The organism is Comamonas kerstersii (assembly GCF_008801935.1).
Lineage (GTDB): Bacteria > Pseudomonadota > Gammaproteobacteria > Burkholderiales > Burkholderiaceae_C > Comamonas > Comamonas kerstersii.
Window position 1 is genome coordinate 1 of sequence record NZ_VZOT01000012.1, and the last position, 57,221, is coordinate 57,221.

Annotated in this window: 54 protein-coding genes and 2 tRNA genes (1 of these 56 running past the window's edge); 23 read left to right on the plus strand and 33 right to left on the minus strand. The window is 58.8% G+C overall.

Annotated features, from left to right (window positions below; genetic code table 11):
- Window positions 1-217 precede the first annotated feature (217 nt).
- The 7 genes from F7P80_RS13520 to cysS form a co-directional block, all read right to left on the minus strand.
- Window positions 218-310, minus strand: a tRNA-Ser gene (locus F7P80_RS13520).
- Window positions 311-460: 150 nt separating this feature from the next.
- A tRNA-Ser gene (locus tag F7P80_RS13525) sits at window positions 461-553 on the minus strand.
- Between the two features lie 64 nt (window positions 554-617).
- A complete protein-coding gene (locus tag F7P80_RS13530) occupies window positions 618-1,883 on the minus strand; it encodes an aspartate kinase (RefSeq protein ID WP_054066381.1) in 1,266 nt (421 codons plus the stop codon).
- A gap of 100 nt (window positions 1,884-1,983) precedes the next feature.
- Complete coding sequence (gene tilS, locus F7P80_RS13535) at window positions 1,984-2,931, minus strand: tRNA lysidine(34) synthetase TilS (protein ID WP_151045502.1); 948 nt, start codon at window positions 2,929-2,931, stop codon at window positions 1,984-1,986.
- A gap of 198 nt (window positions 2,932-3,129) precedes the next feature.
- Window positions 3,130-4,101: an acetyl-CoA carboxylase carboxyltransferase subunit alpha gene (locus tag F7P80_RS13540; RefSeq protein WP_054066383.1), complete on the minus strand. Its 972-nt coding sequence runs from the start codon at window positions 4,099-4,101 to the stop codon at window positions 3,130-3,132.
- A 45-nt stretch (window positions 4,102-4,146) separates the two neighbouring features.
- The gene (locus F7P80_RS13545; RefSeq protein WP_151045504.1) at window positions 4,147-4,803 is read right to left on the minus strand and encodes a DNA-3-methyladenine glycosylase family protein; all 657 of its coding nucleotides are present in this window, start codon (window positions 4,801-4,803) and stop codon (window positions 4,147-4,149) included.
- An 18-nt stretch (window positions 4,804-4,821) separates the two neighbouring features.
- Entirely contained in the window at window positions 4,822-6,201 is a 1,380-nt protein-coding gene (gene cysS / locus F7P80_RS13550; protein WP_054066385.1) for a cysteine--tRNA ligase, read from the minus strand.
- A 183-nt stretch (window positions 6,202-6,384) separates the two neighbouring features.
- Between cysS and F7P80_RS13555 the strand changes: the two genes are divergently transcribed.
- The 10 genes from F7P80_RS13555 to F7P80_RS13600 all read left to right on the plus strand — a co-directional run bounded on the left by F7P80_RS13555 (window position 6,385) and on the right by F7P80_RS13600 (window position 15,664).
- On the plus strand, window positions 6,385-6,915 hold the full coding sequence (locus F7P80_RS13555) for a tetratricopeptide repeat protein (protein WP_054066439.1): 531 nt from the start codon (window positions 6,385-6,387) through the stop codon (window positions 6,913-6,915).
- A 63-nt stretch (window positions 6,916-6,978) separates the two neighbouring features.
- Window positions 6,979-7,563 (plus strand): peptidylprolyl isomerase, encoded by a 585-nt coding sequence (locus tag F7P80_RS13560; RefSeq protein WP_054066386.1) that lies wholly within the window; start codon window positions 6,979-6,981, stop codon window positions 7,561-7,563.
- Window positions 7,564-7,605: 42 nt separating this feature from the next.
- A complete protein-coding gene (locus tag F7P80_RS13565) occupies window positions 7,606-8,133 on the plus strand; it encodes a peptidylprolyl isomerase (RefSeq protein ID WP_151045505.1) in 528 nt (175 codons plus the stop codon).
- A 45-nt stretch (window positions 8,134-8,178) separates the two neighbouring features.
- On the plus strand, window positions 8,179-8,958 hold the full coding sequence (locus F7P80_RS13570; RefSeq protein ID WP_151045507.1) for a UDP-2,3-diacylglucosamine diphosphatase: 780 nt from the start codon (window positions 8,179-8,181) through the stop codon (window positions 8,956-8,958).
- A 302-nt stretch (window positions 8,959-9,260) separates the two neighbouring features.
- Complete coding sequence (gene glnA / locus F7P80_RS13575) at window positions 9,261-10,676, plus strand: type I glutamate--ammonia ligase (protein WP_054066389.1); 1,416 nt, start codon at window positions 9,261-9,263, stop codon at window positions 10,674-10,676.
- Between the two features lie 212 nt (window positions 10,677-10,888).
- Window positions 10,889-11,377, plus strand: a complete 489-nt coding sequence (locus tag F7P80_RS13580; RefSeq protein WP_077344479.1) for a hypothetical protein — start codon at window positions 10,889-10,891, stop codon at window positions 11,375-11,377.
- A gap of 17 nt (window positions 11,378-11,394) precedes the next feature.
- Window positions 11,395-12,471: a nitrogen regulation protein NR(II) gene (gene glnL, locus F7P80_RS13585; protein ID WP_058879620.1), complete on the plus strand. Its 1,077-nt coding sequence runs from the start codon at window positions 11,395-11,397 to the stop codon at window positions 12,469-12,471.
- Window positions 12,472-12,519: 48 nt separating this feature from the next.
- Window positions 12,520-14,064 carry a nitrogen regulation protein NR(I) gene (ntrC, locus tag F7P80_RS13590; RefSeq protein WP_151045509.1) on the plus strand — a complete coding sequence of 515 codons (1,545 nt, stop codon included), beginning with the start codon at window positions 12,520-12,522 and terminating at the stop codon, window positions 14,062-14,064.
- A 275-nt stretch (window positions 14,065-14,339) separates the two neighbouring features.
- Window positions 14,340-15,182 (plus strand): hypothetical protein, encoded by an 843-nt coding sequence (locus F7P80_RS13595; protein WP_151045510.1) that lies wholly within the window; start codon window positions 14,340-14,342, stop codon window positions 15,180-15,182.
- Between the two features lie 143 nt (window positions 15,183-15,325).
- Window positions 15,326-15,664 (plus strand): MoaF-related domain-containing protein, encoded by a 339-nt coding sequence (locus F7P80_RS13600; RefSeq protein WP_151045512.1) that lies wholly within the window; start codon window positions 15,326-15,328, stop codon window positions 15,662-15,664.
- Between the two features lie 90 nt (window positions 15,665-15,754).
- On the opposite strand, the gene F7P80_RS13605 is transcribed toward F7P80_RS13600, so the two are convergent.
- Complete coding sequence (locus tag F7P80_RS13605) at window positions 15,755-16,561, minus strand: META and DUF4377 domain-containing protein (RefSeq protein ID WP_151045513.1); 807 nt, start codon at window positions 16,559-16,561, stop codon at window positions 15,755-15,757.
- Window positions 16,562-17,039: 478 nt separating this feature from the next.
- Here F7P80_RS13605 and F7P80_RS13610 point away from each other — a divergent pair, with 478 nt between their 5' ends.
- The gene (locus F7P80_RS13610) at window positions 17,040-17,516 is read left to right on the plus strand and encodes a DUF2242 domain-containing protein (RefSeq protein WP_240183973.1); all 477 of its coding nucleotides are present in this window, start codon (window positions 17,040-17,042) and stop codon (window positions 17,514-17,516) included.
- Between the two features lie 188 nt (window positions 17,517-17,704).
- Window positions 17,705-18,082 carry an MDR/zinc-dependent alcohol dehydrogenase-like family protein gene (locus tag F7P80_RS13615; protein WP_151045515.1) on the plus strand — a complete coding sequence of 126 codons (378 nt, stop codon included), beginning with the start codon at window positions 17,705-17,707 and terminating at the stop codon, window positions 18,080-18,082.
- Window positions 18,083-18,189: 107 nt separating this feature from the next.
- On the opposite strand, the gene F7P80_RS13620 is transcribed toward F7P80_RS13615, so the two are convergent.
- Window positions 18,190-19,551, minus strand: coding sequence for a DUF945 family protein (locus tag F7P80_RS13620; RefSeq protein WP_151045517.1), 1,362 nt, complete (start codon window positions 19,549-19,551; stop codon window positions 18,190-18,192).
- A 259-nt stretch (window positions 19,552-19,810) separates the two neighbouring features.
- On the minus strand, window positions 19,811-21,622 hold the full coding sequence (locus tag F7P80_RS13625) for a glutamine--tRNA ligase/YqeY domain fusion protein (RefSeq protein ID WP_151045519.1): 1,812 nt from the start codon (window positions 21,620-21,622) through the stop codon (window positions 19,811-19,813).
- Window positions 21,623-22,231: 609 nt separating this feature from the next.
- On the opposite strand from F7P80_RS13625, the gene aroQ reads away from it, so the two are divergent.
- The 6 genes from aroQ (at window position 22,232) to F7P80_RS13660 (ending at window position 26,071) form a co-directional block, all read left to right on the plus strand.
- On the plus strand, window positions 22,232-22,678 hold the full coding sequence (gene aroQ / locus F7P80_RS13635) for a type II 3-dehydroquinate dehydratase (protein ID WP_151045522.1): 447 nt from the start codon (window positions 22,232-22,234) through the stop codon (window positions 22,676-22,678).
- Complete coding sequence (locus F7P80_RS13640) at window positions 22,675-23,628, plus strand: alpha/beta fold hydrolase (RefSeq protein ID WP_249041478.1); 954 nt, start codon at window positions 22,675-22,677, stop codon at window positions 23,626-23,628. The genes aroQ and F7P80_RS13640 overlap by 4 nt, the downstream gene beginning before the upstream one ends.
- A gap of 92 nt (window positions 23,629-23,720) precedes the next feature.
- A complete protein-coding gene (locus F7P80_RS13645) occupies window positions 23,721-24,548 on the plus strand; it encodes a dioxygenase family protein (RefSeq protein ID WP_114070918.1) in 828 nt (275 codons plus the stop codon).
- Window positions 24,549-24,601: 53 nt separating this feature from the next.
- Window positions 24,602-25,264 carry an alpha/beta hydrolase gene (locus F7P80_RS13650; RefSeq protein ID WP_058879623.1) on the plus strand — a complete coding sequence of 221 codons (663 nt, stop codon included), beginning with the start codon at window positions 24,602-24,604 and terminating at the stop codon, window positions 25,262-25,264.
- A gap of 173 nt (window positions 25,265-25,437) precedes the next feature.
- Entirely contained in the window at window positions 25,438-25,656 is a 219-nt protein-coding gene (locus F7P80_RS13655; RefSeq protein WP_054066402.1) for an HP1242/YdcH family protein, read from the plus strand.
- 121 nt (window positions 25,657-25,777) lie between these two features.
- Window positions 25,778-26,071 (plus strand): HP1242/YdcH family protein, encoded by a 294-nt coding sequence (locus tag F7P80_RS13660; RefSeq protein ID WP_170265390.1) that lies wholly within the window; start codon window positions 25,778-25,780, stop codon window positions 26,069-26,071.
- A gap of 107 nt (window positions 26,072-26,178) precedes the next feature.
- Here the strand turns inward: F7P80_RS13660 and F7P80_RS13665 are convergent, their stop codons facing one another.
- The 22 genes from F7P80_RS13665 to surE form a co-directional block, all read right to left on the minus strand.
- Window positions 26,179-26,703 carry a phosphoribosyltransferase gene (locus tag F7P80_RS13665; protein WP_151045527.1) on the minus strand — a complete coding sequence of 175 codons (525 nt, stop codon included), beginning with the start codon at window positions 26,701-26,703 and terminating at the stop codon, window positions 26,179-26,181.
- Between the two features lie 54 nt (window positions 26,704-26,757).
- Window positions 26,758-28,134, minus strand: coding sequence for an adenylosuccinate synthase (locus F7P80_RS13670; RefSeq protein WP_151045529.1), 1,377 nt, complete (start codon window positions 28,132-28,134; stop codon window positions 26,758-26,760).
- A 30-nt stretch (window positions 28,135-28,164) separates the two neighbouring features.
- Complete coding sequence (locus tag F7P80_RS13675; protein ID WP_054066405.1) at window positions 28,165-29,313, minus strand: ATP phosphoribosyltransferase regulatory subunit; 1,149 nt, start codon at window positions 29,311-29,313, stop codon at window positions 28,165-28,167.
- Between the two features lie 250 nt (window positions 29,314-29,563).
- Entirely contained in the window at window positions 29,564-30,454 is an 891-nt protein-coding gene (gene hflC, locus F7P80_RS13680; RefSeq protein WP_054066406.1) for a protease modulator HflC, read from the minus strand.
- 11 nt (window positions 30,455-30,465) lie between these two features.
- Window positions 30,466-31,833 (minus strand): FtsH protease activity modulator HflK, encoded by a 1,368-nt coding sequence (gene hflK, locus F7P80_RS13685; RefSeq protein WP_151045531.1) that lies wholly within the window; start codon window positions 31,831-31,833, stop codon window positions 30,466-30,468.
- A 70-nt stretch (window positions 31,834-31,903) separates the two neighbouring features.
- Window positions 31,904-33,103 (minus strand): GTPase HflX, encoded by a 1,200-nt coding sequence (gene hflX, locus F7P80_RS13690; RefSeq protein ID WP_151045533.1) that lies wholly within the window; start codon window positions 33,101-33,103, stop codon window positions 31,904-31,906.
- Window positions 33,104-33,158: 55 nt separating this feature from the next.
- Window positions 33,159-33,413, minus strand: coding sequence for an RNA chaperone Hfq (gene hfq, locus F7P80_RS13695; RefSeq protein WP_054066409.1), 255 nt, complete (start codon window positions 33,411-33,413; stop codon window positions 33,159-33,161).
- Window positions 33,414-33,529: 116 nt separating this feature from the next.
- Window positions 33,530-34,870 (minus strand): ribosome biogenesis GTPase Der, encoded by a 1,341-nt coding sequence (gene der / locus F7P80_RS13700; RefSeq protein WP_151045535.1) that lies wholly within the window; start codon window positions 34,868-34,870, stop codon window positions 33,530-33,532.
- 13 nt (window positions 34,871-34,883) lie between these two features.
- Window positions 34,884-35,981, minus strand: coding sequence for an outer membrane protein assembly factor BamB (bamB, locus tag F7P80_RS13705; protein ID WP_249041479.1), 1,098 nt, complete (start codon window positions 35,979-35,981; stop codon window positions 34,884-34,886).
- Window positions 35,982-36,053: 72 nt separating this feature from the next.
- The gene (locus tag F7P80_RS13710) at window positions 36,054-36,725 is read right to left on the minus strand and encodes a YfgM family protein (protein ID WP_058879626.1); all 672 of its coding nucleotides are present in this window, start codon (window positions 36,723-36,725) and stop codon (window positions 36,054-36,056) included.
- Window positions 36,726-36,743: 18 nt separating this feature from the next.
- Window positions 36,744-38,039, minus strand: a complete 1,296-nt coding sequence (gene hisS / locus F7P80_RS13715; RefSeq protein ID WP_054066413.1) for a histidine--tRNA ligase — start codon at window positions 38,037-38,039, stop codon at window positions 36,744-36,746.
- A 124-nt stretch (window positions 38,040-38,163) separates the two neighbouring features.
- Entirely contained in the window at window positions 38,164-39,438 is a 1,275-nt protein-coding gene (gene ispG / locus F7P80_RS13720; RefSeq protein ID WP_054066414.1) for a flavodoxin-dependent (E)-4-hydroxy-3-methylbut-2-enyl-diphosphate synthase, read from the minus strand.
- Between the two features lies 1 nt (window position 39,439).
- Window positions 39,440-40,372, minus strand: a complete 933-nt coding sequence (locus tag F7P80_RS13725) for a helix-turn-helix domain-containing protein (RefSeq protein WP_151045537.1) — start codon at window positions 40,370-40,372, stop codon at window positions 39,440-39,442.
- Window positions 40,365-41,159 carry a type IV pilus biogenesis/stability protein PilW gene (pilW, locus tag F7P80_RS13730; protein WP_211372043.1) on the minus strand — a complete coding sequence of 265 codons (795 nt, stop codon included), beginning with the start codon at window positions 41,157-41,159 and terminating at the stop codon, window positions 40,365-40,367. Before pilW ends, F7P80_RS13725 begins: the two co-directional genes overlap by 8 nt.
- Window positions 41,160-41,217: 58 nt before the next feature.
- Entirely contained in the window at window positions 41,218-42,339 is a 1,122-nt protein-coding gene (gene rlmN / locus F7P80_RS13735; protein ID WP_151045539.1) for a dual-specificity RNA methyltransferase RlmN, read from the minus strand.
- A 91-nt stretch (window positions 42,340-42,430) separates the two neighbouring features.
- Entirely contained in the window at window positions 42,431-42,856 is a 426-nt protein-coding gene (gene ndk / locus F7P80_RS13740; RefSeq protein ID WP_054066418.1) for a nucleoside-diphosphate kinase, read from the minus strand.
- A 112-nt stretch (window positions 42,857-42,968) separates the two neighbouring features.
- Entirely contained in the window at window positions 42,969-44,228 is a 1,260-nt protein-coding gene (locus F7P80_RS13745; RefSeq protein ID WP_080025131.1) for a pseudouridine synthase, read from the minus strand.
- Between the two features lie 30 nt (window positions 44,229-44,258).
- Entirely contained in the window at window positions 44,259-45,011 is a 753-nt protein-coding gene (gene scpB, locus F7P80_RS13750; protein WP_151045541.1) for an SMC-Scp complex subunit ScpB, read from the minus strand.
- Window positions 45,012-45,119: 108 nt separating this feature from the next.
- Entirely contained in the window at window positions 45,120-46,136 is a 1,017-nt protein-coding gene (locus F7P80_RS13755; RefSeq protein WP_417034586.1) for an RluA family pseudouridine synthase, read from the minus strand.
- An 85-nt stretch (window positions 46,137-46,221) separates the two neighbouring features.
- The gene (locus F7P80_RS13760) at window positions 46,222-47,091 is read right to left on the minus strand and encodes a peptidoglycan DD-metalloendopeptidase family protein (RefSeq protein WP_151045543.1); all 870 of its coding nucleotides are present in this window, start codon (window positions 47,089-47,091) and stop codon (window positions 46,222-46,224) included.
- Between the two features lie 12 nt (window positions 47,092-47,103).
- Window positions 47,104-47,892, minus strand: a complete 789-nt coding sequence (locus F7P80_RS13765; protein WP_151045544.1) for a protein-L-isoaspartate(D-aspartate) O-methyltransferase — start codon at window positions 47,890-47,892, stop codon at window positions 47,104-47,106.
- Complete coding sequence (gene surE, locus F7P80_RS13770; RefSeq protein WP_054066424.1) at window positions 47,889-48,686, minus strand: 5'/3'-nucleotidase SurE; 798 nt, start codon at window positions 48,684-48,686, stop codon at window positions 47,889-47,891. Before surE ends, F7P80_RS13765 begins: the two co-directional genes overlap by 4 nt.
- Before the next feature lie 129 nt (window positions 48,687-48,815).
- Between surE and F7P80_RS13775 the strand changes: the two genes are divergently transcribed.
- The 4 genes from F7P80_RS13775 (at window position 48,816) to F7P80_RS17210 (ending at window position 54,845) form a co-directional block, all read left to right on the plus strand.
- Window positions 48,816-50,351 (plus strand): GGDEF domain-containing protein, encoded by a 1,536-nt coding sequence (locus F7P80_RS13775; RefSeq protein WP_151045546.1) that lies wholly within the window; start codon window positions 48,816-48,818, stop codon window positions 50,349-50,351.
- Window positions 50,352-50,810: 459 nt separating this feature from the next.
- Window positions 50,811-52,049, plus strand: a complete 1,239-nt coding sequence (gene gltS / locus F7P80_RS13780) for a sodium/glutamate symporter (protein ID WP_054066443.1) — start codon at window positions 50,811-50,813, stop codon at window positions 52,047-52,049.
- A gap of 113 nt (window positions 52,050-52,162) precedes the next feature.
- Window positions 52,163-53,992, plus strand: coding sequence for a gamma-glutamyltransferase family protein (locus tag F7P80_RS13785; RefSeq protein WP_151045575.1), 1,830 nt, complete (start codon window positions 52,163-52,165; stop codon window positions 53,990-53,992).
- Between the two features lie 451 nt (window positions 53,993-54,443).
- Window positions 54,444-54,845, plus strand: coding sequence for a helix-turn-helix domain-containing protein (locus F7P80_RS17210; RefSeq protein WP_249041481.1), 402 nt, complete (start codon window positions 54,444-54,446; stop codon window positions 54,843-54,845).
- A 58-nt stretch (window positions 54,846-54,903) separates the two neighbouring features.
- Here the strand turns inward: F7P80_RS17210 and F7P80_RS13795 are convergent, their stop codons facing one another.
- The gene (locus F7P80_RS13795) at window positions 54,904-55,899 is read right to left on the minus strand and encodes a GlxA family transcriptional regulator (RefSeq protein WP_151045548.1); all 996 of its coding nucleotides are present in this window, start codon (window positions 55,897-55,899) and stop codon (window positions 54,904-54,906) included.
- A gap of 257 nt (window positions 55,900-56,156) precedes the next feature.
- Between F7P80_RS13795 and F7P80_RS13800 the strand changes: the two genes are divergently transcribed.
- Window positions 56,157-57,221: the 5' portion of an S-(hydroxymethyl)glutathione dehydrogenase/class III alcohol dehydrogenase gene (locus F7P80_RS13800; protein WP_054066430.1), read on the plus strand. 45 nt of this gene lie beyond the right edge of the window; 1,065 of the gene's 1,110 nt are visible here — the first part of the coding sequence; its start codon is at window positions 56,157-56,159; the stop codon falls past the right edge of the window.

Genomic DNA, 57,221 nt, shown 5'->3' on the forward strand with positions numbered 1-57,221 from the left:
ACGGAATTGAAGTGAACTTCACTTCTATTCTCATGAGCGTTTGATTTGGCAATTCGCCTTCAAACGCCCACGCTTATCGGCTGTATCTTGTTAAAGATGCCTTGAAGATCAATTTCTTCAAGTTTCGCTCGCTGCGATCAGCGAAGCCTTGTATTGTAGCACAACTTTTCATCAACTCGCTCAAAGTTTCTTTTTGAGCAAACCAGATCAGAAGATCTGGCGGAAACGGAGGGATTCGAACCCTCGATGAGGCTCTACACCCCATACTCCCTTAGCAGGGGAGCACCTTCGGCCACTCGGTCACGTTTCCGTTGAAGCCACTATTGTAAGCATGTTTTTGAGTGTTTTTTCAAAAACTGCCGCCAAATCGTCGAAATCCTCAGAGAACTCGACAAGCGCCTCTCACAAAAAAAAAGCAAAAGCCCGCTTTTGCGGACTTTTGCTTGCCTTGCGGCATGTTTGGCGGAAACGGAGGGATTCGAACCCTCGATGAGGCTCTACACCCCATACTCCCTTAGCAGGGGAGCACCTTCGGCCACTCGGTCACGTTTCCTAGGCGGTCGCCATTGTAACCAGCTTTTTGCTGCGTTCCGGACAACCGCTGTGCTTTTTAGCAATTATTCGCTCTTATCCAGACCGAATGCGGTGTGCAGAGCACGCACAGCCAGCTCCAGATACTTCTCGTCGATCACGACCGACGTCTTAATTTCCGAAGTAGAGATCATCTGGATGTTCACGTTTTCCTGGCTCAGCGCACGGAACATGGTGGATGCCACGCCCACATGGCTGCGCATACCGATGCCAACGATGCTGACCTTGGCGATATTGGGGTTACCCACCACTTCAGCCGCACCCAGAGCAGGCGCCACCTTCTCGCGCAGCAGGTCCAGCGCACGCTGGTAGTCGCCCTGATTCACGGTGAAGGAGAAGTCGGTCTTACCGTCCTTGGAGATGTTCTGAATGATCACGTCCACTTCGATGTTGGCATCGGCCACAGGGCCCAGGATGCCAGCAGCGATGCCGGGAGTGTCGGGCACGCCGAGCACAGAGATCTTGGCTTCACCACGGTTGAATGCGATGCCAGAAACGACGGCCTTTTCCATTTTTTCGTCTTCCTCAAAAGTAATCAGCGTGCCAGACTTGGCTTCCTCTTCCAAGTCGATGTCCCAGGGCGTGAAGCTGGAGAGCACACGCATGGGCACTTTGTATTTACCTGCGAATTCCACAGAGCGGATCTGCAGCACCTTGGAGCCCAGGCTGGCCATTTCCAGCATTTCTTCGAAGCTCACGGTACCCAGGCGCTTGGCAGCAGGCACCACGCGGGGGTCGGTGGTGTAGACACCATCCACATCGGTGTAGATCAGGCATTCGTCCGCCTTCAGCGCAGCAGCCACAGCCACAGCGGAAGTGTCAGAACCACCGCGACCCAGCGTGGTGATATTGCCTTCAGGGTCGATACCCTGGAAGCCAGTGATGATGACCACGCGACCCGCATCCAGATCCTTGCGCACACGGGCGTCATCAATGGATTCAATACGCGCCTTGGTGTAGCTGCTGTCGGTGCGCACAGGCACTTGCCAGCCCGCGTAGCTCACGGACTCCATACCCTCAGCCTGCAAAGCAATTGCCAGCAGTGCCGAAGAAGCTTGCTCGCCAGTAGCGGCCAGCATGTCCAGTTCGCGGTAGTACGAAGTTTTTGCAGCGCTAGGCGCCAGCTCACTGGCCAAGCCCAACAGGCGATTGGTTTCACCACTCATGGCGCTTGGGACCACCACCATCTGGTGACCAGCCCGAGCCCACTTGGCCACACGCTTGGCAACGTTGCGAATGCGCTCTGTCGAGCCCATCGAAGTGCCGCCGTATTTATGAACGATCAGTGCCATTGGATATTAGGTGACGAAACTGCTTGGCACGGCGCTGTTGGTACAAGGCGTGTTTTGGCGCGCCGCCGGTTTTCGTGCTCAAAAAAATTGGGACCAAAACTCAGGGATTGTACCAACCGAGTACTGTGCCTTTTCTTACGGCAAACCCGTAGCCGAGCTTGCAATGAATCTGGTGCCCACGGGTGCGGCAGGCTGCAATCAGGCGCTGCAATTCCTGCAGCTGCGCGGCCGATGGTGTGACGCCGTACTCCTGCAACAGCCAGTGCCGCAGCACATTGGCCTGGCGCTCTGTGCTGAGGCTTTGCAGCAGCTTAATCTGCGGCGGATTGCCCACCACCTGTAAATCCATCTGCGCCAACTCCTGCAGCAACTGCCTGGCCTGGGCGGCATGGGCACTGCTGCGCGCAAAAGTGTCGCGAAACTGCGGAAACACCTGCTCCAGCACTGGCAGCAACTGCAGACGAATGCGGTTGCGGGTGTAGCAGTCCTGGGCGTTGGTTGGGTCTTCCACCCAGTCTATACCCCGCGCTTTCAGCCACACGCGGATATCGGCAGCACGCACAGCCAGCAAAGGGCGATGCCAGTCCAGATCATCGTTGCGCCAGCACGCAGGCATGGCGGCAAGCCCTGCGACACCGGCACCACGGGACAGGGCCAGCAGCAGGGTTTCCACCTGATCGTCCGCATGCTGGGCCAGTGCCACGCTGGCGGCAGGCGTGTGGAAAGCGGTTTTGGCATGCGCGGCCAGTGCGGCATAGCGGTGCTGGCGTGCAGCATCTTCCGGACTTTGCCCCTTGGCATGACGCGCATCTACATGCACCACCGCCAGCAGCACCTGCAACTGCGCACAGACAGCGCGGCAATGGGCTTCAAAAGTATCCGCCGCAGCTTGCAGGCCGTGGTGCACATGGATGGCATAGACCTGCCCGGGCCAGCGCTGCGCACATGCATGTAGCAGTGCCGTGGAGTCTGCACCGCCGCTGTAGGCCACAGCCACAGGCAAGGCGGGCGCAAAAGCCTGCATGGCCTGATCGACAGAAAGCGTCACCCTGACCTCTTTTTAAAAATTCATAGCTTGTAGCGCTTGATTTATAAGCATTTCAGATACTTTTACATCTCAAAACCAAGCTAAACAAGTGCTAGAAGCTATCAATATTGAAATAGACAATGGCCCAACAAAAATGGCCCCACAGGGCCATTTCAGTGTCAGTCAAACACGCTGACAGCACAAGCTGCCAAGCGGTGATTAGCTGGCTTTGGTGTCGTTGAAGCGACCATAGCTTTGCAGGCGCTCGTAGCGGCGCTCCTGCAGTTCCTGGGGCTTGAGGTCTGCCAGCTGGCGCCATGCATCATTCAATGCGCGCTTGAGCAGGCTGGCCATGTGCTTGTGGTCACGGTGCGCACCGCCCACAGGCTCGTTGACGATCTTGTCGACCACACCCAGGGCCTTGAGACGGTGTGCGGTGATGCCCATGGCTTCCGCGGCCAGCTCAGCCTTCTCGCCCGTCTTCCACAGAATGGAAGCGCAGCCTTCAGGGCTGATCACGGAATAGACGGAGTACTGCAGCATCAGCACCTGGTCGGCCACGGAAATCGCCAGCGCGCCGCCGGAGCCACCTTCACCAATGATGGTGGTGATGATGGGCGTCTGCAGCTGTGCCATTTCGTAGATGTTGCGGCCAATGGCTTCGGACTGGCTGCGCTCTTCCGCGTCAATGCCAGGGAAAGCACCGGGCGTATCCACAAAGGTGAACACAGGCAGCTTGAACTTCTCGGCCGTCTTCATCAGGCGCAGAGCCTTGCGATAGCCTTCGGGCTTGGTCATACCAAAGTTGCGCAGTGCGCGCTCCTTGGTATCACGGCCCTTCTGGTGACCGATGACCATGCAGGGCTGGCCGTTAAAGCGCGCCAGGCCTCCGACGATGGACTTGTCATCCGCAAAGTGGCGGTCACCGTGCATTTCCACAAAATCGGTAAAGCACTCACGCACGTAGTCCAGCGTATAGGGACGCTCAGGGTGGCGTGCAATCTTGGTGATTTGCCAAGGGGTCAGATCACTGTAGATGTCCTTGGTCAGCTGATTGCTCTTTTTGCTGAGTCGATCAATCTCGTCCGAGATGTCCACCGCATTTTCAGTCTGCACGTAACGCAGTTCTTCGATTTTGGCTTCGAGCTCAGCAATAGGCTGTTCAAAGTCCAGAAAGGTTTTCTTCGCCAAGTTATTTCTCCTTGTCCCGGCCTGCGCGAGGGGCCTGAGGATGTATCAATAGGCCACAGGCTGCGGGTCGAGCGAGCGCCAAATATACCAAGTTGCCACGGTGCACCAAGGTTTCCAGGCCTCAGCCACTTCGCGGGCATCACTGCGACTGACGGGGTCGCCCGAGAAGTAGCTTTCGCTGATTCCCTTGAGCAGCCCTGCGTCATCCAACGGCAGAACATTGGGCCGCAGCAGGTAAAAAATCAAAAACATCTCTGCCGTCCAGCGGCCAATGCCACGGATGGCTGTGAGCTCTGCAATGATGGCTTCATCATCCATCTGCTCCCAGTCCTGCACGTGCAGGCAGTCTTCCGTGAAGTGCAGCGCCAGATCGACCAGATAGTCCACCTTGCGTGCGGACAGGCCTGCGCCACGCATGTCATCCACCTTCAGCAGCAGCACATTGGCTGGCGTCAGATCGGTGAGCAAGGCACTGAAGCGCTTCCACGTGGCCGAGGCAGACTTCACAGACACCTGCTGCCCCACGATGGAACGCGCCAGCGTGATGAAGGGGTCGCCGCGCGTTTGCAGCGCTTCTGCACTGTACTGCGGAATCAGTCGGCGCATCACCCGGTCTTTCTTGACCAGGTGCTTGCAGGCTTCCGCCCAGTACGCAGGCGCATGCGCGGGAGGGGCAGGCAATTCTTTGGGAATGGGAGACATAGGTTTTACAGCCAGTGTTTACTGGGCTGCCTCCCACGTTGTACCAGTGGGCGAATCCTTGAGCACAATGCCCTGCTCCAGCAATTCCTTACGGATGCGGTCGGCTTCTGCCCAGTTCTTGGCCGCCTTGGCAGCTGCACGTGCGGCAATCTGCGCCTCGATGGCAGCAGCATCCACACCGGCAGCACCCGCCTGCAGGAACTGCTGAGGATCATCCTGCAACAGACCCAGGCAAGCGCCCAGTGCCTTCAGCAAGCCAGCCAACTCGGGCGACTTGCTGCGATTGACTTCGCCAGCCAGGTCAAACAGCACTGCCACCGCTTCGGGCGTGCCAAAGTCTTCGTCCATGGCGGCCTTGAAGCGCGCTGCATGGGGTTCTGCCCAGTCAATAGCCACTTCAGCAGGGGCCACCAGACTCAGCGCGGTGTACAGGCGCTTGAGAGCGCCACGCGCGTCGTCCAGGTGCACGTTGGAGTAATTCAGCGGACTGCGGTAGTGGCTGCGCACCACGAAGAAACGCACGGTTTCCGCGTCGTATTCCTTGAGCACATCACGGATGGTGAAGAAGTTGCCCAGCGACTTGGACATCTTTTCGTTGTCCACATTGATGAAGCCGTTGTGCATCCACACCTGCGCAAACGGCTTGCCGGTCGCGCCTTCGCTCTGTGCGATTTCGTTTTCGTGGTGGGGAAACTGCAGGTCAGCGCCACCGCCGTGGATGTCAAAGCTCTCGCCCAGCATCTCACAGCCCATGGCCGAGCACTCGATGTGCCAGCCGGGGCGGCCTTCGCCAAAGGGGCTGGCCCATTTCACATCAGCAGGCTCTTCAGGCTTGGAGGATTTCCACAGCACAAAGTCCAGCGGGTCATGCTTACCATCCTGCACAGCCACACGCTCACCGGCATTGAGCTCGTCCAGCGACTTGCCCGAGAGCTTGCCGTAGCCGGGAAACTTGCGTACAGCAAAGTTCACATCGCCATTGCCTGCCTGGTAAGCCAGGCCTTTGTCCTGCAGCGTACCAATCATCTTGAGCATCTGCGGCACGTATTCGGTGGCACGAGGCTCAAAGGTGGGGCGCTCAATACCCAGGGCGTCGGCGTCCTGGTGCAAGGCATCGATCATGCGATCGGTCAGGCTGCGAATGGTTTCGCCGTTTTCCACGGCGCGCTTGATGATCTTGTCGTCAATGTCCGTGATGTTGCGCACATAGGTGACGCGATAGCCGCTTGCGCGCAGCCAGCGTTGCACCACGTCAAAGGCGACCATGGAACGAGCATGGCCCAGGTGGCACAAGTCATAAACCGTCATGCCGCAGACATACATGCGGACATGTCCGGGTTCAAGCGGCGAAAACGCTTCCAATGCACGCGACAGCGTGTTGTAGATACGCAAACTCATGGAGTGACAGAAACGGAAGTGGGGTGAGAGCGGCCGTCGTGCGACCCGCTCCAGCAGCTGGGCTACACGCCCAAGCAACAAGGGGTACTGCACCGCTTTCGCGTCAATACCCCTCAGCTACAATCTTCCGGAGTATAAGCCCAGCACACTGCAGGGCTCTTCTGGCCCTTGGAAAGCACCCACATGTCTTCTTACCTCCGCCCACAATCCTTGCTGCGCCTGCTGGCCGTGTCTGGTTTTTTGCTCGCTGGCTCGGCGCAGGCCGATATGTATGGGGATGTCTCCGCCCTGACCAAGGCTGGCAACACTGCCGAAGCCATTGCCAAAGCTGATCAATACCTGAGCAGCAACAGCCGTGACCCCCAGATGCGCTTTCTCAAGGGCGTGGCCCAATCCAAGGCAGGAGATCTGCAAGCAGCCGCAGCCACTTTTGAGGCGCTGATTCAGGAATACCCAGAGCTGCCTGAGCCCTACAACAACCTGGCCGTCATCTACGCCAACAATGGTGAGCTCAACAAGGCGCGTGACGCACTGGAAATGGCTGTGCGCAACAACCCGAACTACGCTGTAGCGCATGAAAACCTGGGTGATATTTATGCACGCCTGGCGCATGCGTCCTACAACAACTCCATCAAGCTCAACAGCAACAACCGGGCGCTGAAGCTCAAACTCAGTACGCTGACGGAGATGCTGCAGCCCGCTGCCGCGCAGTAACGCCTTTTCTCTTACTGGGCCAGCCATGTGCTGGCCTTGCCTTGATCGCACACAGACACTACCATGCGCCTGACCCGCAGAACCCTGAACCTGTCCCTCACCGGCCTGCTGCTTGCAGGCATGACCAGCCTTGCTGCTGCGCAGGATGCCAAGCAGCCGCGCGTGCAGTTCAACACCAGCATGGGAGATTTTGTGGTGGAGCTAGCTCCCACCAAGGCTCCCAAGACGGTGGAGAACTTTCTGCAATACGTGAACGACAAGCACTACGACGGCACCGTGTTCCATCGCGTGATTGATGGCTTCATGATTCAGGGCGGTGGCTTTACGGCCGACATGCAGCAAAAGCCCACCCGCGACCCCATTCCGCTGGAGGCACGCAACGGCCTGAAGAACGACCGCTACACCATTGCCATGGCACGCACTGGCAACCCCAACTCGGCCACAGCCCAGTTCTATATCAATGTGGCGAACAACGACATGCTCAACGCGCCCAATCCAGATGGCCATGGCTATGCGGTATTTGGCAAGGTTGTGCAAGGCCAAGCGGTGATCGACAAAATCCGCACCGTAGCCACTGGCAACCGGGGCATGCATCAGAATGTGCCCAAGGACCCCGTCACCATTGTTTCCGCTCGCGTTCTGCCCTGAAGCAGCTCGCTGGCTTTTCTGCCCTTTTACTGAAAGTTTTTCATGAGCAATCCTCAAGTTGAATTGCACGTCACCATCAACGTAGCTGACACAGCTACCCAAGGCGTGATCACCCTGGAACTGGATGCCAAGAACGCACCCAAGACCACTGAGAACTTCCTGAACTACGTCAACAACGGCTTTTACGACGGCACGATCTTTCACCGCGTGATCAAGAACTTCATGATCCAGGGTGGCGGCTTCACTGCTGACATGAAGCAAAAGCCCACCAACGACCCCATCGAAAACGAAGGCAAGAACGGCCTGAAGAACGATAAGTACAGCATCGCCATGGCTCGCACCAGCGACCCTCACAGCGCTACAGCCCAATTCTTCATCAACGTGGTGGACAACGACTTCCTGAACCACACCTCCCCCACACCTCAAGGCTGGGGCTATGCAGTGTTTGGCAAAGTGGTCAAGGGCACCGAAGTGGTAGACGCCATCAAGAAGGTGCGCACGACACGCCGCGGCTTCCACGACGACGTGCCTTTTGACGCCGTGGTGATCGACAAGGCTGTGGCCCTGTAATTCACGCCCATGCCACCGTTGGACCTAGCCATACCGCCAACGGACATGTCTTCGACCGTGCCTGCCATGCCAGAGCTCATCGCTCCTGCGCACTGGCGCACGGTCGAATTCATTTCCGACCTGCATCTGGACCCAGACGAGCCCGCCACAGTGCAGGCCTGGCGCGACTATTTGAGCAGCAGCCAGGCCGATGCGATCTTTTTGCTGGGCGATATCTTTGAAGTCTGGGTGGGTGACGATGCCCTGCTGGAAGCTGACAGTTTTGAAGCCAAATGTGCCCAAACACTAAGCACAGCAAGCGCAAGGCGCTCCTTATTTTTCATGGTGGGCAACCGTGACTTTCTGGCGGGTGATGCTTTCCTGCAGGCCACAGGCATGACGGGACTGGCAGACCCCACGGTACTGGCCTGGGGTGAGCGCCGCATGGTGCTCAGCCATGGCGATGCACTGTGCCTTGATGATGTGGAGTACCAGCAGTTCCGGGCACTCAGCCGCTCTGCCGCATGGCAGCAGCAGCTGCTGAGCCAGCCACTGGCCGTGCGCCGCGCAATTGGGAAGTCCGCGCGCTCCGAAAGCGCGCAGCGCAAGCAGTCAGGCGCCACCTATGCCGACGCTGACCCCGGCATGACAGCCAGCTGGCTGCAACAGGCCAGGGCGCAATGGCTGATTCACGGTCATACCCACCGCCCCGCAGACCATGCCCTGCCCGATGGGCGCATGCGTATCGTATTGAGTGACTGGCATATCGATAGCAATCACCACCGCGCGGAAATCCTTCGCGTGACACCGACCACCTGGGAACGCATTCCCTTTCCGGGTGGATGAAGGCTTTTCGCCTCATGCAGCAGAGATGGGTGCTGCATTGCCCCATAGCAGCACTCAACCACACCAATAGGTGATTGCACCAATATGGCGCACACTTAGGAACTAAAATGGTGCCAATCAGAATGCTTTGAAAAATTCAAAGCTTATTGCACCAACTTGGTGAATTACCACCTGGCCCATGAAGCTTGCCACTTCATGGGCTTATGCATGTATACACATGCAAGCGGAACGAATTCAAGCTGGCACACAAACTGCTTTGCTAACCGCGTACTTTCTATGAAGCGCTTTTCCAGGAGAACCTGATGGCTAAGACCGTTGCAGACGTGATGAACATGGTGAAGGAGAATGAGGTCAAGTTCATTGACCTGCGCTTCACCGACACCCGCGGCAAGGAGCAGCACGTAACTGTGCCTGTGTCGCACTTTGACGAAGACAAGTTCACTTCGGGCCATGCGTTCGACGGTTCGTCGATCGCTGGCTGGAAGGGTATTGAAGCATCGGACATGCAGCTGATGCCCGACCCCAACACCGCCAACATCGACCCCTTCTTTGAAGAAACCACACTGTTTCTGCAGTGCGATGTGATCGAGCCCGGTGATGGCAAGGCCTATGACCGTGACCCCCGCTCTGTCGCCAAGCGCGCAGAAGCCTACCTGAAGGCTTCGGGCCTCGGCGACACCGCCTACTTCGGTCCAGAACCTGAATTCTTCATCTTCGATGGCGTGCGCTGGAGCACAGAAGCCCACAACCCCTTCTACGAAATCGAAGAGTACGAAGCACCCTGGAACACAGGCGCTAAGTTTGAAGGCGGCAACCGCGGTCACCGTCCTCGCGTCAAGGGCGGCTACTTCCCCGTGCCTCCTGTCGACAGCACGCAAGACATGCGCGCAGAGATGTCCCTGATCCTCGAATCTCTGGGCATTCCTGTCGAAGTGTTCCACCACGAAGTTGCTGGTGCCGGCCAGAACGAGCTGGGCACCAAGTTCTCGACCCTGGTGGAACGCGCTGACTGGACCCAAGTACAAAAGTACGTGATCTGGAACGTGGCCAACACCTACGGCAAGACCGCGACCTTCATGCCCAAGCCCTACAACGGCGACAACGGCTCCGGCATGCACGTGCACCAGTCCGTATGGAAGGATGGAAAGAACCTGTTCGCCGGTGACGGCTATGCCGGTCTGTCTGACTTCGCGCTGTACTACATCGGCGGCATCATCAAGCACGCCCGCGCCCTGAACGCCATCACCAACCCTTCGACCAACTCGTACAAGCGTCTGGTGCCCGGCTTTGAAGCGCCCGTGAAGCTGGCTTACTCTGCCAAGAACCGCTCCGCTTCCATCCGTATTCCTTACGTGAGCAACCCCAAGGGCCGCCGCGTGGAAGCGCGCTTCCCCGATCCTATGATGAACCCCTACCTGGGCTTTGCTGCCCTGCTGATGGCGGGTCTGGACGGCGTGGAAAACAAGATCCACCCCGGCGAAGCTGCAACCAAGGACCTCTACCACCTGCCCCCAGAGGAAGACAAGCTGGTGCCCACCGTGTGCCACAGCCTGGATCAGGCACTGGAAGCACTGGACGCAGACCGCGCCTTCCTGACCAAGGGCGGCGTGTTCAGCGACAGCATGATCGATGCCTACATCGAACTAAAGATGGGCGAAGTGACCCGCTACCGCCAGTCCGTACACCCTGTCGAATACGACATGTACTACTCGCTGTAATCCACGGGATTGCTGTGCTCCTGCAAAGGAGTGCAGCCCACCTGCAAAAAATGGCAACCCCACGGTTGCCATTTTTTTCGGAAAACTTCCATGAATGCGCGCAATCAATCAAAGACAAGCCATGCAGCACATTGCAAAATGCGGCGACCTCTTTCAGAGGAAATGGGATGGATGCTTTTGATTGGAGGCAAAAAATGCACCGATGGATCGTCATGCTGGCAGGCAGCTGTATGAGCACAGTCATGTTGTACGGAACAGCCATGGCCCAGGACCAGATATACCGCTGCGGCAATGAGTACACCAATAACGCCACCATCGCCAAGCAGCGCAACTGCCAGGTGGTAGAAGGCGGTCATGTGACCGTGGTACATACAGACAGCCCACGCTCAGGCAGCAAACCCTCTGCCAGCGCAGACAGCAAGCCAAGCCCGAACCGCGCGGCCAAAGTAGACCCTGGCCAGCAAAAATCGCGTGACAGCGATGCCCGCAGCATCCTGCAGGCAGAGCTCGAAAGAGCGCAGCAAAGGCTCCAGGCACTCCAGGAAGAGTACAACGGCGGCAACCCCGTCAAAACTGCGCTGGAACTGCGCAACCCACAGGTCTACATGGAACGGCTGGAAGCCTTGAAAGCCAATATCGCACGCCAGGAAGCTGATATTGCAGGCATTCAGCGTGAACTCTCGCGCCACAAAGGCAATTAATTCATAGATTTGATTTCATGCATCCAGATTCCTCCAGCCCAGCCCAGCGTTTTGCCGCTCTGGATCTGCTGTCTACGCTGACCGCTGTAGTCGATCAGCAAGGTCTGCTTATTTTTGCGAATGCCGCGCTGGAAAGTGCCATGGGTATCTCGCGCCGCATGCTGGAGGGCAGCGAGTTTGCCCAATACCTGTCCGCACCATCATTGCTGCAAAGCGGCCTGCAGGCTGCAGATGGCCAAAGCTACGCAGCCATGAGTTTTGATACCAGCCTGCTGTGCAACAGCCAGGATGCGCTGTTTGTGCATGTCACCGTCACACCGGTCGAACACACGAACTACAAGCTGATTGAGCTGTGGATGCTGGAGCAGCAAGCCCGGCAAGACCGTGAAGAGCGCCTGGTGGAGCAGGCCCAGGCCAACAAAGAGCTGGTGCGCAATCTGGCCCATGAAATCAAAAATCCGCTGGGTGGCATCAGGGGTGCAGCGCAGTTGCTGGAAATGGAACTGGACAGCAGAGAGTTGCACGAATACACCCAGGTCATCATCCACGAGGCGGACCGCCTGCAAAGCCTGGTCGATCGTCTGCTGGCACCGCACCGCCACCCCCACCAGCTCACCGACCTTAATATTCACGAAGTGTGTGAGCGCGTGCGATCACTGGTGCTGCTGGAATACCCGCAAGGCCTCAAGATCCGACGCGACTACGACATCTCCATCCCAGAGTTCAAGGGCGACCGGGAACAGCTCATACAAGCTCTGCTGAACATTGTGCAGAACGCAGCACTGGTCTTGTCTGACACCATGACCACTGGTGGTAATGCTGAAATCACCTTGCGCACCCGGGTTGCGCGTCAGGTGACGATTGGCCGCCAGCGCCACAGACTGGCATTGGAATTGCATGTCATTGACAACGGCCCCGGCGTACCGGATCACATCAAGGAGCGGATTTTTTTCCCTCTGGTCACCGGACGGGATGGAGGCTCAGGTTTAGGACTGCCGCTGGCACAGACTTTTGTGCAGCGCCACCATGGTCTTATTGAATGCGAAAGCATGCCTGGGCGCACGGACTTCCGTATTCTGATCCCGCTGCCATAAGACTTCGGGCCGACAACCATGCACAGCAACGGAAGGTAAACACAGCATATGAAGCCGATCTGGATAGTAGATGACGACCCCTCGATCCGCTTCGTCTTAGAAAAGGCGTTGGCTCGCGAGAATCTGGAAACCCGAAGTTTCAGCAACCCTCGTGAAGTGCTGCATGCACTGGCAGAGATTCCTGAGGGTGATCCATCGCATCAAGGCCCCCGGGTACTGGTCAGCGATATTCGCATGCCTGGCGGCTCCGGCCTGCAGCTGCTGGAAGAGGTACACACCCAGCACCCTGGCCTACCCGTCATCATCATGACGGCATATTCGGATCTGGACAGTGCAGTCTCTGCATTCCAGCACGGCGCATTCGAATATCTGCCCAAGCCTTTTGACCTGCCCAAGGCCGTAGAGCTGATCCGCCGTGCCGTGGAAGAAACCGAGCATGAGCTGGTCGCCGAAGAGCGTATCAGTGCCATGCCTGAAATGCTGGGACAAGCCCCAGCCATGCAGGATGTCTTCCGCGCCATTGGCCGCCTGAGCCAGAGCGCAGTGACCGTGCTGATCACTGGTGAGTCTGGCGCAGGCAAGGAGCTCGTCGCACGCGCACTGCACAAGCACTCTCCCGTATCCAATGGCCCCTTTGTAGCCATCAACACGGCCGCCATTCCAAAAGATCTGCTGGAGTCCGAGCTGTTTGGTCACGAACGTGGCGCGTTCACGGGCGCCCAAACCCAGCGCCGTGGTCGCTTTGAACAGGCCGAAGGCGGCACACTCTTTCTCGATGAAATTGGCGATATGCCTTTTGATCTGCAGACACGCCTGCTGCGCGTGCTTTCTGACGGGCAGTTCTACCGCGTCGGTGGTCACACAGCCGTCAAGAGCAATGTGCGCGTGATTGCAGCCACCCACCAGAATCTGGAGCAGCGCGTCAAGGACGGCGTCTTCCGCGAAGACTTGTTCCACCGTCTGAACGTGATTCGCCTGCGCCTGCCTTCCCTGCGTGAGCGCGCGGAAGACATTCCCATGCTGGTCAGGCACTTCCTGCAGCGCAGTGCCAAGCAGCTCGGCGTAGAACCCAAACGCATTTCCGAAGCTGCCCTGCAGCGCCTGGTGCAATTCAAGTTCCCGGGCAATGTGCGCCAGCTGGAAAACATCTGCCACTGGCTGACAGTAATGGCACCTGCGCAGCAGATTTCCCTGCAGGACCTGCCCCCAGAGGTGCTGGAAAGCGATGGCAAGCCAGCGCCACAGCCAGCCTTGGCAGAAGCAGAAGGCCAGCCGCTGGATACGCCTTCACCACTGCCCAATACGGCCTCCACGGTGCAAGCTGCGCCAGAAGGCCTGGCGGCTGCAGACAACTGGAGAAGCTTGCTGGAAGCCGAAGCTCGCAAACTGTTGCAGACTGAAGGCAAGGATGTCTGGGACATTCTGAGCCAGCAATTTGAATCCAGCCTCATCGCCACCGCGCTTACGCTGACCCATGGCCGCAGAATGGAAGCTGCCCAGCGCCTGGGGATTGGCCGCAACACCATTACCCGGAAAATTCAGGAGCTCGGTCTAGACAGCGCAGAGCGTCTGGCCCAGGACGAAGCCCGATAAACCACCGCGCCACCACCGCTAATGCCGTTCACAACCGTGAACGGCATTTGTTTTTTGCAGGGGATCAGATATTCAGCAGCAGGCGCTTACTCTGAAGGCATCGCTAGAGCACTGCAGTCTCATACTGGAGTCAGCGACTGGCACCACGGCTTGCGCAGCCCCCGCTATTCGTCCTACATCTACCGCTTATCTCTACCGACTGTCAAAAAATTGCAGTCGTTGACAATTGATTGCTGCGGTGCAGAAAGCCGTACATGCATCCATTGACACTTCATATGCGGTTTTACATCACACCATCAGCAACACCGTCTGCCCCCCAGCTACTGGGCGCCCAAAACGCCTACACGCTCAGTGTCATTGACATACAGATGCGCTTGCTGGCCGATCTGGAAAATCAGTACTGGCGCAAACATTTTGCACACCGCCCCTATTACGTAGCGGGACGCAGCTACGACCAATACCAGCCTGCGTATGAGCTGGGCTGGCTCCATGCCGTACAGCACCCACTCTCAAGCTTTGACACGCTCGAAGCACATCTTGCCCAGCAGTGGAGCAGCCAGCGCACCACCAGTCTGCTGTCATGGAAAGAAGCGCGCTCTGCTGTCCAGGACGGCTGGCGGCATGCACTGCAACAGCAGCATGCATGGCAGCAACCTGCCGCACCAGCCTCCTCGCTGACACCGGAAATGGCCAGAATGCTGAAGTCACTCTATCGGCACGGCCTGCATCTGTCTGGTGAACTGACACGCCTTGCACAAATGCGCGTGAGTGACTTTGTCACCGAAGTCGTCAATCAGCATGCACGGATGTTGCGTGACTTTTCACACAGTCTGGCAAAGCTTCCCGTCGTACGGCGTACATCACAGTCGTTCAGCCATAGACTGGTCCACAAAATGCGCAGGCACTGGAGTTCCATGCAGTCTCATCTGCTGGAAGCTGACCCTGAGTCCCTGCTGCTGGAGTGTGAGCAAAAAGAGTATGAGCTGCTGCAGGCCTACCAGCGTGCTTGCGAGTACGCGTTACCAGAGCATGTGCATCACATCCTGCAGCAGCAAAGCCTGCAGCTGCGACAGCAACTGGAAAAACTCCGTCTGGCGCGCAGCCTCCGGGACTTCTGAGCACACAAAGTCTGAATGCTGTAGTCCACAAAACTTGCTTTATATCGAGCAGTCCTCCCACAGGCCATGCACAACAAGCAATTCAACAATTGCTTGCATGCACGGCCAGCACATGCTGGCACAGTAGGTGAAGGAATTCAAAAATGACAATGCACTACACAGGAGCTTTACTCGGACGAAACGCAGTCATAGAGTTTCCAGAGAGTACAGCGTATGTGAGCTATTCAGTGCGCGGAGAGCTGAAGTGGAAAGTAACGGACAAACACGGCAATGTCACACAGGGACAGGAACGCCTGAGTTACCTGCAACTGTCTGACAAGCTGCATTTTCTGAACTGGGTGGAAAAAACAGGTTTTACCGTCAGCCAGGTCATTGATACAGAGACCTGCACCGTCAAGGCCTTCTGGTCCCACGCAGATGAAATGAGCGATTCTGGCCATCGCGCATCCATGTTCGTGAACGGAACTTTCCGTTTCGCCTGAACCACCCAGGCCCTGCTTCATAAACAGACAGCCCTTGCCTGAAGCAAGGGCTGTTTGTTTGCACTGTAGAAAGTGTGTCGATGACGAGACTTAGCGCTTGATTTCGCTTTCAACAACCAAGTCCAGCACATCCACATACTTGGATGCATCAGCTGGTGCATTTTGATTGGTATAGCGCTTGATGCGCAAAATATTGCGCACATTGGGCTGCTTGCTGTAGCCCTCAATGGAGCCATAGTAATTGCCCCATGTGCCAAAGCCTTGCTTGATACCCTGGGCATCATATTTGACTTCACGCACTTGCAAGCACTGCGCGTTCTCCACCAATGGATGGTGACAGACTACTTTATCGGGAGCAACCTCCAGAAACATCTGCTCGCTCGGACCATACAGTGTTTCATAGGTGGGTTTGCCCTTGAGCTCCCAGACCACCCCACCCTGGAAAGTAAGCGCCAGTACAGGCGCATTCTCAGAACCGGTGATCTTCCAGGATTGCACCTTGGGCAGCTGCTGGGCGACCTGCCGCTCCAGAGCCATCATCTTTTCATCATTGCAGGCCATCATGGTGGAGATCATGCGGCTGACTTGCAGCGCATCACCCTGAGCTTCATAGCTGCCATGCATGTTGTTGCAAAGGCGCTTGACCACCAGTGCATTCTCGCCAGTGAACAGCAGCTCCACAGGAACGCGGCTGGCTGCAACGCTACGCTGCCATTGCATGTCGGTGCTGCCATCCACATCTCGCACCTGGTTCAACTGCCAGTGATGGGTCTGCAGCGAGACAGGCGTCGACGCGCTCGTTGGTTGTGGACGTTTTTGCACATCCGTGGCATGCGTACAGCCCAGCGCAAAGGTGGTCAGTACACAAGCTGCAGCAATTGATTTCAGAGACGACATCGCGCCATTTCCTTTTCGTTATGAGCTACTCACGCGCTTCTGTCAGCCTGCGGCCAACGGGTGCAACCAAGCTTGTTGTCTTGACTTCGAAACAAGCTCTTATGTGCCGCGTGAGCAAGATCCAAGCATATGAAACTGCAGCTTAGAGCTTGCCCTTAGAAGCCCTGCACCTTCAGTTCGTTGTATCTAATTGTTTGTGATATTTCTTCCCGATACGTTTTGAGACAAATTATCTGTAAAACGCCTGCTTTCTGTCTGAGTACACTACCTCTTAAGCTCCTAAAAAGTGAGCAATTTACACGAAAACAAGCTGGTTTTTTTCACAAGGTGCACAATGACGGCTTTACGGAATTCGGTCATGTTTCTGGTACGCATGGGCAAGTCAACACACGGGATGAACGCAGCTTTTACAGGCCTTGGCATCGCAATGCTGCTGGCAGGCTGTTCTGGCTTAGGGCATAGCCAGATGCCGGAGGCCATGCCCAAGGTAGAGGAGCAATTTGGCTCTGCTGCTACGTATTCACGCATGTTTGAAGCGACTCCCGCACAGACTTGTGAAGCTGCACGCCGGGCACTGCTAAGCCAGGGATATGTCATCAACAAGGCTGACAAGGAAGTGGTGGAAGGCCAGAAAAGCTTTCAGCCCAAGGCCGACCGCCATGTGCAGATGAATATTCGCGTGACCTGCGTGATCGAAGGCAGCGACAACACACTCAGCGTAGGTTTCGTGAGCGCGCTGCAAGACACCTTTGCTCTCAAGATGGCCAGCAACTCCGCCAGTGTTGGCGTCAGCATGCTCGGCACCGTCTCCGTACCAGTGGCTGCCGGTCATGACTCTATGATCAAGATTGGCAGTGAAACCGTCAGCAGCGACAAGTTCTACGACAGCTTCTTTGAACTCATGCACCGCTACCTGCTGATCGACCCTGCTTCTGCACGTACGGGCAGCAAGTAAACCTCATTCACAGGCCGTCATGACAGGCCTTCTGAGGCGAGTATTCACCTCTTGTTTTCTCTGTTTTCCATAGCTTGAAACGCTGCATTCTTGAGCTTGCGCAGAAAGTTCTATTCCTGCTGGCATGACACTTTGCAGCCATGCTGCACGGCGCAACTGCCATACAGACTGACTGAAGGAAAACATTCATGCAAGCATTTCGTATCGTCATGATTGGCGCAGGAGAAACCGGTGCACCACTGCTGCAGCAACTGCTGCAATCTGGCTTTACTCAGGTCGCAGGCGTGGCAGATCTGAATCTGGATCTGCCCGGCATCGCCCTGGCCCGTGAGCACGGCGTGCCCGTGTCTGACAACTTCATGGACTTTGTGCGCCAGGGCGAGGAGGTGGACATCATCATCGATGTCACCGGCGTAGCCAAGGTGCGCGAGCAGTTGCGTCAGTACATGGTGGAAAGTGGCAATACGCACACGCTGATCATGCACGAGCGCATTGCGCTGCTCATGATGTCGCTGTCCGCTGGCAAGCTGGTGGACGGCAAGCACGGCACACAGGCATACGCTTAAAATTAATAGCTGCTAACGCTTTCTACATCAGCGTTAGAGCCATATTCTTAACAAAAAGGGCTACCCATGGGTAGCCCTTGCTGTTTGGAACGCGGTATCGCTGCTGCTTACAGCACGCTACCAATGCTCAGCAGCTGCTGCAGCGTCTGGGGCTGCTCATTGAGCTTGAACTCACCTTCCGAGAAGCTCAGGGTCGCACTCACACCGTCTGCCCCTTGCTTGAGAACGCCGTTATCAATCAGCATTTGCAGACGCTGTTGCACACCCTTTTCGACGGCGGCCTGCAGCTCTTCTTCCTCAACCTCACTCCCCATCTGCTCCAGCAACTGGACATAGTCGTTGCGCACTCGGCCGTCCATGATGAGCTTGATCAACTGCACAGGCATGGACAGCTGTACCTGCCCGGCCATATCCATGGCAGGGTCAAAGGCTTGCGGCTGTTCGCCTACATAGCGCAGGAAAGCGGACAGCGCCACCGGGCCATCACTGCTGTCCATACTCAGACGCTGGATCTGCAGCTCTGGCTTACCTTCCAGCAGCAGAGGCAGCGTCTCAATCAGCTGGTTGACCTGCTCATCTGTGCTGCCTGCCGTCTGCATCATGCCCATCCACTGCTCAAACCAGGGCGCATTGATATTGTTTGCCTGGATCTGCAGCAGGATGTTCTTGGTGCTGAAGCTCGGGCTTTGCAGCTCCTTGACATGCAGCGACATGTCCGAACTCAGCAATTCCTGCTTGAGCTGGTTCACGCTCTTGATCTCAACGCCCTGCACGCTGACCGTCGATTCATCGGTGGCATCACGCACATTCAGATGCTCCAGCTGCATGGCACTGGAACCTAGCCAGAAACTGTAGCCCTGTGGAATACGGGCATCAAATCTCAGCTCCGCACCGGACATTTCCATGCGGCTGCCGTCCTGCTCTTCAGCCTGCACAGCAGGCATGCGTGCAAAGCCCTTGGTGGCATCCATCTCTGCAGACATCGTCCACTCCATCTGCAGCCCCCCCCAGGTCAGGGCTGAACCATCTTCAAACGCTGCCTTGAAGCTGGGTGACTCCATGTGGTTGGAGGTTGCGCCCGACCAGTCCGCCAATGCCGTCCATTCCAGCGGTGCGCGCTGCTCCAGGGCCTTGACCAGTGCAGGGTCTGTACCTTCAGGTAGCAGGAAGCGGGACACCACTTTGGCGGCTTTACCCATGGGCCATGGTCCATGCAGGATGTCATGCTTGGCCGTGATTTCATAGGTGTCATCTTCGGTAGCAATCGACCATAGCGTGGTGGCCTTGGAACTGATGATGCCGCGCTCATAGTCCATCACCTGTACGGTGACGCCGCTGCCCTCTGCCCAGGAATCTGCCGTTTGCTCAATGGCTTGCTCAATACGCCCGCCAACGTAATAGCTGGTTGCCAATGCGCCAGCGACAGCCAGCGCGCCGATGCTCACTGCACCAATGGCTAGTTTTTTCATGAATGCCTCTTCAAAATCTGCATGGGCAAGCAAACGGCTTGCGCTGCGAGATTGTAGGTATGGCAGGCAAAGCGCAGTGTAAGTACGCACCAAGTGTTGTTTTAACGCTTTGATTCTTGATTTTTATAGCTACTCGCGCTTATTTCATCGGCGCTAGAGGCCAAAAACTCTATGAATACAAAATCCCATCTGCACATGCTTGCGCACATGAAAAAAGGCTGCCGAAGCAGCCTTTATGCAGATGAAGCAATGCCCAGAATTACTTGCCCCAGGAGTCCTTCAGACCTGTGATCTTGTTGAACACAGGCTTGTCGGCCGTGTGGTCCTTGCGATCGGCCACAAAGTAGCCAAAGCGCTCGAACTGGAACTTGTCGTCAGGCTGCGCCGCCTTGAGCGAGGGCTCCACATAGGCCTTCACGACCTTGAGGCTGTCAGGATTGAGCAGGCTCAGATAGTCCTTGCCGCCTGCATCAGGCTGTGGATCGGTAAACAGACGGTCGTACAGACGCACTTCGGCTTCAATACCATCCTGCACACCCACCCAGGTAATGGCAGCCTTGACCTTGACAGAGTCCGCACCAGGGGTGCCGCTCTTGGTGTCAGGCACCACAGTGGCCAGCACCTTGGTGATGGTGCCGTCAGCATCTTTTTCGCAGCCTGTGCACTCAATCACATAGCCGCCCTTCAGGCGTACCTTGTTACCGGGGAACAGGCGCTTGTAGCCCTTGGGAGGCACTTCGGCAAAGTCTTCACGCTCAATCCATACTTCGCGGCCCAGCGTGAACTGGCGCTCAGGCACAGTTTCGCCTTCTGCATGGTGTGGCAGAGCAGGCAAGCTGCACTGTTCGACGTGGTCCGCTGCGCCAAAGACTTCTGCCCAGTTGGTCAATTCCAGCTTCACGGGGTCCAGCACCACCATGGCGCGGTGGGCCTTGTTTTCCAGGTCTTCGCGCAGGCAGCCATCCAGCGTGGCGTAGTCAATCCAGCTGTAGTCCTTGGTCACGCCAATGCGCTCGCAGAAGTTGCGGATCGACTCAGGCGTATAGCCACGGCGGCGCAGGCCCACGATGGTAGGCATGCGAGGGTCATCCCAGCCAGTCAGCGTGCCGCTGTCCACCAAGTGCTTGAGCTTGCGCTTGGAGGTGACGACGTAAGTCAGATTCAGGCGTGCAAACTCATACTGACGGGGCTGGGGAGAGGCAATCAGGCCGCCTTCACGCAGGTGGTCCAGCAACCAGTCATAGAAGGGGCGCTGGTCTTCAAACTCCAGCGTGCAGATGGAGTGGGTGATGTGCTCCAGCGCGTCCTCAATGGGGTGCGCGAAGGTGTACATGGGGTAGATGCACCATTGGTTGCCGGTGTTGTGGTGCTCGGCATGGCGCACCCGGTAGATGGCTGGGTCACGCAGATTGATATTGGGCGAAGCCATGTCAATCTTGGCGCGCAGCACCGCAGCGCCATCGGCCAGCTTGCCATCCTTCATGTCCGCAAAGCGCTGCAGGTTCTCGGCCACGCTGCGGTCGCGGAAGGGGCTGTTCACGCCGGGGCGGGTGAAGTCGCCACGGTTGGCGCGCATGTCTTCGGCCGACTGCTCATCCACATAGGCCAGCCCTTGTTCGATCAGATACACGGCGGCGCGGTACATGAAGTCGAAATAGTTGCTGGCGTAGTAGAGGTTGCTGTTGCCCCGTGCATCCTTCCAGTCAAAGCCCAGCCACTGCACGGCATCCTTGATGCTGTCCACGTATTCCTGGTCTTCTTTTTCTGGGTTGGTGTCGTCAAAGCGCAGGTGGCACACACCGCCGTAGTCACGCGCCAGACCAAAGTTCAGGCAGATGGACTTGGCATGACCTACGTGCAGATAGCCATTGGGCTCGGGCGGAAAACGCGTGCGAATCTTGGCTTCATCCACCTGACCCTGTTCATGGTGCTGGGCATCGCCAGGCGCACCGCCCCAGCGGCGGCCAGCATGCGTGCCTTTTTCCAAGTCGGCTTCGATGATTTGTCGCAGGAAGTTGGTGGGCTTGACCACTTCCGATGTGTCGTTGTTGGTGTTGGCGGGTGTGCTCATATCCTGATGATTGTAGGCCGCCTTGCAAGAGAAAGCTGGCACTGCGGGTGTTCTAGGCCATGCCCCTTGCTCTGCAGGGCATACAGGTCTGCACCGCTGCAAACAAACCGACACACGCCTTTACCGTTGTTTTACCTTTGTGCCGACATCCAAAACGTAAGCTGCAGCGTTATGAGGCTTATCAGCAGCTCAGAAGGGAAAAATCACATGCACACAGCACTCACTCACCACCTTGGCATACGCTGTCTGGCGACTGTGAGCCTGTTCGCAGCACTGGCAGCCACTCAGGCACAGGCAGGCAATGTCGGTGTATCAATCGGAATTTATGTACCAGGCGTCCCGGTCTATGTCGCTCCGCCTCCTCCTCCGCCACCACCGCGTGCCGTGCGCCATATGCCACCGCCTTATGTGGTGTACGCACCACCCCCTCGCGGATTCTATGGACCACCTCCTCGCCACCATATTCCACCCGGACACTACAAGCACGCCCCAAAACGCCGCGGTTACGTGCATTACGGGCCGCCACCCCATCGTCGCTAAAAGCGATGGCCAGGGCTTACAGGAGCCGCATAATCGCGGCTCCTGGTGTTTGATTGAAGAGTGTTTGCCATGGCTAAAACCGTATTCGTCCTCAACGGCCCTAATCTGAACCTGCTCGGCACACGCGAGCCTGCGGTGTACGGCGCGCAGACGCTGACCGATGTGCAGCAACTGTGCGAGCAGACCGCAGCGCGACATGGCCTGACGCTGCGCTTTCACCAGAGCAACCACGAAGGTCAGCTGATTGACTGGATCCATGAGGCCGGGCAATTGCATGCCAGGGGGGAACTGGCTGGGCTGATCTTCAATGCCGGCGCCTACACCCACACCAGCATTGCCTTGATGGATGCCGTCAAGGGTACAGGTGTGCCCCTGCTGGAGCTGCATATCAGCAATGTGCATGCGCGCGAAGCGTTCCGTCATCACTCCTATCTGTCCCCCGTAGCGCGCGCGGTGATCTGCGGGCTGGGTGTCGCTGGCTACGGCATTGCAATTGACGCTGTCGCACAGTGGTGAGCAGCGCCCACCGCCTCATGCATGCATCCACCACACCTTCCACCCTGCCCTGGGCGGACAGCCCTGAAGCCATCGCAGCCATTGCGGCAGGACAGCAGCAAAGCCTGGAGGTACTGCACTGGCAAGCCAGCGCCACCAGACTGACCCATCCCCATGCAGGTGGACACACCACCGTGCACCACTGGGCCGCTGTACAGCCCAATGGGCTCCCCCCCCTGGTCTTATTCCATGGCGGCAGCGGCAGCTGGACGCACTGGGTACGCAGCATCGGCCCGCTGCTGGAAGCGGGGCATGATGTGTGGGCGGTCGATTTGCCAGGATTTGGTGACTCAGATGTCCCACCGGGCGTCTCCGATGCCGACGGCATGCTGCCCGTGCTGGCAGATCTGCTGCAGACGCTATCTCCCCTGCAGGCTGTGCGACTGCTGGGCTTTTCTTTTGGCGGCATGACGGCTGGCATGCTCACTGCCAACTACCCGCATCTGGTGGAGCAGCTGGTGCTGGTGGGGGCCCCTGGCATAGGGCTGCACAGCAAGCAGCCATTTCGTCTCAAAGGCTGGCGCCACCTGCAAGACCCGCGCGAACAGTTGCTGCACCACATCTACAACCTGGGTGCACTGATGCTGCATGACAGCAGCTGCATTGACCGGGACACCGTAGCCCTGCATGTGGCCAATGTGCGCCGCGACCGCCTGCCACGCCGCCGTATTTCCAGCACCGATATCCTGCTGCGCGCACTGGCCCAGGTGCAATGCCCGGTGGCTGCCATCTATGGTGCTTTCGATGCGCTCTACCCGGATGATCTAGACACCGTTGCTGCGCTGATGGGCGACCACGCCGCTCAATGGCAAGGCATGCAGCGCATTGCTGGCGCTGGCCACTGGGTGCAGTATGAGCAGCCCCATGCCTTTCACGCCGCACTGCTGCCACTTCTGGCCAAGGCCTGCTGAAGCAGGTGCTGCCACATTAACCGCATTCTCAGGACAGTGCGTGCTGCAATACATGACTAGTGTTAACACTGCAACGACCTAAGATGGAGACTATGTCAAACACACGCACATCCCTGTCCCATGCCCAGCGTCTGCCCACGCTGTTTGTTTCACACGGCTCCCCCATGTTCGCCCTGGAGCCTGGCAGCACCGGCCCAGCCCTGCAGCAATGGGGCAAGGACTTGCGCGCCCACCATCCGCAGCTGCGCGGCATTGTCATCATGTCTCCGCACTGGATGTCACCTTTTGTGGAAGTCATGGCCCACCCCGCGCCTGCAACCTGGCATGACTTTGGCGGTTTTCCTCCAGCGCTGTACCAGCTGCAGTACCCTGCACCAGGCAGCCCTGCTCTAGCGCAGGAAGTGGCAGATTTGCTCAGCGCACAAGGCTTTGGTGCGCGCCTGGATCCCAATCGCCCCATGGACCACGGCGCCTGGGTGCCCTTGATGCATTTGTTCCCACAGGCCGATATCCCCGTGGTGCAAGTAGCGCTGCCACAAATGGCTGATGCAGCGGATGTATATGCCATGGGCCAAGCCCTGCAAAGCCTGCGCGAACAAGGCGTATTCATCGTGGGCAGCGGCAGCATGACACACAACCTGCGCGAGCTGTTTCGCGGCGCACAGCCCACCGCTGACTATGTGACCGAGTTCTGCCGCTGGATTGAAATGCAGATACAGACCGGAGACATTGACACCCTGCTGCAATGGCAAGAGCGTGCACCCCATGCGCAGCGTGCCCACCCCACCGATGAGCACTTTCTCACCTTGTACTTCGCGCTGGGCGCAGGCGGTCAAAACGCGCAGGCTGAATATCTGAGCCGTGAGGTGATGTATGGCACGCTTGCCATGGATGCCTTCGCACTGAACCAGAAAGCATAGCTACCAGCGCTTGTTGGATAAGCCCTAGAGCCATTTTTTACTCCTGAAACACCATGCTTGAACTTCCTCTGAATGGTCTGTACCGCCCCGCAGCAGCCGAAACTGAAACTCCCTGGCTGCTGGTGCTGATGCATGGTGTGGGCAGCAATGCCCAGGACCTGTTTGGTCTGGCTGACCATGTACCTGCTGACTATCACCTGCTCAGCCTGCAGGCGCCTTTTGCCATGGGGGGCGATGCCTATGCATGGTTTATGTTCTCGGTGAATGCCGATGGCTCCCGCACCATAGACAGCGCGCAGGAACAGCACAGCCGCGCTGTGGTAGCAGAGACCATCCGCTTGGCCAGCGAACAGCTGGGCGTGCCCGCAGAGCGCGTGATCGTTGGCGGCTTCAGCCAGGGCGGAATCATGAGCCTGAGCCTGCTGCTAACGCAGCCTGAGCTGATGCACGGTGTATGCATCTGGCACAGCCGCCTGCTACCTGAAGTCCTGCCGCTGCAAGTGGCACCAGCGCAGCTGCAAGGCCGTAATGCCTGGATCAGCCATGGCACGCTGGACCAGGTCATTCCACTGCGCAGCGCACATGCTATTCGCGACCACTTACAGGCTCTGCCCGTCACCCTGAGCTACCACGAATATCCCTGCCAGCACAACATCCACCCGCAGGAGCTGCACGACAGCATGCAATGGTTGTCCACACAGGTCGGAAAAGTTTAAAAAACAGAGCAGGAAATGCTTGCCCATCTGCGCTGACTCAATAAAACACACTTCGCTTACATATTGCAAGTTCCCAGCTGCAAAGCTCTATGCAAGAATGGTCTGAAGGCGCTGCAGCAGACCATCCGGTCAGGCAGCTTCTTCTCACAATGCGCTTTTGAGAAAGGCCAAGCATGTTTCCTGAGTACCGTGAGCAAATCGCCCACCTGCGTGCCAATGACCGTCACTTCAGCCGTCTTTTTGACGAGCACAACAAGCTGGACCATGAAGTGAAACAGCTGGAAGACAAAAACTCTCCTGCCTATCAAAACGATATCGAGTTGCTGAAAAAGCAAAAGCTGGTCTTGAAGGAGCAGATCTACGAACTGCTGCGCAAGACAGATGCCGCCTGAGTTCTGAGCAAAGAGCACCCTCGTGGTGCTCTTTGTTTTTGTGCACTGGATGTTGCTGCACTGCAAGATTCAGCCGTGGTGCCCTCGGTACCCGACATGTCTTCATGACGAAAGGAAGCTTATGTTCACCGAATACCCTGAACAGATTAAGCAGCTGCGAGCACGTGACAAACGCTTTGATTACCTGTGCGACAAACACAGCACGCTGGATGCAGAGATTCAGGCTTTGCTCGATCGCAAGTCCCCCAGCCTGCAGCTGGAAATTGAACAGCTGAAAAAACAGAAGCTGCGCGTCAAGGAAGAGCTCTACGCCATGCTGCAGCAGGCGCTGCCAGAACTGGAGCTGAAACAGCAGAAGAACTATATGAGTCTGCAGACTCTGGCCCAGAGCGCAGGCATTCGCCTTCGCGCCTGAAGCCCCCTCTTTCGCAGCTCAACGCTGCGTGCACATAAAAAATGCCAGCCAGTGCAAACACTGACTGGCATTTTGCTTGGAAGCGTCTTAGACCGTAGAAGCCGTGCTTACAGCTTCCACTTTTCCATCAGCTTGGCAGGCGTCAGGTTGTCATAGCCTTCAAAAGGCTGGTGGATCCAGGGATTAGTCGGCAGGTCTTCCACAGAGTAGTCAGCCTTGAAGCTGGACACACCCTTGGTCCAGATCACGGCTGTACGCAGCTCGGTGATGGGAGCGTAGTTTTCCTTCAGACGCTTGACCACGGCGTTCAGTGTCACACCAGTATCCGCCAGGTCATCCACCAGCAACACACGACCCGCGATCTCGCCCTTGGGTGTGGCGATAAAGCGGCCGATGTCCAGATGGCCTTGCACCTTGCCAGCTTCTGCACGGTAGGAGCTGGTCGACATGATGGCCAGGGGCTTATCGAAAATGCGGCTCAGAATGTCACCGGGGCGCAGGCCGCCACGGGCCAGGCACAAGATGGTGTCAAATTCCCAGCCGGACTGGTGGATTTTCAGGGCCAGCTTTTCAATCAGACCGTGGTATTCGTCATAGCTGACGTACAGGTGCTTGCCGTCTTCAGTCAACATGGTAGGTATTCCTGTTTAATTGCGCGAGGAGCGTGTTTATAGAGGCAATACCGGCTACGCCGCTGCGTAGGGGTTTTGCATCAGGATAGTATGCGCACGGTCAGGGCTGGTGGAAATCATGGCAATTGGCACACCCGTCACTTCTTCAATACGCTTCAGATAACGGCGAGCGTTCTCAGGCAGCGCGTTGTAGTCGGTCACACCCACGGTCGAATCCGTCCAGCCAGGGATGGATTCGTAGATAGGCTTGCAACGCTCGATGTCGTCAGCACCCAGAGGCAGGATGTCGATTTTCTCGCCGTCCAGCTCATAGCCCACGCACAGCTGCAGCTCTTCAATGCCGTCCAGCACGTCCAGCTTGGTGATGCACAGACCGGACAGACCGTTGATCTGGGCCGAACGCTTGAGCAGCGCAGCATCAAACCAGCCGCAGCGGCGCGAACGGCCGGTAGTCACACCTTTTTCAGCACCCACGGTAGACATGACCCAGCCTGGTGTGCCTTCCTTTTCCCATTCCAGCTCGGTGGGGAATGGACCGCCACCCACGCGTGTGCAGTAGGCCTTGGTAATACCCAGCACATAGTGCAGCATGCCGGGGCCAACGCCTGCGCCAGCGGCAGCGTTACCAGCCACGCAGTTGGACGATGTGACGTAGGGGTAGGTGCCATGGTCTACGTCCAGCAGTGTGCCCTGTGCACCTTCGAACAGCAGATTACCGCCTTCGGCATGCAGGTCGTTCAGTTCACGCGACACGTCAGCGATCATGGGCTTGAGCAGCTCTGCATGGCGCATGGCTTCGTCGTACACCGCATCAAACTGCACTTCGCCATCCTTCATGTAAGGGCTCAGTGCGGCGCCAAAGTCAAAGTTCTTGGAACCCAGCACACTCACCAGAATATGGTTGTGCAGGCTCAGCAGCTCGCGCAGCTTGGTGGCAAAGCGCTCTGGGTACTTCAGATCCTGCACGCGCAGCGCACGGCGGGCAATCTTGTCTTCGTAAGCAGGGCCAATACCCTTGCCGGTCGTACCAATCTTTTGCACACCGCCTTGTTCACGGGCCGCTTCACGGGCCACGTCCAGTGCTTGGTGGAAAGGCAGGATCAAGGGGCAGGCTTCCGACACGCGCAGGCGGTCACGCACTTGCACGCCAGCCTTTTCCAGACCTTCGATTTCCTCGAACAGCTTACCCACGGACAGCACCACACCGTTGCCGATGTAGCACTTCACGCCGGGACGCATGATGCCGCTGGGAATCAGGTGCAGCGCGGTCTTGACACCGTTGATCACCAAAGTGTGACCAGCGTTGTGGCCGCCCTGGAAGCGCACCACACCTTGGGCGCTTTCGGTCAGCCAGTCGACCAATTTACCCTTGCCTTCGTCGCCCCATTGGGTGCCAACGACGACCACATTGCGACCTTTGGTTGCTTTCATAATCTCAAATCCGATGAATTGGAAAATGCCTTAGATGGCTTGAACGACCCATTGACCGGCGCTTTGCACCAGTACTCGGTCGCAGTGGAATTCGTCCACCTCGCTCTCGTGCCCGGGCAGCACACACACCACAGTCTCACCTTGGCTACGCAGCTGCGCAATAGTGAGACTCAGTTGTGCGTCATTTCCCCAGGGAGCGCGGATGGCCGCCCGCAGCGGACGCGATGGCACCACCGACACCAGCTGCTTGATGTCCAGCGAGAAGCCCGCCGCAGGGCGGTTGCGTCCAAATACGGCACCGACTTCGTCGTAGCGACCACCACGCACCAGCGCATCGCTGGCACCCGGGGCGTACAACGCAAAACGTGTACCGCTGTAGTAAGAGTAGCCGCGCAGATCTGCCAGATCGAATGTCACATTCGCATCGGGGAACTGCGCCGCAAACCATTTCAGATGCTGCAGCACATGCTGCGCACCAGGCGTGTGCGACAGTGCTTTTTCTGCCTCATCCAGTACAGCCACATCCCCATACAGCTGCAGCAGTGCCAGCAGACCTTCACGCGAAGATTGGGGAAAATTCTTGGTGAGCGCAGCCAGCGCTGTAGCATCCTTGGCAGCCAGTGCCGCATGCACTTTCTGCAGCACGCTGGCCTCAACCATTACACCTGCAAGCAGGCTGCGCACGATGCGCACATCTGCCAGGTCAACGGTGAAATCTTTTACCCCTGCGCCTTGCACGCAGGCCAGCGCCAGACTCAGCGCTTCAATATCCGCTTCAGGGCCTGCATGACCGTAAATTTCTGCACCAAACTGCAGAGGCTCACGTGTTGCACGTGGGCGATCTGGTGTTGCATGCAGTACAGGGCCGCAATAGCACAGACGTGTGACACCCTGGCGATTGAGCAGGTGTGCATCGATACGTGCAACCTGCTGCGTCATGTCTGCGCGCAAGCCCAGGGAACGACCAGAGATCTGGTCCACCAGCTTGAACGTCTGCAAGTTCAGTGCTTCACCCGTGCCGGTGAGCAAAGACTCCAGATACTCCAGGAGCGGGGGCATGACCAATTCATACCCATAACTGCGTGCCGTATCGAGCAATCCTCGACGCAGCTCTTCGATATGCCGTGCCTCAGAAGGCAGGACATCGGCAATATGATCCGGCAGGACCCAAGCGGACATGGAAAAAATGGAGCAGCTGTTAAAAACGTGATTCTATCGGCTATCAACACCCATCCCTAATAAAGGCTTAAGGCCCACCCACGATGCACGTTATTGCATACGGGACAGCAAAGCCACTCAGAGTGCGATAGCCCATAAAGAACCTCCCATAAAAAGCAAAGCCAAGATCGTGCTTGCAGCAACGTCTTGGCTTTGTGCGGGGCTGGCATGTCGCCATGCAGCGCCCTATCGGACTTTTCAGGCCAGCCGCTTACTTGTCAGACTTGGTCGAGCCCTGGTAAGCGTTAAAGAACTCTGTGCTGGAGGGGTCCACCACCACCACATCACCCTTGCTGGTGAAGGTCTGCTTGTAGGCTTCCAGATTGCGGTAGAAGTTCGCAAACTTGGGTTCCTTGCCAAAGGCATCTGCATAAATGCGAGCAGCTTCAGCATCACCTTCACCCTTGACCTTCTGGGCATCACGGTAGGCATTGGCAATGGTGATGTCACGCTCACGGTCGGCTTCCGCACGAATCTTTTCACCTTCGGCCAGACCTGTGGAGCGCAGCTCATTGGCCACGCGCTTGCGTTCCGCTTCCATGCGGCGGAATACGGACTCGGTAATCGTTTCCGCATAGTCCACACGGGTGATACGCACATCCACCACATCAATACCCCAAGGCTTGCTGCCGTTCACGGCTTCCAGCACTTCCTTCTTGACGTCAGCCATCAAAGACTCACGCTGCGAAGACAGCAGCTCCTGCACGGTGCGCTTGTTCACTTCTTCCTGGAAGGCATTGCGCACCACACGGTTGAGCTGCGCTGCACCAGCGGCTTCGTCCAGCCCCACATTACGGATGTACTCCTGTGGGTCAGAGATGCGCCAACGCACATACCAGTCGATCACCACGCGCTGCTTTTCAGCGGTCAGCATGGGCTCAACGTCCGAGCTATCCAGCGTCAGCAGACGCTTGTCGATATAGCGCACGTTCTGGAAAGGTGGTGGCAATTTCACGTGCAGACCGGGCTCGGTAATCACCGACTTGATCTGTCCCAGTGCATAGACCACACCGAACTGGCGCTGATCCACGATAAAGAGCATCGAACTTGCCAGCGCAATCACCACCAGCAGCGTAGATGCGATAAATCCAACTCTATTCACAAGCTATCTCCTCAGCGTGGATCGCGATCACGCGAACGGCTTACTTCACGTGCACGTGAAGTGCCTGCCGCCGCATTGCTATTGCCGGATGCACTCGATGCAGGTGCATGCGCAGCATCTTCCGATGTGAAGGATTGCTGCGATTTGGCGCTATCCATGATCTTGTCCAGCGGCAGATACAGCAGGTTGGAGCCCTTGTTGGAATCCACCAGCACCTTGGTCACGTTGCCGTAAATTTCTTTCATGGCATCGGTGTACATGCGATCACGCATGACTTGCGGAGACTTCTGGTAGGAAGGCAGCAGCTGCACAAAGCGCTGTGAATCACCTTCAGCCTGCGCCACGATCTTGCTGCGATAGGCATCTGCCTCTTCCTTCAGACGCGCTGCAGTACCACGGGCACGAGGCACCACGTCGTTGGCATAGGCCTGGGCTTCATTCTTGGCACGCTCGCGTTCCTGACCTGCCTTGAGCACATCGTCAAACGCAGCCTGCACCTGCTCAGGAGGACGTACACCGCCTTGCTGCAGGTTCACGCTAATGACTTCCACACCCACCTTGTAGCGATCCAGAATCTTCTGCATCAGATCACGCACGCGGGCCGCAATCTGGTCACGCTCGTCGGCCAGCGCAGCATCCATTTTCATGTTGCCCACGACTTCGCGCACTGCGCTTTCAGCCGCCTGCACCACTGCCACATCAGGGTTCTTGCTCTGGAACAGCCAGTCACGCGCATCATTCAGACGGTACTGAACGGCGAACTTGATTTCGACGATGTTCTCATCCTTGGTCAGCATGGCCGAATCACGCAGCCCTGTACCCTTGACGATGTTGTCACGACCCACTTCCACCGAGCGAATTTGCGACACATAGACCAGTTCATCGCTCTGGATAGGCCATGGCAGACGCCAGTTAAAGCCCGCACCGACTGTGGAGTGGTACTTGCCAAACTGTGTAATCACCGCCTGCTGACCTTCTTGCACGATGAAAAAGCCAGAGCACAGCCACACCAGCACGGCCACACCGCCAATAAGACCCACGCCCAGACCTGCACCTTTCATCTCAGGAGGCTGACTGCCACCCTGTGAACCACCGCGTGGTGGCTTGTTGCCGCCACCCAGCCAGCCCGAGAGCTTACGGTTGAGGTCACGCCACAGTTCATCCAGATCCGGTGGTTGACCCGCCTGGTTGTTACGCCCTTGGGAGGGTTGTTGCGAAGAAGGCGGCGGAACCGGACGGTCAGAATCCGGGCGCTGCTCACCCTCGCCCTGCGTGTTGTTGTCCTCTCCACGGCCCCAGCGGGGATCATTCAGATTGAACATCCCCCGCAAGCGTTCTGGCAGCACTGCCCATCGAGGGGCGCGATTCAGGAAATTCATGCGAAAAGTCTCAATTGGTATTGCTATGAACCAAATGGCATTGTGCCCAATCTTCAATCAGGCGCTTTGCTCAATCATCGTCTTCTTCTGGGGAAATTGGCGGCAACTGCAGGCTTTCATCTTCCTGCGATGCATCCGCAGCACCTTTGCTGGACAGTACAGCATCGGCCAGCATCTGGCGCAGCTGCGTCAGGCCTTCGCCTGAACGCGCACTGACGAAGACACGAGGCACGGCCACACCGTCCACATCGTAGGTATCCTGCAGCTGCACAGGCTTGCGCCCATCCGGCAGGGCATCCAGCTTGTTGAACACCAGAATCTGCGGAATATCCAGCGCGCCGATTTCTCCCAGCACCTTGCGCACCTGATCCATTTGTTCAGGAAAGGTTTCGTTCGATGCATCGACAACATGCAGCAGCAAGTCTGCATCCACCGCCTCCTGCAGCGTGGCCTGGAAGGCTTCCACCAGACCATGCGGCAGATCGCGGATAAAGCCCACAGTGTCAGACAAGGACACCGAGCGCTGCGCTTCCGTCAGATACAGCTGCCGTGTGGTGGTATCCAAGGTCGCAAACAGCTGGTCAGCCGCGTAGGCCCGCGCCTTGACCAGTGCATTAAACAGTGTGGATTTGCCCGCATTGGTGTAGCCCACCAGCGAGATGTTGAACACGTCTCTGCGCTCACGCTGGCGGCGTTGTGTCTGGCGCTGCTTCTTGACTTTCTGCAGCTTGTCCTTGGTCCGCTTGATGGCCTCGGCAATCATGCGGCGGTCCAGCTCAATCTGCTTTTCACCAGGTCCACCACGCCCACCAATACCACCCATCTGGCGTTCAAGGTGGGTCCAGCGACGTACCAGACGTGTGCTGATGTATTGCAGACGTGCGAGCTCCACCTGCAGCTTACCCTCATGACTGCGTGCACGCTGCGCAAAGATCTCCAAAATCAGCAAAGTACGGTCATTGACCGGCATCTGCATGTATTTTTCGAGATTGCGCTGCTGCGCAGGACTGAGCGCCTGGTCAAACAGGACCTCTTGGGCTCCATGCATCTGCGCCAGCATGCGGATTTCTTCCGCCTTGCCGCTGCCGACAAACAGAGCGGCATCTGGCGTCTTGCGCTTGCAGGTGATTCGTGCGACAGGATCCAAGCCTGCGGTCTGGGCCAGCAGCCCTAACTCTTCAAGCTCAGCATCAAAATGGGGAAGTCCGAAGTCAACGCCAACCAGGACGATAGGGGTGGCGTCAGGGGAGGAACTGGACGACGCACTCATATCCAAGCCTCCCCAGCCCCGCGCTGCTGCGCGGGGAAAGGATGAATCAACAGTTTCAAGCGGCCGCTGCCTCGTTGTCGTTGTTGTCAGCCACGTTGAAGTTCACGGCGCGCCCGGGAACGATGGTGGAGATGGCGTGCTTGTAGACCATTTGTGTCACTGTGTTGCGCAGCAGCACTACGTACTGGTCAAAAGATTCAATCTGACCTTGCAGCTTGATGCCATTTACCAGATAGATGGAGACAGGCACGTGCTCGCGGCGCAGTGCGTTCAGGAAAGGATCTTGCAGGAGTTGACCTTTATTGCTCACGATATTCTCCGTGTTCGGAAATTTTGTTGTAAACCGACACCTTACCACAGCGCTCTGTGCTCCCTCGTCCCCTAGGGATTCGTTCGCACCAGCGCCATGGTAATGGCTTCCCGTCCTCAGTCGGTATAGGGGTTATGGGAAGTCTTGAACTCAATCCGCAGAGGCGTTCCCACCAAATCAAACTCTTTGCGGAAGCGTCCTTCCAGAAAACGCTTGTATGCCTCCGTAATGTGCTCCAGAGAGTTGCCGTGAACCACAATGATGGGTGGATTCATGCCGCCCTGGTGCGCATAGCGTGGTTTGGGGCGGTATGCACCCACCTTCTTAGGTGTCTGATACTGCACAGCCTCCAGCAGCACGCGTGTGAGCACAGGCGTCGACATCTTGCAAGTCGCCGCCTTGTGCGCCTGCACGATAGATGCCCACAGCGGACCCAGACCCTGGCGCTTGGTCGCCGAGATGAAGTGAATGGCCGCAAAGCGCAAGAAACCCAGACGTGTCTCAATGGAGCGTTCCACCAGCTGACGCTGGTAGTCATCGACCGCATCCCACTTGTTCACTGCAATCACAACAGCACGGCCACTTTCCAGGATATAGCCCGCAATGTGTGCATCCTGATCGGTCACACCTTCGGTGGCATCGATCAGCATCAGCACCACGTTGGCCGTTTCAATGGCCTGCAGCGTCTTGACCACCGAGAACTTCTCGATGGCTTCAAACACGCGCCCCTTGCGGCGCAGACCTGCGGTGTCGATCAGCTCAAACTTCTGACCGTGGCGCTCAAACGGTACGGAAATCGCATCGCGTGTGGTGCCCGGCATGTCGAACGCCACCAGACGCTCTTCACCCAGCCAGGCATTGATCAGCGTGGATTTACCTGCGTTAGGGCGACCGGCCAGCGCCAGACGCACAGGACGCGCCTCAACGTTCTCAATCGTGTCTTCGTCCTCCGGTGCCTCGGGCAGGTTCAGCAGGCCCAGCGCCTGATCGACCAGACCGCGCACACCTTGACCGTGTGCGGCAGAGACGGGGTACACCTCACCCAGGCCCAGTTCGTAGAACTCAGACAGCTGGGCGCCGGACTTCATGCCTTCGGCCTTGTTGGCCACCAGCACGCAGGGCTTGCCCAGACGGCGCAGGTAGTTACCGATGTCATGGTCCTGTGCAGACAGGCCATCACGCGCATCCACCACAAACAGCACCACATCGGCTTCAGCGACAGCCTGGCGGGTCTGCTTGGCCATTTCCTTGAAGATGCCCTTAGAGGCATCAGGCTCGAAACCACCCGTGTCGATCACGATGTACTCGTGCTTACCCTGTCTGCCCTGACCGTAATGGCGGTCACGCGTCAGACCGGCAAAGTCTGCGACGATGGCGTCGCGGGACTTTGTCAGCCGATTGAACAAGGTGGATTTGCCCACATTGGGCCGCCCAACAAGGGCAATAACTGGTTTCATTGAAAACTATTCATCAATCCGGGCGGAAGCCGTAAACGCTACCGCCGCGGGTCACTACGACCAAAGTATCTGCAGCCACAACTGGCGTCACGGTCACGCCAGTTCCGTCAGTTGTCAGTCGGTTCAGATGTGAACCATCGCGCTTGGACAGCATGTGCACCAGACCAAACTCATCGGCTGTGACCACCGAGCGTCCCAGCACCAGCGGTGCGGTCAGCTTGCGGTGCTGCAGGCGGTCCACAGACCAGCCTTTTTCACCGTCCATCAGCTTCCATGCCTGCACGATACCGTTGCTTTCCGTGCCAAACACGTACTCTGCATCACTTGCAATTCCCACTGCTCCCTTGGCAGTTTGCGTCCAGGCCGTGCGTCCTGCATTCGCATCCACACAGCCCACGGAAGCCTGGAAAGCGCGCGCGCAGACAGCATTGCTCATACGGCTGGCAGGACCGACCAGATCCACCAGACGCTCCACGTCGTTGGTACCGCGAGGCGAAGCAATAGGCGCCTCCCACTCGATGTTGCCATTGTCGGGATTCATCGCAACGAGGCGACCAGACAGGCCTACCAGCAAGTCGTTGCCGTAAGGCATGAGCACGCCCTGCTGACGCAGCACCAGCGGCTCACCATCTCGGCGCTGGGTCCACAGGTGCGCACCGTTTTCTGCATCAAAGGCAGAGACAGCACGGTCTGCGGTCAGCACAAACACACGGCCACCAGCCACCAGCGGTGCGGTATAGGCAGCGGCGTTGAGCGGCTTGCTCCAGAGCTTGTTACCAGCATCGAGCACCACCAGCTGATTACCCGAGGTCACAACGGCAGCCAGACGGCCATCGGCACCCACGCCAGTCTGCAGGCGCTGACCAGCCTGGCCACGCCAGTTTTCACGGCCATTGGCGGCATTGATGCTGACCACCTGACCATCGGCCGAGGCGATCACCACGTTGTCGCCCTGCACGCTGGCGCGCACATTGCTGTCCTTAAGGGGGGAGATGCTGAGCTTCCATGCCTGACGCACGGGCAAGTTCACCACATTGGGGCCGAGATCCAGAGGCTTTGGAGCCTTGCTCGATCCAAACCACGCACAACCGCCCAAGGCTGTAAGCAGCACTGCAGCCAGTGCCGTCCGTTGAGCAGTCTTCCAGAAACGAGAACCTTGTTGGTGTTGCGCGCTGTGATTCACTTATTTTGTCTCCGTCGAGATCACTGAGTCAGAAGTTGCTTGCCCCAATGCGTTGAGCTTGAAGCCCACCAGTGCCCGGTAATCCACTTGCGGAGCAAGCAGTTTCCATGCCTCCTGATAGGCTGCAGTCGCCTCCTGGGGCTTGCCTTGTAGTTGCAGCACATCGCCCAGGCGATCTGCTGCCAAGCCCTTGAATTCTGCGGGGAAGCTGGTGCGCAGCAAAGCGGCTGCGGCATCCAGATCCTTCTCCTGCATCAGCACTGCTGCCAGGCGCAGCTTGGCGGTGGCCTGATAGCCCTCGTCCTTGCTGTTGTCCACCACCCATTGCAGGGCAGATTTGGCCTCAGCCAGCTTGTTGGCATCCACCTCGGACTGCGCCAGCACCAGCGCCGCATGATCGGCCTGCAGCGTGCCCTTGTAGTCAGCCTTGACGGTGTCAAAGGCCTGCAAGGCACGCGCCTGGTCACCACTGGCCACCGCGGCAACCACCACATCGGCCACGGCAGAGGCCTGCAGCGCCTGACGCTGCTGCCAGTACTGCCAGCCATTCCAGCCCGCAAAACCGGCCATGACCACCACTGCTACGGCAGTGATGGGCGTGCCCCACTTGTTCCAGAAATGCTTGATCTGTTCAAGTTGCTCTTGTTCTTCAAGGTCGAGGTGCGTTGCCATATCTGGTGTCGTAACAAATTAAGCGTTCGATTGTAGGCTGAGCGCCCAGGATGCCACATCGGCCAGCGATTGCTGCACTTGCGCACCCTGTCCGTCGCGCAGCGACTTGACGGTCACCATGCCCTGTGCCAGCTCGTCGCCACCGAAGATCAGGGCAAAGCGTGCACCCGAGGCATCCGCCTTCTTGAACTGCGACTTCATGGAGCCCATGCCCTCGGCGCCCGCCGTGTGCATCTGTGCGCGCACGCCGACTTCACGCAGTTGCGTGAGGGTGCGCAGCACCACAGGCATGGCTGCCGCGTCTGGCACGATGGCGTAGACATCCAGCTCAGGCTGTGGAATATCGGTGCCCAGCTCCTTGACCAGTTCCAGCACACGCTCCACACCCAGGGCCCAGCCCACGGCAGGCGCGGGCTTGCCGCCCACTTGCTCGATCAGGTAGTCGTAGCGGCCACCGGCGCAGATCGTGCCTTGCGAGCCAAGCAGGTCGGTCACAAACTCGAACACGGTGAGGTTGTAGTAGTCCAGACCGCGCACCAGACGAGGGTTGACCGTCCATGGCACACCGTTGGCGTCCAAAATGGCTTTGAGACCGTCGAAGTGGGCCAGCGAAGCTTCGCCCAGATAGTCCAGCAGCTTGGGCGCAGCATTGACCATGTCCTGCATGGCAGGGTTTTTGGTGTCCAGCACACGCAGGGGGTTGGAGTACATGCGACGCTTGGCCTCTTCGTCCATCACATCGGTGTGCTGCTCCAGGTAAGCAATCAGCGCCTCACGGTGGGCCTTGCGCTCTTCGGGCTGGCCCAGGCTGTTGATTTCGAGGCGCCACTGGGTCAGACCCAGACGCTTCCACAGCGACACGGCCAGCAAGATCAGCTCCGCATCCACATCAGGGCCGGCAAAGCCCAGGGCTTCCGCACCAATTTGGTGGAACTGGCGGTAGCGGCCGCGCTGGGGACGCTCGTGGCGGAACATGGGACCCATGTACCACATGCGCTTGCCGCCGTCGTACAGCAAGTTGTTTTCGATGGTGGCGCGCACCAGGCTGGCGGTACCTTCGGGGCGCAGGGTCAGCTTTTCGCCGTTGAGCTTGTCTTCAAAGGAGTACATCTCCTTTTCCACAATGTCCGTCACCTCGCCGATGCCGCGCACGAACAGCTGGGTGTGCTCCACGATAGGTGTGCGCACATTGCGGTAGGCAAAGCGCCCCATCAGATCGCGCACCTGCGCTTCCAGCCATTCCCAGCGCGCGGATTCACCGGGCAGGATGTCATTCATGCCTTTGACGGCGGAGAGTTTTTCGGTCTTTGCCACTTTGTCGTTCTCTCAAAAATGCAGCTCTTAAAAATAAGAGCTGCTTACGCTGATCTAGCGCGGTTTTCAGATAGTTTTATATTTGAAAGCCTTTATACACGAACGCTAGCCGCTATTGTTTTCATTAAGCCTGTGCACCACCCCAGCGGCGCTGCACATAGGATTCCACGATCTGCTGGAACTCCGTAGCAATGCCTTCGCCGCGCAGTGTCATGGCTTTTTCGCCATCAATGAAGACGGGGGCTGCAGGCGCTTCGCCGTTGCCGGGCAGGCTGATGCCGATGTCGGCATGCTTGCTCTCGCCGGGGCCGTTCACGATGCAACCCATCACGGCCACCTTCATGGCTTCCACGCCGGGGTACTTCATGCGCCACACGGGCATCTGGCCGCGCAGGTAGTCGTCAATCTGCTTGGCCAGTTCCTGGAAGGTGGTGCTGGTGGTGCGACCGCAGCCGGGGCAGGCCGTCACGCTGGGCACAAACACACGCAGCCCCAGGGACTGCAGAATTTCCGAAGCCACGACCACTTCCTGCGTACGGGCTTCACCAGGCTGGGGCGTGAGCGAGACGCGAATCGTGTCGCCAATGCCTTCCTGCAGCAGCACAGACAGGGCGGCAGTGGAAGCCACCGTGCCTTTGGTGCCCATGCCCGCTTCGGTCAGACCGAGGTGCAGCGCGTAGTCACAGCGGCGGGCCAGTTCGCGGTACACAGAAATCAAGTCCTGCACGCCGGAGACCTTGCACGACAGGATGATGTTGTCAGGGTTCAGACCAATGTTCTTCGCCAGCTCGGCAGAGCTGATGGCCGACGTAATCAACGCCTCGTACATCACCTGACGGGTTTCCCAGGGCTGGGCACGCTTGCTGTTAGCGTCCATCAGCTCGGCCATGATTTCCTGGTCGAGCGAGCCCCAGTTCACGCCAATGCGCACGGCCTTGTCGTACTTGGCCGCGATCTCGATCATCTGGCCGAACTGCTTGTCCTTCTTGTCGCCCTTGCCCACGTTGCCGGGGTTGATGCGGTACTTGGACAGTGCTTCAGCGCAGGCCGGGTAATCGGTCAGCAGACGGTGGCCGTTGTAGTGGAAGTCACCCACCAGCGGCACGTACTCGCCCATGCGGTCGAGCTGCTCGCGGATGTAAGGCACAGCCGCAGCCGCCTCGGGCGTATTCACGGTGATGCGCACCATTTCCGAACCGGCCTGGGCCAGCTGCCGCACCTGGATGGCGGTTTCCACCGCATCCACCGTGTCGGTATTGGTCATGGACTGCACACGCACGGGCGCATCACCGCCCACGGTCACGATATTGTTGCGCCACACCACGCGAGCCTGACGGCTCTTGCGGGGCAGCGGCGAGGCAATCGCTATGGGCGACGCCTGGAATGTGTGGTCAGACACTTCACTTCACCTCAAATCGGGCTACGTTGTTACGGGCAGACTCCTGCAAGTTCAACGCAGCGCCATCTACCTCCAGCGTGGTGGCACCGGCATTGCCCACCACCACCTTCAGAGGGCGGCTGGGTGCGGCCTGGTCCAGGACATCACCCTCCTTCATCATTTTCTCCATGACAACTTTGTCCTGCGCATCACGCACCTGGACCCAGCTGTCACCGCTGGCTGCAAAACGCAGACGGGGGCCTGCGCCAGCCTGGGCTTCGGCAGGCTGCGCTGCATCAGCAGACGGCACTGCAGCCGCAGCAGCTTCCGTTTCTGCGGGCGCAGGAGCAGGCTCCTGCGCTGCGGCTGCTGGCTGCTCGGCAACGGTGGTCTCCTGCACAGACACCACGACACCAGGCGCCTGTGGTGCAAACATCAGCTCAGGCTCCACACTGGCAGGCGCTGCCTCAACAGTTTCCTGCTCTTCAGACTGCCACTGTGGCAAAAAATACAGGCCTGCGCTGCCAGCGACGGCAATCAGCAAGGCTGCCACGATCTTGAAAGCACTGCCCGAGCTGCTGTCATGCGAAGGCGACATCAGCGAGCGCAAGGTCTTGTCCTTGAACGGCGCGTTGATGCCTTCGGGGTTGGCAGACAGCTTGGAGCCTTCGAGCTTGGGCAGACCGGCCAGCACTGGCTCGGAAGGAATATTCAGAATTCTGCAGACGCTCAGCGCCAGCGAACGTGTGAACACAGCGTCGGTCAGAGCGTCCCAGCGACCCTCTTCCAAAGCCTGCAATTTGTGCACAGGCACTTTCAGCATGGCGGCCAGGGTCTGCACCGTCATCTGCTGCTGCTCACGCGCCTGGCGCAACAACTGTCCGCTGCTTGGCTGCATGACTGCATCATCGCTGCTGTTTTGTTGATTAGCGCTCTCCACCACGACCTCATTCATTAAAAGCTCCCTGCTCGAACCATCGCCATTCCTGGGAATCAGGGAATTGCTTGTGTAATTGATCTGCCAGCTGCCGCACCTCAGCACGATCACCCAGACTTCGCTCCACCTTGATGCCCAGCCACAGCGACTGCGCAGAAGCTGCGGGGCCAGCATTCAGGCGACGCACATAAAACCGCGCGCGCTCAGCCTGCCCTGTGGCCTGCAGGACGTCCGCGAAATTGTAGGCAGCCGCAGGGTTGCCGGGATCGAGTTCGTAGGCTTTTTCCAGCGCCGGCAATGCCTTGTCGTTGCGCCCACCCTGCCGTAGGCAGACACCCTTGCCCAGCCAGGCACGCATGCGCACTTCATCACTGCCGCGCGGCGCTGCCAGCGATGCGTCGAAGTGCTGATCGGCCTGCACAAACTGGCGCTGCTGGCACAGCAGCCAGCCGATGTTGTAGAGCGTGTCTGCATCATTGGGACGCAAGCTCAGCGCACGGTCAAAGCTGGCGCGTGCCGCGGCATGGTCTTCGCGGGCCAGATGAATCCAGCCCTGCAGGTTGTAGGCATCCGCATTGCGCGGATGGACCTGCAGCGACTGCTCCAGCTCATTGAGCGCCACATCGTTGCGACCTTCCTGAAAGTGCAGCGCCGCCAGCTGCAGGCGGGTTTGCGCCAGTCGCTGACGCTGCTCTTCAGCCGCAGAGGCTGGAGCCTGGGGCTGCTGCACCTGCGGGGCAGAGGCACACGCGGTGAGCATGAGCGCCCCTACCAATCCCAGCACGCCCCAATGGGCTTTACGCATTGCATTTCTTACGGGAGAGGTGAGAGCACTCATGCACATCCTTTTTCTTGAAAAGCGACTAACGAACTGGCTGCAAAGGAATCGTACGTTGCTTGGCCATGCGTTCTGCCGCACGGGTACGGTCCTTCACATCACCAGCCAACTGACCGCAGGCTGCATCAATATCGTCACCGCGCGTCTTGCGTACCGTGGTGACGATGCCTGCATCGCTCAAGGCCTTGGCAAACGCAGCCACTGCTGCATTCGACGAGCGTAGCAGTCCCGAAGCGGGGAAAGGATTGAACGGAATCAAGTTCAGCTTACACCAAGGCTTGCCCTTGCCGTATTTCTCGATCAGGGCAATGAGCTGCTGGGCATGCTCGGGCTGGTCATTGACACCATCGAGCATGCAGTATTCAAAGGTGATGAAGTCGCGTGGCGCGAACTCCAGATAGCGCAGACCAGCCTGCATCAGCTCGTCCAGCGGGTATTTCTTGTTCAGGGGCACCAGGTTGTCACGCAGCGCATCATTGGGCGCATGCAACGACACGGCCAGCGCCACGGCGCAGTCCTGCGAGAGGCGGTCCATCATGGGCACTACGCCGGAAGTGGACACGGTCACGCGGCGGCGCGACAGGCCATAGGCATGGTCGTCCAGCATGGTGCGCAGCGCGGGCACCAGGGCGGAGTAGTTCTGCATGGGCTCACCCATGCCCATCATTACCACATTGGTGATCACGCGCTCTTCGGTCTTGAGGTGCTTGCGCAGGAAGTGCTCGGCAAACCACAGCTGGGCAAGAATTTCGCCCGTGGTCAGATTGCGGCTAAAGCCCTGATGGCCGGTGGAACAGAAACGGCAGCCCACCGCACAACCCGCTTGCGAGGACACGCACAGCGTGCCGCGATCATCTTCAGGGATAAAGACCGACTCCACCGCATTGCCGTCACCCACGTCGAACAACCACTTGATGGTGCCGTCCTGGGATTCGTGCTGGGTAATCACCGGCAGGCCTTCGATCACAGCCTGGGTCTTGAGCTTTTCGCGCAAGGACTTGGCCAGATCGGTCATCTGGTCAAAGTCGCTCGCACCGCGCTGGTGGATCCAGCGGAACAGTTGCGTAGCTCGGAAACGCTTTTCCCCCAGCGATTCGCAGTAGGCGACAAGGCCCTGGAGGTCAAAATTCAGTAGATTGGTGGTCATATAGCAATACCCCGGACCACTCACAGGGCGACACTCCCATGCAGGAGTGCCGCCGCAACAGCAAGCACGGCCAGCATGGGATTCACAGCAATTAACGTGCGTAAACGTTCATGCCGGGGAAGAAGAAGGCAACTTCCACAGCAGCAGTTTCAGGAGCATCGGAACCGTGCACGGCGTTGGCATCGATGCTGTCAGCAAAGTCAGCGCGGATGGTGCCGGGTTCAGCCTTCTTGGGGTCAGTAGCGCCCATCAGCTCACGGTTCTTCAGGATGGCGTTTTCGCCTTCCAGCACTTGGATCATCACGGGGCCGGAGATCATGAACTCAACCAGATCCTTGAAGAAAGGACGCTCCTTGTGCACAGCGTAGAACTGCTCAGCTTCTTGGCGAGACAGGTGCACCAGCTTGGCGGCAGCGATCTTCAGACCAGCGTTTTCGAAACGTGTGTAGATCTGGCCGATCACGTTCTTGGCAACTGCGTCGGGCTTGATGATGGAGAGGGTGCGTTCGATAGCCATTTGGATTTCCTAATGAAAATGGATGTATTTTTTGCCGGATCGGCAAAACCCTTGATTCTAGCGGTGCGCTGCCAACCCTAGAAACTGGTTGGCAAGCGCGTTTTTGCATGGATCAGCGGCGGCCACGGGGCTTGCGCTTTTGCTCGGCACGCGCACGTGCCAGGCTGTCGCTGCCGATGTAGCCCACCGATGTCTTCAATGGATCGGGCTTGCTGCTCGTGGTGGGCAGCTGGTAGTTGTTGTTGCTGGTGCGCTTGGGGCCACCCTTGGCAGAGCGGCGGGCACGCAGGAAGCGCTCTTCCTCTGCCGCATTGACGCGCGCCTTGTTGCGCGAACCTGCACGGTCCGAAGCACGGCGCACCGTGTTCTGCGTCGAAGGCTTGCCGGGCTTGGGCAGGGCCACACCTGCGGCGCTGACCAGCGCCTGCACATCTTTTTCGTCCAGCTCCATCCATGCACCACGGCGCAGGCCACGGGGCAGCAACATGGCGCCGTAGCGGATACGGATCAGACGGCTGACGGCACGGCCCACGGCTTCAAACAGGCGGCGCACTTCGCGGTGGCGACCTTCGGAGATGGTCACGCGGTACCAGACGTTGGCACCTTCGCCGCCGCCATCTTCAATGGAGCCAAAGGAGGCTTCGCCGTCTTCGAGCTTCACACCCGTGGTCAGCAGCTGCTTTTCTTCCTTGGTCAGCGCACCCAGCACGCGCACGGCGTACTCGCGCTCCAGACCAAAGCGGGGGTGCATCAGGCTGTTGGCCAGTGCGCCGGAGTTGGTAAACAGCAGCAGACCTTCGGTGTTCAGGTCCAGACGGCCCACCGACTGCCATTTACCCACCGGCAGCTTGGGCAGGCGACGGAATACAGTGGGGCGGTTCTGGGGGTCGTCCAGCGTCACCACCTCACCCACGGGCTTGTGATAGGCCAGCACGCGCACGGCGGGCGGGGCAATACGCACCTTGACGGGCTTGCCATCGACCTTGATGTTGTCACCCAGCTGAATGCGTTGACCGACGTGGGCCAGTTCGTCATTGACGGTGATGCGGCCTTCGCCAATCCAGCGCTCAATTTCCAGGCGCGAACCCAGACCGGCCTGCGCCAGCACCTTGTGCAGCTTGGGCGACTCCGCTTCAGGCTTGAGCACACGCTTGGCAGCGGCAGCAGGGCTTTCCGCTTCATTTTCTGCAGCGTCCAGCGCCCCAGAAATAACGGATTCAAAGTCATAGGCATCTTCAACCTGCATGACTTCTGCCTCAGGAGCTATATTCTTTGGAGTATTTGCTTCGGCACGTGGGGCACGACGTGCTGGCTTGGTTTCTTTGGTCATGATTTCCATTTCCGCGCCAGCCCTTGTGGTCGGCAGACGCATTCATTCAAATTGTGGGCAGCAAGCCTGCGTTCAGTCTTGCTGTGGCTCGGCGGGTGCTGCGGACTGTTCAGCAGCAGGCGTTTCAGCCTCGGGCTGTTCGTTGGTGGTCTGCGGGGCAGCCGCTTCGCTGTCTGATGCCAGGGGCACAAACACCGCATCCATGGGCAGTGCAGGCTCGGCAAACAAATCGCCTTCAGGCACGGCCGGGGGCTGAGGCTCGGCACTGGCAGCAGCGTCTTCTTCCAGCGCGGCAAAGAGCGACTCCTGCGCTTCTGGCTCATCCAGCATGGGCAGCTCGTCCAGCGACTTCAGACCCAGGTCATCGAGAAACTGCCGCGTGGTCGCCAGCAAGGCAGGGCGCCCCACAGTTTCACGGTAACCAATTTCTTCGACCCAGCCACGATCTTCGAGCTGCTTGATGATGAGGCTATTCACAGTCACGCCGCGAATGTCCTCAATATCGCCACGCGTGACGGGCTGGCGGTAGGCAATGATGGCCAGGGTCTCCAGCACCGCACGGCTGTAGCGCGGCGGTTTTTCAGGGTGCAGCTTATCCAGATAACTGCGCATCTCGGGGCGGCTTTGAAAGCGCCAGCCCGAAGCCACTTGCACCAGCTCCACGCCGCGCCCCGTCCAGTCCTGCTGCAGCGACAGCAGCAGATCCTTGAGCGTATCCACCCCCAGATGGTCATCAAACAGGGCGCGCAACTCCCGCAGCTGCAAAGGCTGCTGCGCACAGATCAGGGCGGTTTCCAGGACCCGCTTGGCATCAACCGTATTCATGGTTTAGACGCGGAAGCCTCACATGCGGAGAGATAAAGACAGATGGACCGGACCCTCACGGGCAAGTACACCAATGACAAGGGCAGACCTTCAAGACCTGCCTTCAAGTTAGCGGGGATTGTAGCTGAGACGCAGTTTTTCCACCGCAGTCAGGAAATCCTGCGGCGGCTCGGCCGACAGCTCCAGGCTCTCACCCGTCACCGGATGCACAAAAGACAGACGGAATGCATGCAGGGCCTGGCGCTGCATATCGCCATCCGCCGCACCGCCATACAGGGCATCGGCCACCAGTGGATGCCCCAGCGACAGCATGTGCACGCGAATCTGGTGGGTGCGGCCGGTATGCAGCTTGCAGTGCACCAGGCAGTGCGCATCCGTGCTATCCCAGCAGGTGATGTCCGTGCGCGCCTCCTTGCCCGGGTGCTGCGCCAGATCGACCACGGCCATGCGCAGGCGATTGCGCGGGTCACGGCCAATGGGGGCATTGACCTGCTGCATCTGCGCACCTTTCCACGGCTTGTGTGCCAGCGCCAGGTAACGGCGGCTTACATCGCGGCGGGCAATCATGGCCACCAGCGCATCCATGGTCTGGCGGGTTTTGGCCACTACCATCAGCCCACTGGTATCTTTGTCCAGACGGTGCACGATGCCTGCACGCGGCACGGCAGCCGCACCCGCATGGTGGGCCAGCAGACCGTTGAGCAGCGTGCCCTGCCAGTTGCCGGGTGCCGGATGCACCACCAGCCCGGCGGGCTTGTTGACAACCAGCAGGTGCTCGTCTTCATAGACCACGTCCAGGGCCATGGTTTCAGGCTTGAAAGACTGGCTCTGCGCCGTGGGACGCATTTCGATGCTGATCACATCACCGAGCTTGACCTTGGCGGAGGACTTGGTCGCTGGCTTGCGATTGAGCTGCACTGCACCCTGCTCCAGCAATTGCTGCAGATAGCTGCGCGAGAACTCGGGCACCAGCTCTACCAGCGCCTTGTCCAGGCGCACGCCATGCAGCGCCATCTGCACAACATGCTCGCGCTGCTCGACACCTGCGTCTGCAGCTTCCAGCTCTACAGCGTCTTCTGATTCCAGCAGGCCCGCAGCATCCTGAGGCAAAGCGTTCTGAGTCACGCAAAATCCTATTTCAAACAATCAACAAAAAATGCCCGGCATCCTCGACACCGGGCATTCTGACAAAGCCAGTGACTGGCTGTGATCAACGTGCAGGCAGATAGCGCGAAGGGTCTACGGGCTTGCCCTGGCGGCGCACTTCAAAGTGCAGCTTCACGCGGTCTGCGTCGCTGCTACCCATCTCGGCGATCTTCTGGCCCTTCTTGACGCTCTGGTCTTCCTTGACCAGCAGCTTCTGATTGTGGGCATAAGCCGTCAGATAGGTGTTGTTGTGCTTGAGGATCACCAGGTGACCATAGCCACGCAGACCCGAGCCTGCATACACCACGCGGCCATCGGCGGCAGCCAGCACAGGGTCACCAGCCTTACCTGCAATATCCACACCCTTGTTGGTCGCTTCGTTAAAGCCAGCAATCACAGGGCCGGAAGCAGGCCAGATAAAGCCCAGGCCGCTGGCATCGCCACCGCTGGACGTCGATGTGCTGCTCGATGTGGTGGCAGCAGGTGCAGTAGCCGCAGGCTTGGCAGCCGCTGCTGAGCTGGATGAGCTGGATGAGCTGCCAGCCGGAGGCAAGGTCACCGCCTGCACCGAGGTCGATGTCACAGGGCGTGCACCGCTGGCCTGAGACTCCACCGCGCCGGGCGGCACCACACGCACCACCTGACCCACTTCAATCAGGTCAGGATTGCTCACGTTGCTCCAGCGTGCAATGTCCTTCCAGCTCTGACCATGCTCCAGACCGATACGAATCAAGGTATCTCCGGGTTGCACGGTGTAATAGCCAGGCTTGCCCGCGTTTTCCGCTCCGGGCAAAGTGGATGGGTCCACCGTTGATCTGGCACGCGACTCACTGCGATCTTCGACAGGAGCCTTATTCACCTGGGCGCACCCCAGCAGCACACCACTGCTCACCAGCACTGCTGCCAAAGTACCCAGCCCACGCGATAAAAACATATTCACTCCCTTTCAGGCAATTCCAGATTTTAGGGGCACAAAATGCACAGCCTCGAGCACGGACTCTGTATATCCGTGCTGCGTCTTATCAATCACCAAAAGCGCCTGCTGTCCCTTGCCCTTCACGATAGGGGCTACCAGCCTCCCGCCTATCGCCAGCTGATCCAGCCATGCCTGAGGCACAGCATCTCCTCCAGCGGCAGAAATGATGCCTGCATATGGCGCTCCTGGCGCATAGCCGAGCATCCCATCCCCAAATAAAAGGTGAATATTTGTGAGTTTCAGGGGACGCAAATTGTTCCGCGCCTTGTCATGCAAGCCGCGCAGACGCTCCACCGAATACACCTGCTGCGCCACACAGGCCAGCACGGCCGCCTGATAGCCACAGCCCGTGCCGATCTCCAGCACCCGCCCCATGCGCCCCATGGCGCGTACGTACTCTGCTCCTTCTAGCAGCTCAATCATGCGCGCCACCACACTGGGCTTGGAGATGGTCTGCTGCAGACCAATGGGCAGACTCGTGTCTTCGTAGGCCTGATTGACCAGCGCGCTGTCCACAAACAGGTGGCGCTGCACCTGGCCCATGGCGCTGAGCACCTTCTGCGACTGTATGCCGCCCGCCGCCAAGCGCTGCACCATGCGCTGGCGCACAGCGGCCGAGTCCAGCCCCAGCCCCACAGGTGCGGGCACTACAGGGCTGCGCACTGCCGTGCTGCTCACCGCGCGACCACCCACCGTGGACTTGGGTACGGCAGAAGATGCCACCCAGGAAGGCACGCCTGTACCTTTGGAACGACTCATGCCATCTCCTGCTTTTGTACGCCTTGCATGGCAGTGTCCAGGCGCGAGGCAGTCTGCGCCCAGTACACCAGATGATCGTGGTCCGTCAGATCGACCTTGAGCGGAGTCATGGAGACATGGCCATGTGCAGTAGCGTGAAAATCCGTGCCTTCCGAATCATCCTTGGCCGCACCTGCGCTGCCAATCCAGTACATGGTTTCACCACGTGGATTGACCTGCGTAATCACGGGCTCGGCCGAATGTCTGCGCCCCAGGCGGCAGAGCTTGACCTGTCCCATCTGCTCCAGCGGCAGGTTGGGAATATTCACATTCAGCAGCCAGGGCGAGGCACCGATCAGCTGCTGCTGCATCATCTGCTGCACGATCTGCCTGGCTTTCTGGGCTGCAGACTGCAGCTCCCCCCAGTTGCGCTCCACCTGCGAGAAGGCAATGGCAGGCACGCCAAACAGAAAGCCTTCCATGGCTGCACCTACGGTGCCGGAGTAAATGGTGTCATCGCCCATATTGGCGCCATTGTTGATGCCCGAGACCACCAGATTGGGCCGATACCCCAGCAAGCCCGTCATGGCGATATGCACGCAGTCCGCAGGCGTGCCATTCACATAGCGAAAACCATTGGCCGCATGGTGCACATACAGGGGGGAGTGCAATGTCAGGGCATTGGACTTGGCACTGTTGTTGTGCTCTGGTGCGACCACATCCACGTCCACTCCATCGATCGCAGACAAAGCTTCGTACAGGGCGATGATTCCAGGTGCCTGATAACCATCGTCGTTAGAAATAAGAATCTTCATGGGCTTTTAACAGTTAGCACGATTGTAGGAGGCATTGAGCGTCTCTTTGCCAGAGCATGCAGGCCAGTTGCTGCAAAAGCCCCTCTGCTCTGCGAAACTTGCGCTTTTGATTTGCGAGACAACCCCGCTGTGGCACTCCGACCCCCTGCAGACATTGCCCGTGAAACCCTGAAATTGCTGGCCGCCCGGCGACTGACGCCTACGCCTGCCAATTACCAGTCTGTCTATGAGGAAGTAGCCGGCCTGCTGCCGCAGGTCAGCTTTCCGCAGACACCGCTGCGCCGTATCGCCAGCATTCTGCCCACGCAGACCCCGGTGCAAAAACGCCTGGCACAGAGTTTTCAGCAGGCCGTAGAAAGCCAGGACTGGACCGCACTGCAAAGCGCCATCGTAGATTACGCCCAGCTCGATCTGGGCATTACGCCGCAGCCGCCTGTCACCCACACCAGCCCGGCGACGCAGATTGTGGATGCCCTGCCTGCATCCACCGCACAGCAGCTGGCGCGCATGGTGGAGGCCATGAGGAGCGTGCTGGGCAGCGCCGACCAGCGCATGCGAGAGCTGTCCGACCAGCTGCTGGAGTTTCTGGCAGATGACGACCTGCCACTGCCACGCCTGGAAGCCAAGCTGCACAACTACAGCTACCGGCTGAACTTCACCGCCGAAGACCAGGCCCAGCGTCGCCACTGCATTCACGCCCTGCTGCGCATGGTCTGCACCCATATTGCAGACATTGCCCGCCAGGACGCCTCTCTGCAGCAGCACGCACAGGCCCTGACCGATGCCATCACCCAGCCATGGACGCTGCAGCAACTGGACACCATTCAGTCCTGCCTGAAGAACCTGCTGTTCCGCCATCTGGAAATTGAAGGCAACCGCTCACAAGTCCATGAGCAGCTCAAACAGCTGCTGGGCGAGCACGCGGTGCAGATGAGCCGTCTGGGCCAGCTCAGCGAAGCCCACGCCAGCGCCTTGCAGTCCTGCGCGCAGCAGATTCAGCAGTCGCAGGATCTGGGCGAGCTGGCCTCGATGCTGGAAGCTGTAGTGAGCTCCGGCACGGCGCTGGCCATGGAAAACCGCATGGTTCAGGCTCAGCTGGCCGACCTGCGTGCCCAGGCCGAAAGCCAGGAGCAGAAGATTCTGGAGCTGTCCACCCACCTGCAGGAAATCCAGCAGATCACCCGCCACGATGCCGCCACCGGCGCCTTCAATCTTGCAGGGCTGGAAGAAGCACTGGCCACCGAGCAGGCACGCAACCAGCGCCACCACTTCCCCTTGAGCCTGGCCTGCCTGGAAGTGGACCCGCCACAGGACCCAGCATCACCCGTCTCAATGCAGGCAGATGACGCGGCCCTGATGCATCTGGCGCGACTGGTTCGCAGCACCTTACGGCCACAGGATGCACTGGGGCGCACCAGCGACCACCGGCTGGCCATCATCTTTCCGGAAACCGATCCAACCCAGGCCGCACAGGCCCTGGCACGGCTACAGATGGCGCTGCAGCAACGACCCCTGCTGCTGGATGAGCAGGTGCTGCCGCAAAGCTTTAGCGCGGGCGTGATTGCCGTACAGCACCTGGAAGCGCCGCAGCACGCACTGGAGCGTGCGCAGGCAGCCTGCGAGCAGGCGCAGCGCATGGGCCGGGCACGCATCTCTATTTTTTAGGCACAGGCATGCTGCAACCCATCACGCTGGCAGGGGAAAAGGCGTGAAAAGCGGCATGGGAATACACCGAAGCGCACGCTCACGTAAATACACGCTCGCATAGCACAGAATGCGATGACACCCCTTCTCAAACCGAGAAATCCAGAGGGGATAACCCGTAGATTTCAGCGCCCATGCTTCACTTTCGTGCATAGTCAGCGCGCGAAAAAAACCAAGCTAAACCGCTTGCTTAGCATTTAAAGATTTGAAAAAGTCATAAAAAGAACTTTTCAGAATATCAAGAATTCAACCAGTTAAGCTTCAATTTAATTGCGAAAGCAACTACATTTTTAGTAGCACGAAGGATTCATTTCCCTCATAACTGGATGAACGCTCCGTGACCGTCCCTCTCATAGCGGTGCTTTCTGGTGCACATCTGCGCGCACCAAGATAGTGCTTGGCTTTATGGAAGAAGCATTTATGCATATCACTTTCAGCACGAATTACACACTCATACTGGCTGTCCTGGTCCTGCTGCTGGGCAAGTTCCTGGTGTCACGCATACGCTTTCTGCGTGATTTCAACATTCCCGAACCCGTAGCAGGCGGGCTGCTGATAGCAGCCGTCATCTACATACTGCACGCCACCATGGGCTGGTCGTTCGGCTTTGAATCCAGTCTGCAGACTGCCTTCATGCTGGCCTTCTTTGCCTCGATTGGTCTGAGCGCCAACTTCGCCAAGCTGCGCCAGGGCGGCATCGGCCTGGTGATCTTCCTGTGCGTGATCGTGGTCTTCATCCTCGTGCAGAACGCCGTGGGTATTGGCCTGGCCAAGGCGCTGGGTCTGGATCCACTGGTGGGTCTGGTCGCTGGCTCCATCACGCTGGTTGGTGGCCACGGTACCGCCGGTGCCTGGGGCTCGGTGCTGGAACAGCAGCACGGCCTGACTGGCGCGACCACCCTGGGCATGGCCTGCGCCACCTTTGGTCTGGTGATTGGCGGCATCATGGGTGGCCCTCTGGCCAAGCGCCTGATCACCCAGCACAAGCTGGCCAAGCCACGCAGCGAAGCCGATCAGCTCGGCTCCACACCTGCTGCCGGTCATGAGCAGAACGACTTCGTGAACCTGGAATCTCCCAGCAAGACACCTCGCCTGATCACTGCCGACGCTGCCATTGAAACCCTGGCACTGTTCGCTGCCTGTCTGGCCTTTGGTGAATTCATGACCCACGTGACCAAGGGCACAGCCATCCAGCTGCCTACCTTTGTGTGGTGTCTGGGCGGTGGTGTGATCATCCGCAACGTGCTGGATTACATCTTTGGCTTCAAGGTGTTCGATCGCGCCATTGACGTGTTTGGCAATGTGTCCCTGTCGATCTACCTGGCCATTGCCCTGCTGTCGCTCAAGCTGTGGGAGCTGACCGATCTGGCCGGTCCTCTGGTCATCATCCTGGCCGTGCAAACCCTGGTCATGGCGCTGTACGCCATGTTTGTGACCTTCCGAATCATGGGCAAGAACTACGATGCCGCTGTGCTGGCTGCCGGTCACTGCGGCTTTGGCATGGGTGCTACCCCCACGGCCGTGGCCAACATGCAGGCCATCACCAACCAGTATGGCCCTTCGCACAAGGCTTTCCTGATCGTGCCACTGGTCGGTGCCTTCTTCATTGACATCGTCAATGCCTTCCTGATTCAGGGCTTTATCACCTGGATCCGCTGATCCACTGAAAAACCAGCAGGGGCGTAAAGCCTCTGCTGTCAGGACTGCGTTTTTGGCGCACACTGGGCCTTCACTCAACGAGGAGATGGCCCATGCGTAAGCTTCCAATCAGCATGCAACGCCCAGCCTCTGTGCTGGGCGTTGTGCTTTCCGCGGCGCTGCTAGCTGCCTGCAGCAGCACACCCACTTCAGACAGCCACCGCTTCAGCTACCAGATACCGGATCAGCCCGAAGGCAGTTCAGGCTGGACCGAAAAGCCTGGCTGGGCTGCAGAAAAATTTGCCGTGGCAGCGGCCAATCCGCTGGCTACTGATGCGGGCTATCAAATTCTCAAGGCTGGTGGCAGTGCCGTTGACGCAGCCATTGCCGTGCAGATGGTGCTGGGCCTGGTGGAGCCCCAATCCAGCGGCATTGGTGGCGGTGCCTTTTTGCTGCATGCAGCAGGCAACAAGGTGCAGGCTTATGACGGTCGTGAAACCGCACCTGCAGCCGCAACAGACAGCCTGTTTCTCAAGCCTGACGGCAAACCCATGGCCTTTCATGACGCTGTGGTTGGCGGCCGCTCTGTAGGCACACCCGGCGCAGTACGCATGCTGGAGCTTGCGCACAAGGAGTACGGCAAACTGCCATGGGCCGCGCTGTTCGAGCCAGCCATCCAGCTCGCTGAGCAAGGCTTCAAGCTCAGCCCCCGCCTGCACAGCCTGCTGCTCAAGGAAAAATATCTGGCGCAGGACCCTGCTGCGCGCGCCTACCTCTACGGCAGCGATGGGCAGCCTCTGCCCGTAGGCACGGTGCTGCAAAACCCCGCCTACGCCCAGGTGCTGCGAGCCATTGCCCGTGATGGCAGCAAGGCCCTGCACGAAGGTGCAATAGCCCAGGCCATTGTGGACAAGGTACGCAGCCACCCCACCAACCCTGGCGTGCTGTCCCTGCAGGATCTGGCCAGCTACCAGCCCAAACAGCGTGAAGCCCTGTGCCATGACTGGACACCGCAAGGCCAGCTGCCCGTGCGCAGCTACCGCATCTGCGGCTTTCCACCACCCAGCTCCGGAGCGATTGCGGTGGGGCAAATCCTCGGCATTCTGAGCCACACGCCTGCGGCCAGCATGCCGCTGGGCGCAGACGGCCTGCCCACAGCCGACTGGCTGCACTACTACACCGAAGCCGCACGCTTGGCCTTTGCAGACCGTGCGCTGTACGTAGCCGACCCTGACTTTGTGCGAGCCCCGGGCGGCGACTGGCTGAACCTGCTGGATAACCGCTACCTGCAGGAGCGTGCGCGCCTGATTGGCCAGCAAAGCATGAAGGTGGCACAACCCGGCATCCCGGGCAAAGTACAGGTCAGCCATGGCCCCATGCCAGAGCAGATCGAGTACGGCACCAGCCACATCAGCATTGTGGATGCCTATGGCAATGCACTGGCCATGACGACCACCATCGAAGACCAGTTCGGCAGCCGCCAGATGGTGCATGGCTTTTTGCTCAACAACGAGCTGACCGACTTCAGCCTGGCCCCGCGCACAGCAGACGGCCAGCCCATTGCCAACCGCGTCGAACCCGGCAAACGACCACGCTCCTCGATGGCGCCCACGCTGGTATTCGACAAGGAAACCGGCGAGCTGGTGATGAGCGCTGGCAGCCCCGGCGGGGCGCAAATCATCCACTACACGGCCAAGACGCTGCAAGGCGTGCTGGGCTGGGGGTTGATGCCACAGCAGGCCATCAACCTGCCCAACTTCAGCAGCCTCAACGGCCCCAGCTTGCTGGAAGCAGGAAAGTTTCCGCCCAGCACGGTGCAGGCCCTGCGAACACGTGGTGCGGAAGTCAAGGAGCAAGAACTGACCAGCGGCCTGCAGGCCATCACGCGCGGCATGGCACACGGCAAGCAACTGTGGCTGGGTGGTGCCGACCCACGCCGCGAAGGCGTGGTGATGGGCGACTGATACCGGTGCAGCCCACCGTTTACTCCGCCGTTTTAGCATTTAGCGCTTGCCCCGCCAGCACTGAAATCTATGCTTTTTAAAAAGTACCAGCCCCCACTGCAGCTGCAGCGTCAGTGGCAGTGGGGTGCTGCCAGGCGGGCGGGTTTGCAGCAGCGTGACGGACGTACTGACCAGAAACTCAGGGGCATACCAGCAGCCATCACCCACCGCAGGCGTGCGGCCACACCGCCAGCCTTCCATGCCCACTTACCGGCCTGCCCACATACAGATGCGATGCGGTGCGGATGCATCACCGCATCCACCACCCTGTTTCATCGTCAAAATATGCTGTAGCGCTTACCGTTAAAGCACCTGGCGCTATGGTTTTCAGGATGCCTGCTGATGATGGCGCAGTCAGAAAATTATTCATAGAGTTATAAAATTTCCGATCAACGGTACTACCATCGGCCCCATGCCCCGCCAGAACACCTGCCCCGCAGACTTTCCGCCCTTCATCCTGTCGCAAATTGAGCAAGTGGCGCAGCACATCGTTGCCACCCGCAAGGCGCGGGGCGAAACCCAGGCACAGTGGGCGCAGCGGCTGGGCATTTCCCAACCCACCATGGCCCGTCTGGAGCGCGGTGACCCGGCCATTGCCACGGCCACCTATGTGATGTGCCTGTGGCTGGTCAACCCGCAGCTGAACCTGCTGCAGTTGCTGCCATCGGCACCGCCCGCCCCCACGCCCACTATCTGTGCTGGCGCATCCGCGACCAAGGGCACAGGGGGCACTGAAGCCCCGGCGCAGCAACCGCCGTCCGCCGTGGACGAGCTGGCCGATCTGCTGGCCTCCTGGAGCGTGCCCGCGCTGTAACGCCGCAATGCGCTGCGTTCTTCGCGCCAGGCATGCACCCCGTGCGCGCCAGTGCAGCCTAATCGCCAAAGCGTTCGCGGTAGGCCACGGGCGTGATACCCAGCTTTTTCTGAAACAGGTGGCGCAGCGCCTGTTCCGACCCCAGCCCCACCTTGGCCGCCACGGTCTTCAGGGGCAGATCGCCACGCGTTTCCAGCAACTGCTTGGCGCCCTCCAGACGCGCGTTCTCCACAAAGGCACTGGGCGTGCTGCCCGTTTCCTGCTGGAACACGCGGCGAAAGTGCCGCTCGCTCATGGCCGCTTTTTCAGCCAGCAGCGCCTGCGGCATGGGCTGATCCAGATGCGCCAGCACCCACTGCTGCACCAGCCGCACGCCACTGTGCTGCACGGCCTGGCTGGCCAGCTGCACGCTGAACTGCGACTGCCCGCCGGGGCGCTTGAGGTACATCACCAGGTCGCGCGCCACCTCCAGTGCCAGCGCATGGCCAAAATCCTGCTCCACCACGGCCAGCGCCAGATCAATGCCCGCCGTCACCCCGGCGGAGGTCCAGTACGGCCCCTCGCGCACATAGATGGCATCGGCATCCACCCGCACCTCGGGGTGGCGGCGCTGCAGCGCCTGCGCCACGCTCCAGTGTGTGGCTGCGCGGCGGCCGTTGAGCAACCCGGCCTCGGCCAGGAAGAAGCTGCCGCTGCACAGGGCAATGGTGCGCGCCACCTGCGGCGCCACACGCCCCACCCAATCCACCAGCGGGGCGCTGGCCTGCAGCACCGTGGCAATGTGGCGCGCACCCACCAGTAGCACGGTGCAGCCCGTGTCCTGCTCTACATCGGTCAAGGTGTGCGTAGCCTCCAGCGCCATCAAGGTATCGGAGCGCACTAAGCCCTTGCCCGCTGCCACCACGCGCAGGGCATAGCCATCTGGCAGCCCTTTTTGGCGCAGATGCACATTCGTATACTCAAAGACCGACATCGGGCCAATGGCCTCCAGCGCCTTGAAACCGGGGTAGACAACAATATCGACGCGGTGCGCGCCGCAGTGGTGGTGGGCCATAACTATAAAAAATAGAGCTACTAGCGCAGTCAGAATAAGCGTGAAAGGCCAATTTGGTACTTATTGGCTGGCACGCCAGCTTTGTATACGGTGCATGACCGAATATGCCAACACTCCTCATATTCGGCCAAAGTTCTTCCGCATGCGGCCATAGGGCTTTATGGGTTGGCCGCGATCGCCTACATTCATACTTATCGCTCAGGGTGACTGCACAGCGCACCACCCCATGTTGAACCCTTCCAGAGAAAGACTTGACCATGAAATCCCGCGCCGCCGTGGCCTTTAAGGCCGGAGAACCCCTGCAAATCGTGGAAATCGATGTCGCCCCTCCCAAGAAGGGCGAAGTGCTGATCAAGATCACCGACACCGGCGTGTGCCACACCGACGCCTTCACCTTGAGCGGTGAAGACCCCGAGGGCCTGTTCCCTGTGGTGCTGGGCCACGAGGGCGCTGGCATTGTGGTGGAAGTGGGCGAAGGCGTGACCAGCGTCAAGCCCGGTGACCACGTGATTCCGCTGTACACCGCCGAGTGCGGTGAGTGCCTGTTCTGCAAGAGCGGCAAGACCAACCTGTGTACTGCCGTGCGCGCCACCCAGGGCAAGGGCGTGATGCCCGATGGCACGACGCGCTTTTCCTACAACGGCCAGCCCATCTACCACTACATGGGCTGCTCCACCTTCTCCGAATACACCGTGGTGGCCGAAGTGTCGCTGGCCAAGATCAACCCCGAAGCCAACCACGAGCAAGTCTGCCTGCTGGGCTGCGGCGTGACCACCGGCCTGGGCGCCGTAAAGAACACCGCCAAGGTGCAGGAAGGCGACACCGTGGCCGTGTTCGGTCTGGGTGGTATTGGTCTGGCCGTGATCCAGGGCGCCAAGCAGGCCAAGGCCGGCCGCATCATTGCCATCGACACCAACCCCGCCAAGTTCGATCTGGCCAAGACCTTTGGCGCGACCGATTGCATCAACCCCAAGGACTACGACAAGCCCATCCAGCAAGTCATCGTGGAGATGACGGGCTGGGGCGTGGACCACAGCTTTGAGTGCATCGGCAATGTGAACGTCATGCGCGCAGCGCTGGAATGCGCCCACCGCGGCTGGGGCCAGAGCGTGATCATTGGCGTGGCAGGCGCGGGCCAGGAAATTTCCACCCGCCCCTTCCAGCTGGTCACCGGCCGCAAGTGGATGGGCTCGGCCTTTGGTGGCGTGAAGGGCCGCACCGAGCTGCCCGGCATGGTGGAAGACGCCATGGCAGGCAAGATCCAGCTGGAACCTTTCGTTACCCACACCATGCCACTGGAAAAGATCAACGAAGCCTTTGAT

What these genes read in the sequence shown, in the direction of transcription:
- F7P80_RS13530 (WP_054066381.1), bottom strand. Translation starts at nt 1,883, where the DNA reads ATGGCACTGATCGTTCATAAATACGGCGGCACTTCGATGGGCTCGACA.
- F7P80_RS13545 (WP_151045504.1), bottom strand. Translation starts at nt 4,803, where the DNA reads ATGTCTCCCATTCCCAAAGAATTGCCTGCCCCTCCCGCGCATGCGCCT.
- cysS (WP_054066385.1), bottom strand. Translation starts at nt 6,201, where the DNA reads ATGAGTTTGCGTATCTACAACACGCTGTCGCGTGCATTGGAAGCGTTT.
- F7P80_RS13555 (WP_054066439.1), top strand. Translation starts at nt 6,385, where the DNA reads ATGTCTTCTTACCTCCGCCCACAATCCTTGCTGCGCCTGCTGGCCGTG.
- F7P80_RS13560 (WP_054066386.1), top strand. Translation starts at nt 6,979, where the DNA reads ATGCGCCTGACCCGCAGAACCCTGAACCTGTCCCTCACCGGCCTGCTG.
- F7P80_RS13565 (WP_151045505.1), top strand. Translation starts at nt 7,606, where the DNA reads ATGAGCAATCCTCAAGTTGAATTGCACGTCACCATCAACGTAGCTGAC.
- F7P80_RS13570 (WP_151045507.1), top strand. Translation starts at nt 8,179, where the DNA reads ATGTCTTCGACCGTGCCTGCCATGCCAGAGCTCATCGCTCCTGCGCAC.
- glnA (WP_054066389.1), top strand. Translation starts at nt 9,261, where the DNA reads ATGGCTAAGACCGTTGCAGACGTGATGAACATGGTGAAGGAGAATGAG.
- F7P80_RS13580 (WP_077344479.1), top strand. Translation starts at nt 10,889, where the DNA reads ATGCTGGCAGGCAGCTGTATGAGCACAGTCATGTTGTACGGAACAGCC.
- glnL (WP_058879620.1), top strand. Translation starts at nt 11,395, where the DNA reads ATGCATCCAGATTCCTCCAGCCCAGCCCAGCGTTTTGCCGCTCTGGAT.
- ntrC (WP_151045509.1), top strand. Translation starts at nt 12,520, where the DNA reads ATGAAGCCGATCTGGATAGTAGATGACGACCCCTCGATCCGCTTCGTC.
- F7P80_RS13595 (WP_151045510.1), top strand. Translation starts at nt 14,340, where the DNA reads ATGCGGTTTTACATCACACCATCAGCAACACCGTCTGCCCCCCAGCTA.
- F7P80_RS13600 (WP_151045512.1), top strand. Translation starts at nt 15,326, where the DNA reads ATGACAATGCACTACACAGGAGCTTTACTCGGACGAAACGCAGTCATA.
- F7P80_RS13605 (WP_151045513.1), bottom strand. Translation starts at nt 16,561, where the DNA reads ATGTCGTCTCTGAAATCAATTGCTGCAGCTTGTGTACTGACCACCTTT.
- F7P80_RS13610 (WP_240183973.1), top strand. Translation starts at nt 17,040, where the DNA reads ATGCCCAAGGTAGAGGAGCAATTTGGCTCTGCTGCTACGTATTCACGC.
- F7P80_RS13615 (WP_151045515.1), top strand. Translation starts at nt 17,705, where the DNA reads ATGCAAGCATTTCGTATCGTCATGATTGGCGCAGGAGAAACCGGTGCA.
- F7P80_RS13620 (WP_151045517.1), bottom strand. Translation starts at nt 19,551, where the DNA reads ATGAAAAAACTAGCCATTGGTGCAGTGAGCATCGGCGCGCTGGCTGTC.
- F7P80_RS13625 (WP_151045519.1), bottom strand. Translation starts at nt 21,622, where the DNA reads ATGAGCACACCCGCCAACACCAACAACGACACATCGGAAGTGGTCAAG.
- aroQ (WP_151045522.1), top strand. Translation starts at nt 22,232, where the DNA reads ATGGCTAAAACCGTATTCGTCCTCAACGGCCCTAATCTGAACCTGCTC.
- F7P80_RS13645 (WP_114070918.1), top strand. Translation starts at nt 23,721, where the DNA reads ATGTCAAACACACGCACATCCCTGTCCCATGCCCAGCGTCTGCCCACG.
- F7P80_RS13650 (WP_058879623.1), top strand. Translation starts at nt 24,602, where the DNA reads ATGCTTGAACTTCCTCTGAATGGTCTGTACCGCCCCGCAGCAGCCGAA.
- F7P80_RS13655 (WP_054066402.1), top strand. Translation starts at nt 25,438, where the DNA reads ATGTTTCCTGAGTACCGTGAGCAAATCGCCCACCTGCGTGCCAATGAC.
- F7P80_RS13660 (WP_170265390.1), top strand. Translation starts at nt 25,778, where the DNA reads ATGTTCACCGAATACCCTGAACAGATTAAGCAGCTGCGAGCACGTGAC.
- F7P80_RS13665 (WP_151045527.1), bottom strand. Translation starts at nt 26,703, where the DNA reads ATGTTGACTGAAGACGGCAAGCACCTGTACGTCAGCTATGACGAATAC.
- F7P80_RS13670 (WP_151045529.1), bottom strand. Translation starts at nt 28,134, where the DNA reads ATGAAAGCAACCAAAGGTCGCAATGTGGTCGTCGTTGGCACCCAATGG.
- F7P80_RS13675 (WP_054066405.1), bottom strand. Translation starts at nt 29,313, where the DNA reads ATGTCCGCTTGGGTCCTGCCGGATCATATTGCCGATGTCCTGCCTTCT.
- hflK (WP_151045531.1), bottom strand. Translation starts at nt 31,833, where the DNA reads ATGAATTTCCTGAATCGCGCCCCTCGATGGGCAGTGCTGCCAGAACGC.
- hflX (WP_151045533.1), bottom strand. Translation starts at nt 33,103, where the DNA reads ATGAGTGCGTCGTCCAGTTCCTCCCCTGACGCCACCCCTATCGTCCTG.
- der (WP_151045535.1), bottom strand. Translation starts at nt 34,870, where the DNA reads ATGAAACCAGTTATTGCCCTTGTTGGGCGGCCCAATGTGGGCAAATCC.
- F7P80_RS13710 (WP_058879626.1), bottom strand. Translation starts at nt 36,725, where the DNA reads ATGGCAACGCACCTCGACCTTGAAGAACAAGAGCAACTTGAACAGATC.
- F7P80_RS13725 (WP_151045537.1), bottom strand. Translation starts at nt 40,372, where the DNA reads ATGAATGAGGTCGTGGTGGAGAGCGCTAATCAACAAAACAGCAGCGAT.
- pilW (WP_211372043.1), bottom strand. Translation starts at nt 41,159, where the DNA reads ATGCGTAAAGCCCATTGGGGCGTGCTGGGATTGGTAGGGGCGCTCATG.
- rlmN (WP_151045539.1), bottom strand. Translation starts at nt 42,339, where the DNA reads ATGACCACCAATCTACTGAATTTTGACCTCCAGGGCCTTGTCGCCTAC.
- ndk (WP_054066418.1), bottom strand. Translation starts at nt 42,856, where the DNA reads ATGGCTATCGAACGCACCCTCTCCATCATCAAGCCCGACGCAGTTGCC.
- F7P80_RS13745 (WP_080025131.1), bottom strand. Translation starts at nt 44,228, where the DNA reads ATGCGTCTGCCGACCACAAGGGCTGGCGCGGAAATGGAAATCATGACC.
- scpB (WP_151045541.1), bottom strand. Translation starts at nt 45,011, where the DNA reads ATGAATACGGTTGATGCCAAGCGGGTCCTGGAAACCGCCCTGATCTGT.
- F7P80_RS13760 (WP_151045543.1), bottom strand. Translation starts at nt 47,091, where the DNA reads ATGTTTTTATCGCGTGGGCTGGGTACTTTGGCAGCAGTGCTGGTGAGC.
- F7P80_RS13765 (WP_151045544.1), bottom strand. Translation starts at nt 47,892, where the DNA reads ATGAGTCGTTCCAAAGGTACAGGCGTGCCTTCCTGGGTGGCATCTTCT.
- surE (WP_054066424.1), bottom strand. Translation starts at nt 48,686, where the DNA reads ATGAAGATTCTTATTTCTAACGACGATGGTTATCAGGCACCTGGAATC.
- gltS (WP_054066443.1), top strand. Translation starts at nt 50,811, where the DNA reads ATGCATATCACTTTCAGCACGAATTACACACTCATACTGGCTGTCCTG.
- F7P80_RS13785 (WP_151045575.1), top strand. Translation starts at nt 52,163, where the DNA reads ATGCAACGCCCAGCCTCTGTGCTGGGCGTTGTGCTTTCCGCGGCGCTG.
- F7P80_RS17210 (WP_249041481.1), top strand. Translation starts at nt 54,444, where the DNA reads ATGCCCCGCCAGAACACCTGCCCCGCAGACTTTCCGCCCTTCATCCTG.
- F7P80_RS13795 (WP_151045548.1), bottom strand. Translation starts at nt 55,899, where the DNA reads ATGGCCCACCACCACTGCGGCGCGCACCGCGTCGATATTGTTGTCTAC.